General features: G+C 68.5%; 46 protein-coding genes, 1 tRNA gene and 3 rRNA genes (1 of these 50 running past the window's edge). 29 read left to right on the top strand and 21 right to left on the bottom strand.

Going from position 1 to position 57,671, the window contains the following annotated elements:
* Positions 1–111: the 3' portion of a class I SAM-dependent methyltransferase gene (locus VH569_RS22310; RefSeq protein ID WP_423318028.1), read on the top strand. It extends 450 nt beyond the left edge of the window; 111 of the gene's 561 nt are visible here — the last part of the coding sequence; its start codon lies off the left edge, out of view; its stop codon occupies positions 109–111.
* Positions 112–134: 23 nt separating this feature from the next.
* Here VH569_RS22310 and VH569_RS22305 read toward each other — a convergent pair whose 3' ends face one another.
* A complete protein-coding gene (locus VH569_RS22305) occupies positions 135–719 on the bottom strand; it encodes an RNA methyltransferase (protein WP_377808363.1) in 585 nt (194 codons plus the stop codon).
* A 79-nt stretch (positions 720–798) separates the two neighbouring features.
* On the opposite strand from VH569_RS22305, the gene VH569_RS22300 reads away from it, so the two are divergent.
* The 3 genes from VH569_RS22300 (at position 799) to VH569_RS22290 (ending at position 4,258) form a co-directional block, all read left to right on the top strand.
* A complete protein-coding gene (locus VH569_RS22300) occupies positions 799–1,935 on the top strand; it encodes an asparaginase (RefSeq protein ID WP_423318026.1) in 1,137 nt (378 codons plus the stop codon).
* A 61-nt stretch (positions 1,936–1,996) separates the two neighbouring features.
* Entirely contained in the window at positions 1,997–2,914 is a 918-nt protein-coding gene (locus tag VH569_RS22295) for an AraC family transcriptional regulator (protein ID WP_423318025.1), read from the top strand.
* Between the two features lie 105 nt (positions 2,915–3,019).
* A complete protein-coding gene (locus VH569_RS22290; protein ID WP_423318023.1) occupies positions 3,020–4,258 on the top strand; it encodes a class I SAM-dependent methyltransferase in 1,239 nt (412 codons plus the stop codon).
* Between the two features lie 29 nt (positions 4,259–4,287).
* Here VH569_RS22290 and VH569_RS22285 read toward each other — a convergent pair whose 3' ends face one another.
* On the bottom strand, positions 4,288–5,670 hold the full coding sequence (locus VH569_RS22285; RefSeq protein WP_423318021.1) for an aspartate aminotransferase family protein: 1,383 nt from the start codon (positions 5,668–5,670) through the stop codon (positions 4,288–4,290).
* A gap of 224 nt (positions 5,671–5,894) precedes the next feature.
* On the opposite strand from VH569_RS22285, the gene VH569_RS22280 reads away from it, so the two are divergent.
* Positions 5,895–6,530: a glutathione S-transferase family protein gene (locus tag VH569_RS22280; protein ID WP_423318019.1), complete on the top strand. Its 636-nt coding sequence runs from the start codon at positions 5,895–5,897 to the stop codon at positions 6,528–6,530.
* Positions 6,531–6,570: 40 nt separating this feature from the next.
* Here VH569_RS22280 and clpB read toward each other — a convergent pair whose 3' ends face one another.
* Complete coding sequence (clpB, locus tag VH569_RS22275) at positions 6,571–9,174, bottom strand: ATP-dependent chaperone ClpB (protein ID WP_423318017.1); 2,604 nt, start codon at positions 9,172–9,174, stop codon at positions 6,571–6,573.
* Between the two features lie 305 nt (positions 9,175–9,479).
* Between clpB and VH569_RS22270 the strand changes: the two genes are divergently transcribed.
* Together VH569_RS22270 and VH569_RS22265 are read left to right on the top strand one after the other, a co-directional pair.
* The gene (locus VH569_RS22270) at positions 9,480–10,031 is read left to right on the top strand and encodes an NUDIX domain-containing protein (RefSeq protein ID WP_423318015.1); all 552 of its coding nucleotides are present in this window, start codon (positions 9,480–9,482) and stop codon (positions 10,029–10,031) included.
* Positions 10,032–10,158: 127 nt separating this feature from the next.
* A complete protein-coding gene (locus VH569_RS22265; protein ID WP_423318013.1) occupies positions 10,159–10,923 on the top strand; it encodes an MOSC domain-containing protein in 765 nt (254 codons plus the stop codon).
* A 26-nt stretch (positions 10,924–10,949) separates the two neighbouring features.
* Here the strand turns inward: VH569_RS22265 and VH569_RS22260 are convergent, their stop codons facing one another.
* From VH569_RS22260 to rrf (VH569_RS22225), 8 genes are all read right to left on the bottom strand, one after another.
* A complete protein-coding gene (locus VH569_RS22260; RefSeq protein WP_423318011.1) occupies positions 10,950–11,390 on the bottom strand; it encodes a DUF4167 domain-containing protein in 441 nt (146 codons plus the stop codon).
* Positions 11,391–11,672: 282 nt separating this feature from the next.
* Complete coding sequence (prmC, locus tag VH569_RS22255; RefSeq protein WP_423318009.1) at positions 11,673–12,521, bottom strand: peptide chain release factor N(5)-glutamine methyltransferase; 849 nt, start codon at positions 12,519–12,521, stop codon at positions 11,673–11,675.
* A 4-nt stretch (positions 12,522–12,525) separates the two neighbouring features.
* Positions 12,526–13,611 (bottom strand): peptide chain release factor 1, encoded by a 1,086-nt coding sequence (prfA, locus tag VH569_RS22250; protein WP_423318008.1) that lies wholly within the window; start codon positions 13,609–13,611, stop codon positions 12,526–12,528.
* A complete protein-coding gene (gene hemA / locus VH569_RS22245) occupies positions 13,586–14,917 on the bottom strand; it encodes a glutamyl-tRNA reductase (protein ID WP_423318006.1) in 1,332 nt (443 codons plus the stop codon). The genes prfA and hemA overlap by 26 nt, the downstream gene beginning before the upstream one ends.
* Before the next feature lie 37 nt (positions 14,918–14,954).
* A complete protein-coding gene (gene ispG, locus VH569_RS22240; RefSeq protein WP_174475290.1) occupies positions 14,955–16,124 on the bottom strand; it encodes a flavodoxin-dependent (E)-4-hydroxy-3-methylbut-2-enyl-diphosphate synthase in 1,170 nt (389 codons plus the stop codon).
* 152 nt (positions 16,125–16,276) lie between these two features.
* The gene (locus VH569_RS22235) at positions 16,277–17,533 is read right to left on the bottom strand and encodes a RodZ domain-containing protein (RefSeq protein ID WP_423318004.1); all 1,257 of its coding nucleotides are present in this window, start codon (positions 17,531–17,533) and stop codon (positions 16,277–16,279) included.
* A gap of 224 nt (positions 17,534–17,757) precedes the next feature.
* Positions 17,758–17,834, bottom strand: a tRNA-Met gene (locus VH569_RS22230).
* A gap of 82 nt (positions 17,835–17,916) precedes the next feature.
* A 5S ribosomal RNA gene (gene rrf / locus VH569_RS22225) occupies positions 17,917–18,032 on the bottom strand.
* Positions 18,033–18,231: 199 nt separating this feature from the next.
* On the opposite strand from rrf (VH569_RS22225), the gene rrf (VH569_RS22220) reads away from it, so the two are divergent.
* Positions 18,232–18,347, top strand: a 5S ribosomal RNA gene (rrf, locus tag VH569_RS22220).
* Positions 18,348–18,450: 103 nt separating this feature from the next.
* Here the strand turns inward: rrf (VH569_RS22220) and VH569_RS22215 are convergent.
* Entirely contained in the window at positions 18,451–18,870 is a 420-nt protein-coding gene (locus tag VH569_RS22215) for a hypothetical protein (protein ID WP_423318002.1), read from the bottom strand.
* 159 nt (positions 18,871–19,029) lie between these two features.
* On the opposite strand from VH569_RS22215, the gene VH569_RS22210 reads away from it, so the two are divergent.
* From VH569_RS22210 to VH569_RS22130, 17 genes are all read left to right on the top strand, one after another.
* The gene (locus VH569_RS22210) at positions 19,030–20,832 is read left to right on the top strand and encodes a thiamine pyrophosphate-requiring protein (protein WP_423318000.1); all 1,803 of its coding nucleotides are present in this window, start codon (positions 19,030–19,032) and stop codon (positions 20,830–20,832) included.
* Positions 20,833–21,257: 425 nt separating this feature from the next.
* Positions 21,258–21,644 (top strand): response regulator, encoded by a 387-nt coding sequence (locus tag VH569_RS22205; protein ID WP_109049726.1) that lies wholly within the window; start codon positions 21,258–21,260, stop codon positions 21,642–21,644.
* A 104-nt stretch (positions 21,645–21,748) separates the two neighbouring features.
* Positions 21,749–22,690 (top strand): SDR family oxidoreductase, encoded by a 942-nt coding sequence (locus VH569_RS22200; RefSeq protein WP_423317999.1) that lies wholly within the window; start codon positions 21,749–21,751, stop codon positions 22,688–22,690.
* A gap of 44 nt (positions 22,691–22,734) precedes the next feature.
* On the top strand, positions 22,735–23,619 hold the full coding sequence (locus VH569_RS22195) for an endo alpha-1,4 polygalactosaminidase (RefSeq protein WP_423317997.1): 885 nt from the start codon (positions 22,735–22,737) through the stop codon (positions 23,617–23,619).
* A gap of 41 nt (positions 23,620–23,660) precedes the next feature.
* On the top strand, positions 23,661–25,898 hold the full coding sequence (locus tag VH569_RS22190; protein ID WP_423317996.1) for a polysaccharide deacetylase family protein: 2,238 nt from the start codon (positions 23,661–23,663) through the stop codon (positions 25,896–25,898).
* Positions 25,899–25,905: 7 nt separating this feature from the next.
* Positions 25,906–28,995, top strand: a complete 3,090-nt coding sequence (locus VH569_RS22185; RefSeq protein ID WP_423317994.1) for a tetratricopeptide repeat protein — start codon at positions 25,906–25,908, stop codon at positions 28,993–28,995.
* Between the two features lie 184 nt (positions 28,996–29,179).
* Positions 29,180–30,727, top strand: a complete 1,548-nt coding sequence (locus VH569_RS22180; protein WP_423317992.1) for a tetratricopeptide repeat protein — start codon at positions 29,180–29,182, stop codon at positions 30,725–30,727.
* Between the two features lie 77 nt (positions 30,728–30,804).
* On the top strand, positions 30,805–31,488 hold the full coding sequence (locus tag VH569_RS22175) for a hypothetical protein (protein WP_423317990.1): 684 nt from the start codon (positions 30,805–30,807) through the stop codon (positions 31,486–31,488).
* Entirely contained in the window at positions 31,485–32,921 is a 1,437-nt protein-coding gene (locus tag VH569_RS22170) for a GAF domain-containing protein (RefSeq protein ID WP_423317988.1), read from the top strand. The genes VH569_RS22175 and VH569_RS22170 overlap by 4 nt, the downstream gene beginning before the upstream one ends.
* Positions 32,918–34,075, top strand: coding sequence for a hypothetical protein (locus VH569_RS22165; RefSeq protein WP_423317986.1), 1,158 nt, complete (start codon positions 32,918–32,920; stop codon positions 34,073–34,075). Before VH569_RS22170 ends, VH569_RS22165 begins: the two co-directional genes overlap by 4 nt.
* A complete protein-coding gene (pelF, locus tag VH569_RS22160) occupies positions 34,072–35,640 on the top strand; it encodes a GT4 family glycosyltransferase PelF (protein WP_423317984.1) in 1,569 nt (522 codons plus the stop codon). Before VH569_RS22165 ends, pelF begins: the two co-directional genes overlap by 4 nt.
* A gap of 1 nt (position 35,641) precedes the next feature.
* Entirely contained in the window at positions 35,642–37,021 is a 1,380-nt protein-coding gene (pelG, locus tag VH569_RS22155) for an exopolysaccharide Pel transporter PelG (RefSeq protein ID WP_423317982.1), read from the top strand.
* A complete protein-coding gene (locus VH569_RS22150; protein WP_423317980.1) occupies positions 37,018–37,479 on the top strand; it encodes a hypothetical protein in 462 nt (153 codons plus the stop codon). The genes pelG and VH569_RS22150 overlap by 4 nt, the downstream gene beginning before the upstream one ends.
* Positions 37,480–37,565: 86 nt before the next feature.
* Positions 37,566–37,826: a type II toxin-antitoxin system VapB family antitoxin gene (locus VH569_RS22145; RefSeq protein ID WP_423317978.1), complete on the top strand. Its 261-nt coding sequence runs from the start codon at positions 37,566–37,568 to the stop codon at positions 37,824–37,826.
* 3 nt (positions 37,827–37,829) lie between these two features.
* Positions 37,830–38,219 (top strand): type II toxin-antitoxin system VapC family toxin, encoded by a 390-nt coding sequence (locus VH569_RS22140; protein WP_423317976.1) that lies wholly within the window; start codon positions 37,830–37,832, stop codon positions 38,217–38,219.
* A 243-nt stretch (positions 38,220–38,462) separates the two neighbouring features.
* Positions 38,463–39,857 (top strand): YcjX family protein, encoded by a 1,395-nt coding sequence (locus VH569_RS22135; protein ID WP_423317975.1) that lies wholly within the window; start codon positions 38,463–38,465, stop codon positions 39,855–39,857.
* Positions 39,854–40,876 carry a TIGR01620 family protein gene (locus tag VH569_RS22130; RefSeq protein WP_098738339.1) on the top strand — a complete coding sequence of 341 codons (1,023 nt, stop codon included), beginning with the start codon at positions 39,854–39,856 and terminating at the stop codon, positions 40,874–40,876. Before VH569_RS22135 ends, VH569_RS22130 begins: the two co-directional genes overlap by 4 nt.
* A gap of 6 nt (positions 40,877–40,882) precedes the next feature.
* On the opposite strand, the gene VH569_RS22125 is transcribed toward VH569_RS22130, so the two are convergent.
* The 8 genes from VH569_RS22125 to VH569_RS22090 form a co-directional block, all read right to left on the bottom strand.
* Complete coding sequence (locus VH569_RS22125; RefSeq protein ID WP_376961116.1) at positions 40,883–41,413, bottom strand: arsenate reductase ArsC; 531 nt, start codon at positions 41,411–41,413, stop codon at positions 40,883–40,885.
* Positions 41,414–41,527: 114 nt separating this feature from the next.
* Positions 41,528–42,226, bottom strand: coding sequence for a pirin family protein (locus VH569_RS22120; protein ID WP_423317972.1), 699 nt, complete (start codon positions 42,224–42,226; stop codon positions 41,528–41,530).
* Positions 42,227–42,312: 86 nt separating this feature from the next.
* Positions 42,313–43,761, bottom strand: coding sequence for an ATP-binding protein (locus VH569_RS22115; protein WP_423317970.1), 1,449 nt, complete (start codon positions 43,759–43,761; stop codon positions 42,313–42,315).
* Between the two features lie 126 nt (positions 43,762–43,887).
* The gene (locus VH569_RS22110; protein WP_423317968.1) at positions 43,888–44,568 is read right to left on the bottom strand and encodes an RluA family pseudouridine synthase; all 681 of its coding nucleotides are present in this window, start codon (positions 44,566–44,568) and stop codon (positions 43,888–43,890) included.
* Between the two features lie 7 nt (positions 44,569–44,575).
* Positions 44,576–44,893, bottom strand: coding sequence for a CcdB family protein (locus VH569_RS22105; protein WP_423317967.1), 318 nt, complete (start codon positions 44,891–44,893; stop codon positions 44,576–44,578).
* Entirely contained in the window at positions 44,893–45,132 is a 240-nt protein-coding gene (locus VH569_RS22100; RefSeq protein ID WP_174474468.1) for a type II toxin-antitoxin system CcdA family antitoxin, read from the bottom strand. The genes VH569_RS22105 and VH569_RS22100 overlap by 1 nt, the downstream gene beginning before the upstream one ends.
* A gap of 152 nt (positions 45,133–45,284) precedes the next feature.
* On the bottom strand, positions 45,285–46,910 hold the full coding sequence (locus tag VH569_RS22095) for a fumarate hydratase (RefSeq protein WP_423317966.1): 1,626 nt from the start codon (positions 46,908–46,910) through the stop codon (positions 45,285–45,287).
* Between the two features lie 265 nt (positions 46,911–47,175).
* The gene (locus VH569_RS22090; RefSeq protein WP_423317964.1) at positions 47,176–51,294 is read right to left on the bottom strand and encodes a Pls/PosA family non-ribosomal peptide synthetase; all 4,119 of its coding nucleotides are present in this window, start codon (positions 51,292–51,294) and stop codon (positions 47,176–47,178) included.
* A 724-nt stretch (positions 51,295–52,018) separates the two neighbouring features.
* On the opposite strand from VH569_RS22090, the gene VH569_RS22085 reads away from it, so the two are divergent.
* Positions 52,019–52,798 (top strand): SDR family NAD(P)-dependent oxidoreductase, encoded by a 780-nt coding sequence (locus VH569_RS22085; protein ID WP_391346756.1) that lies wholly within the window; start codon positions 52,019–52,021, stop codon positions 52,796–52,798.
* Between the two features lie 28 nt (positions 52,799–52,826).
* Positions 52,827–54,107: an MFS transporter gene (locus tag VH569_RS22080; RefSeq protein ID WP_423317962.1), complete on the top strand. Its 1,281-nt coding sequence runs from the start codon at positions 52,827–52,829 to the stop codon at positions 54,105–54,107.
* 7 nt (positions 54,108–54,114) lie between these two features.
* Here the strand turns inward: VH569_RS22080 and VH569_RS22075 are convergent, their stop codons facing one another.
* Positions 54,115–54,597, bottom strand: coding sequence for an Lrp/AsnC family transcriptional regulator (locus tag VH569_RS22075; RefSeq protein WP_423317960.1), 483 nt, complete (start codon positions 54,595–54,597; stop codon positions 54,115–54,117).
* A gap of 133 nt (positions 54,598–54,730) precedes the next feature.
* Between VH569_RS22075 and VH569_RS22070 the strand changes: the two genes are divergently transcribed.
* Together VH569_RS22070 and VH569_RS22065 are read left to right on the top strand one after the other, a co-directional pair.
* A complete protein-coding gene (locus VH569_RS22070) occupies positions 54,731–57,142 on the top strand; it encodes a transketolase-like TK C-terminal-containing protein (protein WP_423317958.1) in 2,412 nt (803 codons plus the stop codon).
* A gap of 454 nt (positions 57,143–57,596) precedes the next feature.
* A 16S ribosomal RNA gene (locus VH569_RS22065) occupies positions 57,597–57,671 on the top strand; the annotation flags it as partial.

Below are 57,671 nucleotides of genomic sequence, written 5' to 3'. Positions count from 1 at the left end.
CGCGGGAGGCTTCAGGTGGTGGCCTTCGAACAGGGCGAGCTGTCGGTGCCCAAGCCCGCGGTGGTGCAGCGGATCTGCGCCGTCGCCGGGGACGATCCGCTGCCGCTCTGATCCCGCATCCTTACTCGTCGCACTCACTCGTCACTTTCGTCGGCGACCGGCTTCTGCTCCCCGCGGATGCGGCGGCGGCGGTCCTCCTTGCGCATGATCTGCTTGCCATGCTTGTGCTGGGCCGGCCCCTCCAGCGGGCCGCCGGGACGCACCGGGCGCTCGGCGAAGCGGCCGAGCGAAATCATGCGGTCGTACATCACCAGCGCCCCGGCGACGCCGACATTGATGCAGAAGGACATCGGGATCTTCACCACATGGTCGCAGCGCGCCAGCAGGGCGGGCGACAGGCTGTCGCGCTCCGGCCCCAGCACATAGGCGGCGCGCGACGGGTGACGGAAGCTGGGCAGTTCCACCGCGTCGTCGGTCAGTTCTACCCCGACCAGCATGCAGTCCCTGGGCAGGGTGAAGTCGGCCACCCGCTCGTGGATGTAGAGCGGCAAGTGCAGCGTGGCGCCGGAGGTATCGACCAGCTTCGTCTCGCGCAAATCCGGTTCCGGATCGATGGCGAAGAAGAAAGAGGCGCCGAAGGCATGGGCGGTGCGCATCAGGTTGCCGACATTGCCCGGCTTGCTGATCCGCTCCACCCCGATTCCGAAATAGCCACGCATGAAGAGCCCGCTGATCTGGGTAAGGATATGACCGGGCGGGAGCTTGCCGCCGCAGCCCGCCCGAGGCAAGCTTGCCGGCATGAGCCCAGACAATCCTCACGACCATTCCTCCTGCTGCGGCGGCGATCACCACCACGGCGATTCCCACCATGACGGCCACGAGCCTGGCGAGAGCGCCGAGGGCCGTGCCGACCTGTCCGGCCCGGCGGAAAGCCCGATCACCGTCGAGGTGACGCGCGGCAGCCTGGTGGAGTCGGTCCACCGCGCCCGCGCCTGCATCGTCGATGCCGGCGGCCATGTGCTGGCGCGCTGGGGCGACATCGACGCGCCGGTCTACCCGCGCTCCGCCATCAAGTCGCTGCAGGCGATCCCGTTGGTGGAAAGCGGCGCGCTCGACGCCTTCGGGCTGGGGGATGAGGAGTTGGCGCTCGCCTGCTCCTCCCACAATGGCGAGGCGCGCCACACCGAACTGGTGCGGTCCTGGGCCGGGCGGGTCGGGCTGACGCTCGACGATTACGAATGCGGCGTGCAGATCCCCTACGATCCCGCCACCGCCGAGGATCTGGTCCGCCGCGGCGAGGCGCCGACCGCCTTCCACAACAATTGCTCCGGCAAGCACAGCGGCTTCCTGACCACCGCCAGGCACAGGGGCGAACGGCTGAAGGGCTATGTCCGCTACGAACACCCGGTGCAGCAGCGCATCCTGGGCGTGATGGAACAGATGACCGGACAGGACCTGTTCGGCGCGCCCTGGGGGGTCGATGGCTGTTCCATCCCCACCATCGGCATTCCGCTGGGCGCCATTGCCTATGCCATGGCCCGCATCGCCGACCCGGTCGACCTGCCCGACGCCCGGGCCGAGGCCGTCACCCGCATCGCCGCCGCCTGGGGCAAGCACCCTTTCCTGATCGGCGGCACCGGAACCTTCGACACGGCGCTGATGGAGGCGGCCGGAGGCGCGGTGCTGGTCAAGGGCGGAGCCGAGGGCGTCGGCTGCGCCGTGATCCCCGAGCAGGGCATCGGCATCGCGCTGAAGATCGAGGACGGTGCCGCCCGCGCCCGCGAGGTGGCGCTGGCCGCCCTGATCCGCTCGACCCAGGCGCTGACCGAGGCGCAATGGGCACGCGTGCCGCAGTTGCGGACCACCCCGCTGCTGAACCGCGCCGGCGCGCGGGTGGGCGAGGTGCGGCCAGCGGGCGGATGGCCGTCAACCTAACTCCGCAAGCGCGATCAAGCGACTGCCGGCTAGCATCGGCGGGACTGGAGGACGTCACGCCATGACCAACGACAGCATCTCCGCCGACGCAACGGCAGTGTGGCCCGTGCCGTGTTCCGCAGTTGCGGCCAAGCCCGGCACACGGCTCGATTACGGAGACCGGATCGAACGGGTGGTGACATTCATCGCCGCGCATCTGGACGAGCCGCTCGACCTCGACCGGCTGGCGGAGGTCGCCTGCTTCTCGCCCTACCACTTCCACCGCATCTACCGGGCGATCACCGGCGAGACGGCGGCGGAGACCCTGCGCCGGCTGCGCCTGCACCGGGCAGCGGGCGATCTGGTGCGCGACAGCATCGTCATGCCGGCCATCGCCCGGCGGGCGGGGTATGGCAGCGTCGAAGCCTTCACCCGCGCCTTCGGACAGAGCTATGGCGTGACGCCGGCTGCCTACCGCAAGCGCGGGCGGCTCAATCCTCCAGTCCCGGCCAACCACCAGATGGAGGACAGCATGCACGACGTCGAAATCCGCGATCTTTCCGCCCACCGCATCGTCGGGCTGCCGCACACCGGCCCCTATATGACCATCGGCACCAGCTTCGACCGGCTCTATACCTGGGCGTCCAAGCAGGGGCTGACCGGCCCCGGCACCCGCAGCTTCGCCATCTACTACGACGATCCAGAATCGGTGAGGCCGGAGGATTTGCGCTCCTTCGCCGGGCTGATGCTGGACCTGGGCGTCGTCGAGGATGGCGTGATCCGCGTGGTGGACATCCCCGGCGGGCGTCATGCCGTTGTGCGGCACAAGGGTCCCTATGCCGAACTGGGCGCGGTCTACCGCTGGCTTTACGGCGAGTGGCTGCCCAACAGCGGGCACTCGCCGGGAGACGCCCCCTGCTACGAGGAATATCTCAACAACCCGCGGGCCTTGCCGCCGTCCGAGTGGCTGACAGAGATCTGCGTTCCCCTGGCTGGGTGATCGTCAGCGAAAGGCGGCCACCGAACGCACGTCATCGGGCAGGTGCGATATGGGCGGGCGCGGTGCTATGGTCGCCGCGCCCATTTTTCCCGTTGAGCGGTTCCCATGAGCATCGACGACCTGCGCGCCCAGTATGAAGCCTATCCCTATCCGGCGCGCAATCCGGCCGACGAGGCCGGACGGCTGATCACCGGCTCGCCCAGCCACTTGGACGAGCTGGTGCAGCACGTCTTCGGCGGCCGGATCGACCATTCCAGGCCGCTGCGCGTGCTGGTTGCCGGCGGCGGCACGGGGGACGGCACCATCATGCTGGCGCAGCAGATGGCCGATGCCGGCAATCCCGGCCGCATCGCCTATATCGACCTGTCCGACGCCAGCCGCGCCGTCGCCGAGGCGCGGGCCAAGGCGCGCGGCCTGACCAACATCGATTTCCACCGCGGGTCGCTGCTGGAACTGGACGGGGTCACGGCGCAAGCGGGGCCGTTCGACTACATCGACTGCTGCGGCGTGCTGCACCATCTGGACGATCCGGCTGCCGGCCTGCGCTCGCTGGCCGGCACGTTGGCGCCCGGCGGCGGCATCGGCATCATGGTCTACGCGCCCTACGGCCGCACCGGTGTCTATCCGATGCAGGAGGCGTTGCGCGGCATGACCGAGGGGTTGCCGCCGGCCGAGAAGGTGGCGCTGGCCCGCCGGCTGATCCAGGCGCTGCCGCCGACCAACTGGCTGCTGAACAACCCGCACATCAGCGACCACCGGTTGGCCGACGCCAATCTCTACGACCTGCTGCTGCACAGCTGCGACCGCCCCTACAGCGTGCCGCAGCTGGCGGAGCTGGCGGACAGCGTCGGGCTCGCCGTCGCGACGCTGATCGACCCGCTGCGCTACGAGCCATCGCTGTGGGTCAAGGACGCCCGCGTCCTGAAGCAGTTGGCGGGGCTTGGCATGCTGGAGCGCGCCGCCTGGACCGAGCGCATCACCGGCGCCTTCACCAAGCACATCGCCTATCTGCTGCGTCCCACCGATCTGGAGGCCGCCTGCATCCAGCTGGACGGGCCGGAGGTGATCCCGGTCCTGCGCGACATCGACGGCAAGACCGTGGCCAAGGCCGTCCCGCCCGGCGGCAGCCTGGAATTCGACCTGATGGGCAGCGTGGTGGCGCTTCCCCTGCCCCGGCTGGCCGGCCCGATCCTGTCCAGGGTCGACGGCAGGACCAGCCTGGGTGCCCTGCACGCCGCCATCGAACCGACTGCCAAGGTCACCTGGGAGCAGTTCCTCACCCAGTTCCGCCAGCTGTTCGACGCGCTGGGCGGCCTGGGCAAGATGCATCTGCGGCGGGGATAGGGCGCGAAGCCCTAACCCCGCTGTCTTCCTTAGCCCCGCAGAACCGGCACCGCGGCGTCGAGCGCCTTGGTCAGCCGGTCGAAGGTCTGGTGGATTTCCGCCTCGGAGATCACCAGCGGCGGGCAGAGCGCGATGGAATCGCCCATGGCGCGAACGATCAGGCCGTTGTCCTGGGCCAGACCGTTGACCAGGGCGCCGGCGCGGCCGGGCGGATCGAAAGGCGTCTTGGTCCCCTTGTCGGCCACCAGTTCCAGCGCGCCGATCAGGCCGATGCCGCGGGCCTCGCCGACCAGCGGATGGTCCGCCAGCGCCTTCAGCCGCGACTGGAAGGCCGGGGCGACCGAGCGGACATGGCCGACGATGTCGCGTTCCTCGTAGATGTTCAGCGTTTCCAGCGCCACCGCCGCCGCCACCGGGTGGGCGGAGTAGGTGTAGCCATGGCCGAAGGTGCCGATCTTCTGGCTTTCCTCGACGCAGGCACGATAGACGGCGTCGCTCACCATTACGGCGGAGATCGGCAGATAGCCGGACGACAGCTGCTTGGCGCAGGTCAGGATGTCCGGCTGCATGCCCGTGGTCTGGCTGCCCCAGAAATTGCCGGTACGGCCGAAGCCGCAGATCACCTCGTCGGCGACCAGCAGGATGTCGTATTTCTTCAACACCGCCTGGATCTTGGCGAAGTAGGTCGCGGGCGGAACCACGACGCCGCCAGCGCCCATGATCGGCTCGGCGAACATGGCGGCGATGGTGTCCGGCCCCTCGGCCAGGATCAGCGCCTCCAGCTGTTCGGACAGACGGGTGGCGAAGGCTTCCTCGCTCTCGCCCTCAAGCCCATTGCGATAATGGTGCGGGCAATCGCCGTGGATGATGCGGGCGATCGGCAGATCGAAGTCGCGGTGGTTGTTGGGCAGCCCGGTCAGGCTGGCGGTCGCCACCGTCACGCCGTGATAGGCACGCTGGCGCGACAGGATCTTCTTCTTCTCCGGCCGGCCGAGCGCGTTGTTGTAGTACCAGATCAGCTTGATCGCAGTGTCGTTGGCTTCCGAGCCGGAATTGGCGAAGAAGACCTTGGACATCGGCACCGGCGCCAGACCGATCAGCTTTTCAGCCAGATCGATTCCGGGCTCGTGCGACTTGTGGCCGAAGATGTGATAGGTGGACAGCTGCCGCATCTGCTTGGTCGCCGCCTGGACCAAGCGCTCTTCGCCCCAGCCGAGCGAGACACACCACAGGCTGGCCATGCCCTCGATGTAATCCTTGCCGCCATCGTCGAAGACGTGGATGCCTTCGCCGCGTTCGATAATCATCGGCCCCTGCGTCTCATGAGCGTGCAGGTTGGTGTAGGGATGGAGGACGAAGGCCTTGTCGCGGCTGGCGGCAGAGTTGCCGGCGGTGCTGCCCGGAGCGGTCATGGAGTGGGTCTTCCTGTTCGGTCTTGTCGGGTTCGTTCCCCTGGATGGCCGTAGCGGCTCACCGCAGGGTGTTCGATTTGTTAAACAGTATCGCCGATCATACGCACAGTTTCGCCACTCGACAAACCCGCTTCGCCGTCATCCGTGCCATGCGCGCAAGACGCTGGCGGGACGCCAAGTCGGATGGGACAGCTCGACCGGAACGACGAAAGGGAGGAGCCGCTTTGCGCACGCTTTACGGTATGGTCAGCACGGCCGCGATGGCGCCGCACATCCTGCTGCGCGAGATCGGCGACCCTTTCGAACTGCGGCTGCTCGACCGCGACAGGGCGGAGCACAAGAGCGCCGCCTATCTGGCGCTGAACCCGCATGGCCGGGTGCCGACGCTGGTGGACGGCGATCTGGTGCTGTACGAGGCCGCCGCCATCTGCCTGAATCTGGCCGACAGCCATCTGGAGGCGAAGCTGGCCCCGGCGGTCGGCACGCCCGAGCGGGCAGAGTTCTACAAGTGGCTGGTCTATCTGACCAACAGCGTCCAGGCCGAGATGCTGCTGTACTTCTACCCCGAGCGTTATGTCGAGGGCGCGCAAGCGCAGACCGCCTTCAAGGCGGCAACCGAAACCCGGTTGAACGGTCATTTCGATGGGCTTGACTGCGCGCTTGCAGGGCGTACGTGGCTGCTGGGCGACACGTACAGCGCCGTTGACCCGTACCTGTTCATGCTGTGCCGCTGGACCCGCTTCATGGGACGCCCGGCACGTACGCTGGGCAATCTGGGACCTTACCTCGCCCGCGTTCTGGAGCGTCCGGCGGTGAAGGCCGCTTTCGAGGCTGAAGGGTTGGGGGCGCCGTTCTACTGAGAAAAAGCCCTCTCCCCCGGTGGGGAGAGGGCCTTCACCCTTACCCTTTGCGAACCAGCCCGCTCACCGGCTGGCCGTCGATGGTCAGGGAGCCGCCTTCGGCTCCGACCGTCACCGTCTGGCCGTCCTTGATTCGGCCCTCGAGGATCAGGGTCGCCATCGGGTTCTGCAACTCGCGCTGGATCACCCGCTTCAGCGGCCGGGCGCCATAGACCGGGTCGTAGCCGGCATCGGCCAGCCACTGGGTCGCCGCCTCGTCCACCGTCAGCGTGATCTCGCGGTCAGCCAGCATCTTCGTCAGGCGGCCCAGCTGGATCTTGACGATGCCGCCCATATGCCGGCGGTCGAGCCGGTGGAACAGCAGGATCTCGTCCAGGCGGTTCAGGAACTCCGGCCGGAAATGGGCGCGGACGGCTTCCATCACCTCGTCGCGCACGGCGGCGCTGTCCTCGCCCTCCGCCTGCTCGGCCAGTGCCTGCGAGCCGAGGTTGGAGGTCATGATGATGACCACGTTGCGGAAATCGACCGTGCGGCCCTGCCCGTCGGTCAGCCGGCCGTCGTCCAGCACCTGGAGCAGCACGTTGAAGACGTCGGGGTGGGCCTTCTCCACCTCGTCGAACAGCACGACCTGATAGGGCCGGCGGCGCACCGCCTCGGTCAGCGCCCCGCCTTCCTCATAGCCGACATAGCCCGGAGGCGCGCCGATCATGCGGGCGACGGAGTGCTTCTCCATATATTCCGACATGTCGAGCCGGACCATCGCCGTCTCGTCGTCGAACAGGAACTCGGCCAGCGCCTTGGTCAGCTCGGTCTTGCCGACGCCGGTCGGACCGAGGAACAGGAAGGAGCCGATGGGACGGTTCGGGTCCTGCAACCCGGCCCGCGCCCGGCGCACGGCGTTGGACACGGCGACGATGGCCTCGTCCTGGCCGATGACCCGGCCGCGCAGCTTGTCCTCCATCGCCAGCAGCTTCTCGCGCTCGCCGGCCAGCATCTTGTCGACCGGCACGCCGGTCCAGCGGCTGACCACCGCGGCGATGTCGCTGTCGCGCACCTCCTCGTTCAGCATGCGGCTGCTGGCATGCTCCTCGGCGTCCTTCAAAGCCTTTTCCAGACCCGGAATGACGCCATAGGCCAGCTCGCCCGCGCGGCCCCAATTGCCGTCGCGCTGCGCCGTCTCCAGTTCGGTGCGGGCCTTCTCCAGATCCTCCTTGATCTTCTGCGCGCCCTGCAGCTGGTCCTTCTCGGCCTGCCACTTGGCGGTCAGTTCGGCCGACTCCTGCTCCAAATCGGACAGCTCGCGCTCCAGATTGACCAGACGGTCGCGCGACGCGGAGTCCTGCTCGCGCTTCAGCGCCTCGCGCTCGATCTTCAACTGGATGATGCGGCGGTCCAGCTCGTCAATGGCCTCCGGCTTGCTGTCCACCGCCATGCGCAGGCGGCTCGCCGCCTCGTCGATCAGGTCGATGGCCTTGTCGGGCAGGAAGCGGTCGGTGATGTAGCGGTTGGACAGGGTCGCCGCCGACACGATGGCGCTGTCGGTGATGCGCACGCCGTGGTGCACCTCATAACGTTCCTTCAGGCCGCGCAGGATGGAGATGGTGTCCTCCACCGTCGGCTCCGACACGAAGACCGGCTGGAAGCGCCGGGCCAGCGCCGCGTCCTTCTCGATGTATTTGCGGAACTCGTCCAGCGTGGTGGCGCCGACGCAATGCAGCTCGCCACGCGCCAGCGCGGGCTTCAGCATGTTGGACGCGTCCATCGCGCCGTCGGATTTGCCGGCACCGACCAGCGTGTGCAGTTCGTCGATGAAGACGACGATCTCGCCGGCCGCAGCCTGGATTTCCGACAGCACGGCCTTCAGCCGCTCCTCGAACTCGCCGCGGTACTTGGCGCCCGCCACCAGCGCGCCGAGGTCGAGCGACAGCAGCTGCTTGTTCTTCAGGCCTTCCGGCACGTCGCCCTTGACGATGCGCTGGGCCAGCCCCTCGACGATGGCGGTCTTGCCAACGCCGGGCTCGCCGATCAGCACGGGATTGTTCTTGGTGCGGCGGGCCAGCACCTGGATGGTGCGGCGGATTTCCTCGTCACGGCCGATGACGGGATCGAGCTTGCCGTCGCGCGCCGCGGCGGTCAGGTCGCGGGCGTACTTCTTCAGCGCGTCATAGCCCTGCTCGGCGCTGGCGCTGTCGGCGGTACGGCCCTTGCGGATGTCGTTGATGGCGGTGTTCAGCGCCTGCGGCGTCACGCCGGCGGACTTCAACGCCTTGCCCGACGGGGTGCCGTCGGCCATCGCCAGCGCCAGCAGGATGCGTTCGGCGGTGACGAAGCTGTCGCCGGCCTTCTCGGCGACCTTCTCGGCCTGTTCGAAGACACGGGAGAGTTCGGGCGTCAGGTAGAGCTGACCGGCGCCGCTGCCCTCGACCTTCGGCAGCTTGTCCAGTTCGGCATCGACCGCCGACAGGGCCGCCTTGGGGTCGCCGCCCGCCGCACGGATCAGGTTGGCGGCAAGCCCTTCCTTGTCGTCCAGCAGCGTCTTCAGCAGATGTTCCGGGGTCAGGCGCTGATGCCCACGGCGTACGGCCAGGGTCTGCGCGGCCTGAATGAACCCGCGGCTGCGCTCGGTGTATTGCTCGAAATCCATGATGCTCCCCTTCTCCTGTCGACCGTCCGCGAGGCAGCCCGGTCAACGTGATCCACGCAACTGTGCGATCCGCAAGGATGCTGCCGAAGATGTAGGCAAGGCCGCAGGTCATGCAAGACCATCTGCGTAGAAAGGTTATCGGTGGAGAAACGCGGCCACACCTGCCTCCTCCAGACCGGCTAGGATCGGGAAAAAGAGGTAGCACGCGGCCCGCCGATTGCCCCCTACACCATCCCTCCCGGCCGCGGCTAGACTGCCGCCATCCCGCCTTTCCGCCTTCCAAGGGCCCCGTTCCGGATTTCATCATGACCGATCTGGCCGCCTCCGGTTCCCCGACCAGCACGACGCCGGCATCCGCCGGCCAGCCGATCCCGAGAACCATGACGGGCCGGCTGCTTCGTCTCGCCTGGAGCCTGCGCGGGGTCTGGCATCGGCTGGCACGGCCGCTGACCATGGGGGTGAGGGCGATCATCCTGGACGAGGCGGACCCAGCATCGCCCGGCGTCCTGCTGATCCGGCACAGCTACGTCGATGGCTGGCACCTGCCCGGCGGCGGTGTCGGGCGGGGAGAGACGCTGGTCGACGCCATGCGGCGCGAGGTGCGGGAGGAGGTCGGGCTGATTGCCGACCGACCTGCTCAGCCTTTCGCCATCTATGCCCGCTTCCGCAACGGGGCGAGCGACCATGTGGCGGTCTATGTCGTGCGTGGCTGGAGCGGCAGCCCGAAAGCCGACGGTGTTGAGATCGTCGAAACCCGATTCTTCCCGCTCGACCGGCTGCCGACCAACCTGTCGCCGGCCACCGGACGGCGGCTGGAGGAATTTCTTGGTCGACGGCCCGTCGCCGAACGCTGGTAGCGGCACCAGATTACGGGGTGGAGCGGGCGGTTCGGGCGATCCGGCCTGCCATACCCCAGCCGCAGCGTGAGAAATAGGCACCGCATCGGTTGACAGGGACGCTCCAGCCCTTTCATTGTGCAGTGCAATGAACGCCACACTGACCGTCATCCGCCGCTATCCCGTCAAGGGGATGAGCGGCCAGGACCTTCCCGCCATCGAGCTGACCGCCGGTCAGGCGATTCCGCTCGACCGCCGCTACGGGCTGTTGCACGGTCCGGCCGCGCTGGATACCGAGACGCAGGGCTGGCGCCTGCCGTCGGATTTCTTCACGCTGGATCGTACGGAAAAGCTGGCGGTCTTGCAGAGCGAGTTCGACGAGGCGACGCAGGCTCTGATCATCCGCCGCGGCGGCCGGCAGGTGTCGCGCGGCCGGCTGGACCAGCCGATGGGCCGCAACCTGCTGGAACAATTTTTCGCCGCCTATCTGGCCGGGATCGTCCCCGGCATGCCCCGCCTGATCGAAGCGCAGCAGGGCGGCTTCGGCAACAGCGAGGAACCGTCGGTCACGCTGCTGAACCTCGCCAGCCTGCGCGACCTGGAGGAGCGGATTGCCAAGCAGCCGGTCGATCCCCGCCGCCTGCGCGCCAACCTGCTGGTAGACGGCATCGATCCCTGGGCGGAGCGCGGCTGGGTCGGCCGGACCCTGACCGTCGGTGCGGCAACGCTGGAGGTGGTGGAGGCGCTCGACTGCACGCCCGGAAACGATGTGAACCCGGATACCGGCGTCGCCGACCTCAGCCTGACGAACATCATGGAACGTGGCTATGGCCACAACCAAATGCTGCTGCGCGCCCGGGTGACCGGCGGCGGCCGGATCGCAGTGGGCGACCCGGTCACGCCGGCCGAATAAACGTCACCTCAGGTAAGCGTCACATATCAGGCGTTCATGGCCGCCCGTTCCTCGCCGTCGGTCTCATCCTCAAGCGGCTGCTCGTCCTCGTCGCCACCATGCGAAGACATCTGCGGCTGGTGGCCGTGCCCATTGCCGGGCTGCCCACCGCGCTGGCGGTTTTCCGATTCCTGGATCTGGTTGATGATGCGGAGATAATGCTCGGCATGCTGCAGGTAGTTTTCCGCCTGCACCCGGTCGCCGGACGACATCGCGTCGCGGGCAAGCGCCTGATACTTCTCCTGCACCTGCCACGCATTGCCGCGGATGCGGACGTCGGGGCCGTTGCTGTCGAAGGTCTGGTGGCGCAGCGGAACATTCTGGCGCCGGCCGGCACCGCCACCCCCGTTTCCACCGCCGCCGCCGCTGCCCCCGCCGCCGCTGTTGCCACGACCACGCGAACGCCTGGAGTTCGGTCCCTGTCTCATTCGGCTCTTAAGGCCCCATGCAAGAGAAGCGCAGTCCCCGGAACGCTCCGGCGGCCATCCGGCCTTGCGGCCCGGCCACCGGGCCCGCCATGGACGATTTCCATGGGTCGCTCACGGGGTTCAAACGACGCGTCCGCATCGCGTGCGGCAGGCCATGGCGGTCAGCGCTCGGCAGAAAACCATCCGAGATTCTTGCTCCGCAGGCCCAGGTTCGCGGTCGTGTACCGCACACTACCCGCCAAAGCCTGCCGATCCAACCGTTTTTTTGGATGAGCAGCCGCCTCACAGGCTCTTCCGTGCCCTGACACAGCGCTTTACCCCACCAAGGTCACACAGGATCGCGATGTCTCCCAACCCCTGCGCCCCGACCAGCGCCGCCACGTCTTCCGCCTGACCCTGCCCGACTTCGAACGCGACCAGTCCACCGGGGACCAGCAGACGCGGCAACTCGGCGGCGAGGATGCGGTAGGGCTCCAGCCCGTCCGGCCCGCCATCCAGCGCGCGAAGCGGGTCGTGCTCCCGCACCTCCGGCTCCAGCGTGGCGATGTCGGCGCTGGGGATGTAAGGGGGGTTCGACACCACGATGTCGAAACGCTCCGCGATCCCCTTGGCCCAATCGCCGGTCTGGAAGCGGGCGCGCTCTGCCAGCCCGTTGCGGTCGGCGTTCCCGGCCGCCGCCTCCACCGCCAGCGGGCTCAGATCGACGCCGACACCGGTGGCATTCGGCAGCTCCGACAGCAGCGCCAGCAGGATGCAACCCGTTCCGGTTCCGAAATCGATCAGATGCAGCGGAGCTTTCCGGTCGGAGATGGCGGCCAGAACAGCCTCCACCACCGTCTCGGTGTCCGGCCGCGGTTCCAGCGTGTCGGGGTTGAGGGCGAGATCGATGGTCCAGAACTCCCGGTGCCCCAGGATGCGCCCAACCGGCTCCCGCGCCGCACGCCGCTCCACCAACGCCAGGGCATGGGCAGCATCGGCATCGGGGATATGTTGTTCCGCCTTCGTAACGAAATCGGTGCGGGTGAGGGTCAACGCATGCTCCAGCAGATAGCGGGCGTCGAGTTCCGGCGTATCGACGCCGGCCTTGCGCAGCCGCGCTTCGGCCTGGGCACGCAGGGCGCGGAGGTTCATGCGATCACCCCAGCTCCGCCAGCCGGGCGGCCTCGTCCTCGGCAATCAGGGCGTCGACCAGTTCATCCAATGCCTCCCCGGCCATCACCTTGTCGATCTTGTAGAGCGTCAGGTTGATGCGATGGTCGGTTACCCGCCCCTGGGGGAAATTGTAGGTGCGGATGCGTTCCGAGCGGTCGCCGCTGCCCACCTGGTTCTTGCGGTCGGCCGCACGGACAGCGTCCTTCTCCGCCCGCTCGCGGTCGTACAGCCGGGCGCGCAGCACCTTCAGCGCCTTGGCCTTGTTCTTGTGCTGCGACTTCTCGTCCTGCTGGCTCACCACCAGCCCGGTCGGCAGATGGGTGATGCGCACGGCGCTGTCGGTGGTGTTGACCGACTGGCCGCCGGGACCGGAGGAGCGGAAGACGTCGATCCGCAGATCCTTCTCGTCGATGTGGATGTCTACCTCCTCCGCCTCCGGCAGCACGGCGACGGTGGCGGCCGAGGTGTGGATGCGGCCCTGTGCCTCGGTCGCCGGCACGCGCTGGACGCGGTGGACGCCGGACTCGAATTTCAGCCGGGCGAACACGCCACGACCGGTGATGTTGGCGGTGGCCTCCTTGTAGCCGCCGATGCCGGTCTCGCTGATGTCCATCGCCTCGAAGCGCCAGCCATGCAGGCCGGCATAGCGGCGGTACATCTCGAACAGCTCGGCGGCGAACAGCGCAGCCTCATCGCCGCCAGTCCCGGCCCGTACCTCCAGGATGGCGTTCTTTTCGTCCGCCTCGTCCTTGGGCAGGAGCGAAATCTGCACCTTGCGCTCCAAATCCGGGATGCGCTTGGTCAGGACGTGGAACTCCTCCTCCGCCATCGCCTTCATCTCGGGGTCGGCGCCGGGATCGCCCATCATCGCCGCGATCATTTCCGCCAGATCGGCGGCCTCGGCGCGGCCCTTCTTCAGTTCCGCGATGGCCTCGGCAATCGGGGTGAGGTCGGCATATTCCTTGGACAGCCGGGCGAAGTCGCCGGACTCGGCAAGGCCGGCCGCAAGCGTGTCGCGCAGCTCGTCGTACCGGGCCATCACCTTATCGAACTTCTCGTCCAGGCTCACGTCGCTCGTCCTTATCCCGTTCGTTCTCTTCCAATGCGGCAGCGGTCAGCCGGTCCAGCCCGAACAGGCGGAACATCAGCCGTTCCGCCGCCGCCCGTTCGGCCAGCCCCTCGCCGCTGCCGTCGGCAGCAAGCGCCCGCAACGCCTCCGATGGGGCGTGCAGCAGGCGGTTGACCAGCAGCCGCGTCGCCGACGCCGCATCCAGATCGGCATGCCCGGCCAGCAGGCGCCGCCGCTCCGCTTCGAAATGGCTGCGAAGCGCCGCGACCGCGGGCACCGCGGCGCGTTCCGCACGGTCGCGGGCGAAAGCGGCAACCGCCTCGTCCACGATCATCCAGGCCGCCTGGGTCGCCGCCTCGCGCCCGACACGGCCCTGCAATGCCACCCTCTCCAGATCGGCCAGATCATAGACGAAGGCGCCGTCCATACCCGCCACCGCCGGATCGACATCGGCCGGAATGGCGGCATCGACCACGAAGACCGGCCGGCGGCGACGGCGTTTCAACACCGTCTCCATCATCGGAGCGGTCAGGATATAGCGCCCAAGCCCGGCCGCGGTCACCAGGATATCGGCGCCGGTCATCGCCGTCTCCAGATCGGCCCAAGGAGCGAAATGCCCGTCGAGCCGCCGAGCCGCCGCTTCCGCCCGCCGATCCACCGGCGCTGCGACGGTCAGCCGCGGCAGCCCGGCCTCGCGCAGCCCCTCCAGAACCAGGGCGCCCATGTCGCCCATTCCCACCAGCAGAGCGCCGCAGCGCCTGATGTCGCCATGCAGGTCGCGCGCCACCTGGATGGCTGCCGCGGCCAGCGAGGTGGCGCCCTCCGCGATCGGCGTCTCGCTGCGCACCCGCTTGGCGGCTGCATAGGCCGCCTGCAGAACCGCTTCCAGCTCCGGTCCGGTCAACCCCGCACCGGAAGCGCTGCGGTGGGCCGCCTTCAGCTGCCCCAGTATATGAGGTTCACCGACGATCTGGCTGTCGAGCGAGCAGGCCACCGCGAACAGGTGGCGCACGGCGTCGATACCGGTGCGGGTGTAGAGCTGCGGCGCCAGATCGGATGTCGACAGGCCGGCGCGGTCGGCCATGACCTCGGCAATTGCCAGGGCCGCCTCGTTCGGGCGTTCATGGACCGCCTGCACCTCCACCCGGTCGCAGGTGCTGAGCCACAGCGCCTGCCCCACCCCCACGGCACGCAGCCGCTCCAGCATTCCCGCCACTTCCGCCTCGTCGGTAGACAGGCGGTCGCGGACGACGCCGGAGCAGGTCCGGTGGCTGGCGCCGATGACGAGGTAGGAGGTGGTGGTCACGCCGCGGATCGCTGTCCCTGCCCGAATTCCGGGCAGCTTACTCCGCGGCGGGGGCCACGTCTCGCGTGGTTTCTCGGGTGGTTTCGGCTTCGGCAGCCTCCGCGGCGGCCTTCGCCGCCTCGATCTCCGCCGCCTTCTTCTCGACCAGCCCGACCAGATGCTGGACGATGTCCTGGTCCTTCAGCCGGTGGTCGGTGACGCCGGACAGATAGACCTGATGGGTGTTGTTGCCGCCACCGGTCAGACCGATGTCGGTTTCCCGCGCCTCGCCTGGACCGTTCACGACGCACCCGATCACCGACAGGGTCAGCGGGGTGGTGATGTGGGCCAGCTTCTGCTCCAGCAGTTCCACCGTCTTGATGACGTTGAAATTCTGCCGGGCGCAGCTGGGGCAGGAAATGACGGTCACGCCGCGCCGGCGCAGCCCCAGCGACTTCAGGATGTCGTAGCCGACCAGGACCTCTTCCGCCGGATCGGCCGACAGCGAGACGCGCAGCGTGTCGCCGATGCCGGACCACAGCAGCATGCCCAGCCCGATCGACGATTTCACCGTTCCGGCTCGCAGGCCGCCCGCCTCGGTGATGCCGATGTGCAGAGGATAGTCGCAGGCCTCCGCCAAGCCCTGGTAAGCGGCGACGGCCAGGAAGGCATCCGAGGCCTTCACCGAAATTTTGAATTCCCGGAAATCATTGTCCTCCAGGATCTTCGCGTGGTTCAGCGCGCTTTCGACCATCGCCTCCGGGCAGGGCTCGCCGTATTTCTCCAGCAGATCCTGCTCCAGCGAGCCGGCATTGACGCCGATGCGCATCGAACAGCCATGGTCCTTGGCCGCCTTCACCACCTCGCGCACCCGCTCGGCCGAGCCGATGTTGCCGGGGTTGATCCGCAGGCAGGCGGCACCGCTTTCCGCCGCCTCGATGGCGCGCTTGTAGTGGAAATGGATGTCGGCGACGATCGGCACCTTCACCTGCCGCACGATGTCCTTGAGCGCCAGAGCCGATTCGCGGTCGGGGCAGGAGACGCGGACGATGTCGGCCCCCACCCGTTCGGCCGCCTGGATCTGCTCCACCGTGGCCTTCACGTCGGTGGTCGGCGTGTTGGTCATGGTCTGGACCGAGATCGGCGCATCACCGCCGACAAGCACGTTGCCGACGCGAATTTGGCGCGATTTGCGGCGAAGGATCTGGCGGTAGGCGCGCACGGTCATCTCAGGTCAGCCTCTGGACAGCAAAACGGAACCGGGTGCCGCATCCTAGCGCAGCCGGCATCAGGCCAGAAGTGCGCTCCGGCGCCGGGGATTCAAGGGACAGGGTTGGTGGGGCGCCACCGACGCATGGCTGACGCCCTCACCGGCCGGCTTCAGCGCCGTACAACCCCGTGGCCGTCGATGGCGACGTCGCGCAGCACCTGCCCGACGGAGCCCAGTGGCGGACTTTCACCGCCGTCGGCCATCACCACCAGACCGCCGGCGTTGCCGGTGCGGATCTTCACGTTGGGCTTGTCAGGAACGCGGAAGGTATCGCCCGGCTTCAACACGCGGGTGAAGACGATCTCGCTGCCATCACGCACCTGAAGCCAGCTTTCCTGCGTCGCCTTCAGGATCAGCTTCGCATTGGTGTTCAGGGTGCCATAAACCTTGCCGTTGGCAGGGACCGACGCGGCCGGAACCGCGGGCGCGGCCGGAGGGGCCGCCGAGGCGTTCAGCGGAGTCGGATCCTGCGGCGACGCCTCGTCGTCATCCTCGGCCGGCGGGGCCGGCACATTGACGATGCCCTGCCCGCCCGTCTGGTTGGCAGCGGGCGCGTTGGCGGAGGGCAACGGCGACTGGGCCGGCGGCAGCCCGGCGGCGGCAGTCCCAGCCTGCGGCTTGGCAGTACCGCCCTGCGGAGTTGCCGGCGGTGGCGTGGCGGTGGACGCGGCAGTCTGCGGCGGCTTGCCGGCGGTGGACGGCGTTGCGGCCGGTGCCGAAGTAGAGGGTGCCGATCCAGCCTGAGTCGGGCTGACCGGAGCCGGATTGGTCGGAGATTGGGCTGTGCTTGGAGCCGGTGCCGTGATCGCCGGTGCCGGAACGGCAGGTTCGGCGCCGGGCTGGCCGGACGTTGCGGGCTGGTCGGCCACTTGCTCGGCCGGTTTGGCCGGCACACCGTCCAGCAGCGAAACCAGACGGTCCGGCAGGGTCGGAACGAGGTCCGCCACCGACCGGTCGGTCGCCGACAGATAGTACCAGCCGCCATAAACGATGCCGGCGAGCACCAGCGTGCCGAGCAGCAGCGTTCCACCCGATGCCCGCCCTTCGGCCGCCGGAGTAGGCAGATACAATTCCTGCCGGCGGACGCTGCCGGCAGCCTCCTCCTTGTAGCGGGTGACGATCATGTCCGGGTCGAGCCCCAGGCACTCGGCATAGGAGCGCAGGAAACCGATGGCGTAGGTACTACCCGGCAGCTCCTGATACCGCCCCTCCTCGATCGCCAGCAGGTAAGGATAGCGGATGCGCAGCATCGTCGCGACGTCGCGCAGGTCATAGCCATGCGCCATCCGCGTCGAACGCAGAGTCTCGGAGACGGAGGGACCGGACGGAGCCGGATCGAAATCGTCGAAAACCTTGCGCTTGGCCATGGGCTCGCCATCTGCTCGCAGCTTGTGCACACACTGGAAAAGCATGCGCAGCGGGGGTATCCGCGTGGATGCAACTTGCGAAATGGGTACGACATGCCGCCCCCACGGCGCAACCGCAATGACCACGGGTCAGGGAACGCGGGTCGTGACAAGTGGGTGTAGGGACTCCGCTCCGAACAGCAAGAAGCCCGCGGTGCGTGAGCACGGCGGGCTTCTTGYTGATKTGGTTGCGGGGGCAGGATTTGAACCTGCGGCCTTCAGGTTATGAGCCTGACGAGCTACCGGGCTGCTCCACCCCGCGGATGTATCATTGTCGGGTGATGGACTTCGTGAAGATGCAAGCATTTGCGTTTTGTGTAAGGAGCGTCTCTTGTGCCTGAGCGACCTGGCGGCGACCTACTCTCCCACGTCTTAAGACGCAGTACCATTGGCGCGGAGGCTTTTCACGGCCGAGTTCGGGATGGGATCGGGTGTTTGACACCTCGCCATGACCACCAGGTCACCGAGGCACAAGACCGACGCTGTTACCGAAAGCGCATATGCTTGTTCGTGCAAGTGAGGTCGAGGATGTATCGAACGGCGATGCGCTGGTCAAGCAGTGCTTGACCAGCGCATCGCCGTTCGATACATCCTCAAATCACTTGCACGAACAAGCATACAGCGCTTTCGGTAACAGCGTCGGTCTTGTGCCTCGGTGACCTGGTGGTCATGGCGAGGTGTCAAACACCCGATCCCATCCCGAACTCGGCCGTGAAAAGCCTCCGCGCCAATGGTACTGCGTCTTAAGACGTGGGAGAGTAGGTCGCCGCCAGGTCGCTCAGGCACAAGAGACGCTCCAAACCAAAGCACGCACGCTTGCATCTTCACACACTTCGGAAACGCCCCGCCTCGAATGAGACGGGGCGTTTCGATGTTTATCAGCCGCCGTGGAAGCCGGTCAGCCTCTCTTCGCCGCGGCCGATGTCCGGCTTGAACCGCGCCCCTTTCGCGGCTTCCACCAGCTGATCGATGAAGCTCCGGTAGTCGTCAGCGGCCTCGCCCGGCGCTTCGCCGGTCGGTTCGACGGAGCCGGAATAGGGGGAGGCAGCCTCGGCGGCGCTGTCGTGAACACGGAACGCCGCGACGAAGACGGTGTCTCCCTCCGGGTTTCCTTCCCCGACATGCCGCGTGCTGCGCGACAGCTCGATCCGCCCATCGGCATCGGCCGCGGAGAGAATGGTCACGCCATGGACGGTCGTCGTGTCGCTGCGCGCGTTCGCCGCCGCATCCTGTTCGAAGGCGTGCCGCTCGTAAGCCCGTTCGAAGCTTGAGCGGTCATCGATGTTGGCCTCGGCCATCGCTGTCTCCCTGTTGCTGCACACGATAACGCCCCGCCGGCCGGATCGGTCCGATTTGGGGGCGGGCAAAAAAACCGCGGTCTCCGGCGAACCGATGGGGCGGCGCACAGTTGAAACAGGAACGGCGGTGACATCCGAGCAGAGACAAGAGAGGCGACAATGGCTCCGAACGTCAGTGACTTCTTCTGGCAACGGCTCTCCGAGTGGGGCGTGAAGCGGGTCTTCGGCTATCCCGGCGACGGCATCAACGGGCTGGTCGGCGCGCTCGCCCGCGCCGGCGACCGGTTCGAGTTCATCCAGCCCCGCCACGAGGAGCTGGCCGCCTTCATGGCGACGGCGCACGCCAAATACACCGGTGAGATGGGCGTCTGCCTCGCCACCTCCGGTCCGGGCGCCATCCATCTGCTGAACGGGCTGTACGATGCCAAGCTCGACCATCAGCCGGTGCTCGCCATCGTCGGCCAGCAGGCGCTGACCGCGCTGGGCGGCCAGTACCAGCAGGAGGTCGATCTCGTCTCCCTCTTCAAGGATGTGGCCGGCGAGTATGTGCAGATGGCCTCCACCCCGGCCCAGGTGCGGCACATCGTCGACCGGGCGGTGCGGATCGCCAAGGCCGAGCGCACGGTGACCTGCATCATCATGCCCAACGATTTGCAGGAGATGGACGCGGTCGAGGCCCCGGCCCGCGCCCACGGCACCATCCATTCCGGCGTCGGCTGGTCGGCCCCGGTGGTGCGTCCGGCGGCGCCCGACCTGCGCCACGCCGCCGATGTGCTGAATGCCGGCAACAAGGTGGCGATTCTGGTCGGTGCCGGCGCGCTGAACGCCACCGACGAGGTGATCGAAATCGCCGACATCCTGGGGGCCGGCGTCGCCAAGGCGCTGCTCGGCAAGGCGGCGCTGCCCGACGACCTGCCCTTCGTCACCGGCTCCATCGGCCTGCTCGGCACCCGCCCAAGCTACGAGATGATGGTGAACTGCGACACGCTGCTGATGATCGGCTCCGGCTTCCCCTATTCGGAGTTCCTGCCGAAAGAGGGGCAGGCGCGCGGCGTGCAGATCGACATCGATCCGAAAATGCTGAGCATCCGCTATCCGATGGAGGTCAATCTGGTCGGCGACAGCGCCGGCACCCTGCGCGACCTGATCCCGCTGCTCCAGCGCAAGCAGGACCGGTCCTGGCGCGAGCGGATCGAGGCGGGTGTCGCCGACTGGTGGACGGTGCTGGAAGCCCGCGCCATGAACGATGCGACGCCGCTGAACCCGCAGCGCGTCTTCTGGGAACTGTCGCCGCGGCTGCCCGATGACGTGGTGATCGCCTGCGACACCGGGTCGGGCACCAACTGGTACGCCCGCGACATCAAGATCCGCCGCGGGATGAAGGCGACGCTGTGCGGCGGCCTCGCCACCATGGGGCCGGGCATGCCCTACGCCCTGGCGGCCAAGTTCGCCCATCCCGACCGTCCGGTGCTGGCCATCGTCGGCGACGGCGCCATGCAGATGAACGGCATGAACGCGCTGATCACCCTGTCGAAATACTGCAAGCAGTGGAGCGACCCGCGCTTCGTCGTGCTGGTGCTCAACAACCGCGACCTCAACCAGGTGACCTGGGAGATGCGGGCCCAGAACGGCGATCCGAAGTTCGAGGCCTCGCAGGAGCTTCCCGATTTTCCCTATGCCCGCTATGCCGAACTGCTTGGCTTCAAAGGGCTGTTCGTCGACAAGCCCGAAAACCTCGCCGCCGTCTGGGACGAGGCGATGGCGACCCGCGGGCCCGTGCTGGTCGAGGCCTACACCGATCCCAACGTCCCGCCGCTGCCGCCGCACATCACCCTGAAGAACGCGGCGGCGATGATGGCGACGCTGGCCAAGGGCGATCCGGAGGTCTGGGACATGCTGAAGGACACCGCCAAGGATCTCGTCCAGAGCTACCTGCCGCATGGCGGCGGCAAGAAAGGCTGATTCGCCGGCAGTGAGCCGAGATTTTCGAAACGGGGAGCCGCATAATTGTTTCGCACATCATTTCAATCATGCGGCTCCGTCGGAAAGGGGCGGTGCCGATTCTCGCAATTGGGATAAAGATCAGACAAAAAGATCTCAGGGAGTCGGTTTGTAGAACCGGGCTCGATCCGGTCTTGGCCGCGGTGTCGATGCTGTCGCTGCGCGTCAAAGGAGAAGGGTTCTCCATCAGTTCCATGAGACAACTCGCCAACTGGGGTAGATCCTTATCGCGCATGGCTTGACCTGTAACCCAAAAAGGGATAGAGAGCGAACCATGCGTGAATGATGGCATTCGTGTGCATGCGCAGGGTCGCGCGCTGCGTCCTTCCGGATGCCGGCGATGCCGCTCACGCCATGGGGTTCGGCCACAAGGCTTGGATGGCGGAATGTTGGACACGGTCGAGAAAACGCGGACGATCCTGGTCGTCGAAGACAATGTGTTGATGCGCAAGCTCTTCGTCCGCTGCCTCGAGGAGGGCGGCTTCACCGTCGTCGAGGCGTCGGACGCCACCTCGGTGATGGACCTGATGCGCGATATGGCGCCCGATCTGGTGGTGATGGACATCGTCATGCCCGGCCTGTCGGGGCTTGAGCTTATCCGCCAGATCCGCGCCGACTCGGCCCTGGCCGCCACCCCGGTGCTGGCCGTCACCAACCTCGCCACGCCTGCGGACAAGCGCCGGCTGACCGAAGCGGGCTTCGACGGGCATGTGTCGAAGCCGATCAAGCCCAAGGAATTCCAGGCTTCCGTCGCCGGTTTCCTGCCGGCCTGATCTTTTTTGCAGCCGATTTGAGCCCGGTTCGAGATTTTTAAATCCGGCGTCCCAAACTCCGCGTATCACATCAAACACACGCAAAAGCGGAGGGAGCCGCAGCGATGGCGCTTTATCTGGTTACCGGCGGTTGCGGCTTCATCGGCTCGCACCTGATCGAGCGGCTGCTGGAGGCCGGGCACAAGGTCCGGGTGCTGGACGATCTGTCCACCGGCAAGCGTGAAAACCTGCCGGACGGCGTGCCTGTGACCGTCGGCGATGTGGCCGATGCCGATGCGGTGCGGGCGGCGATGGCCGGCGAGGACGGTGAGGGGGTGGACGGCTGTTTCCATCTGGCCGCCGTCGCCTCGGTCGACCGGTCGCGCGAGGCATGGCTGGAGACCCACCATGCCAACCTGTCCGGCACCATCGCCGTGTTCGACGCCGCCCGCCGCGCCAATCCGGCCGGCCCGGTTCCGGTGATCTACGCCTCCTCCGCCGCCGTTTACGGCGACAATCCCGACATGCCGCTGACCGAGGATGCGGCGACCCGTCCGCTGTCGGCCTATGGCGCCGACAAGCTGGGCTGCGAGCTTCATGCACGGGTGGCGGACGGGGTGCATGGCGTGCCGACCGCCGGCTTCCGCTTCTTCAACGTCTATGGCCCGCGCCAGGATCCGAAATCTCCCTATTCCGGCGTCATCTCCATCTTCGCCGGCCGCATCGCCAGGGGCGAGCCGATCACCGTCAATGGGGATGGCGAACAGGTGCGGGATTTCATCTTTGTAAAGGATCTGGTGCGATACCTGACTGCGGCGATGGGACATCCGCAGCCGGGCGCACCGGTCTACAATGTCTGCACCGGCCGTCCGACCTCGGTCAACCGGCTGGCGGAGGTGCTGGCCGACCTGTCGGGCCGGCCGCTCGACCGGCGCTACGGTCCGGCGCGGCCGGGCGACATCCGGACATCCATCGGCGATCCCACGCGTCTGGTCGCCGCTTTCGGAATGAGCTGCGACACGCCGCTGGAAGATGGGCTGCGCCAGACGCTGGCGTGGCTGGGCTGACGGGTCCGGGTGAAAACCCGGCTGACTGATCGGGGCAGGGTGGCGTGACCGGTTGTTTGATCGGGCGGCGGGCGGCCGCCGGCGGGCTTTTGTCGGGTGCGGCGCTGCTGGCGCTGCCCAACAGAAGCCTGTGGGCCGCAGAGTCCGGCCAAGTTCCAGCGGCTCCCTGGGCGGTCTACTACGCCGATGCCGCACCGCTGACCGCCTTCCAGCCATACCGGCTGCTGGTGCTGGACAGCAGGACCCACCCGCCGCTGCAACCGCTGGCCGACCGGGGCAAGACCCTGCTCGGCTATCTCAGCGTCGGCGAGGTCGAGACGCACCGCCCGTGGTTCGACCGGGTGAAGGGGTGGGGCATCCTGGATCAGGAAAACCCCAACTGGCCCGGCAGCTTCTATGTCGACGTGCGCGACCGCCGCTGGGTCAAGCTGGTGGTGGAGGAACTGGTGCCCGCCATCCTGCGCGAGGGCTTCCATGGCGTCTTCCTCGACACGCTCGACAACCCGCCGCATCTGGAACGCACCGACCCGAAGCGCTGGCGCGGCATGACCGACGCGGCGGCGGCGCTGGTGCGGGCCATCCGCCGCAACTGGCCGGACATCGGCCTGATGCAGAATCGCGGCTATGAGATCCTGCCGCAGACCGCCCCGCTGCTGAGCCATGCGCTGGGCGAGAGCGTCTATGCCGGCTGGGATTTCGCCGCCAAGCGCCCACACCGCCAGAGCGCCGAGGATTACCGGTTCCAGGTCGACGCGCTGAAGGCGGCCGGCACGCTGAACCCGCGGCTTGGCCTCCACACGCTGGACTACTGGACCCCGTCCGACGCGGCGGGGGTGCGGGCGATCTACGACCTGCAACGGGCCAACGGCTTTTCCCCCTATGTCGCGACGGTCGAACTCGACCGCCTGATCCCGGAGCCGCCGCGGTGAGGGGCCGGTTCCAAGCGGGCATCCGGGCGGCAGCCCTCGCCATGCTCCTGCCCGGTGCGGCGGCGCTTCCCGCGCTTGCCGCCGGCCCATCCGTCGCCGCGACGACGCAGCGGACGGTGCCGCGCACCATCCTGGCGCTGGTCGACCTGCGCGAGGAAAGCACGATCCGCCTCAGCCGCATCCACACGATGGCGGAACTGCCGCTGAACCATCTTGGCCTGTCGGTCGTCTACTGGAACGTCGCCGACGGGCTGCCCGACCTGTCGCGCTATCCCGACCTGCGCGGCGTCGTCAGCTGGTTCGCGGGCGAGCCCTTCCCCGATGTCGGCGCCTATGTCGGCTGGACGGCCCGTGCGATGGACCGCGGCATCCGCTTCGCCGTGCTGGGGCAGCCGGGGGTGCGGCTGGAGCGCGGCGGCAAGCCGGTGCCGCTGGCCGTCTCCAACCGCTTCTTCGCCCGCTTCGGTCTGCGCGACGACGACGGCTATTCCGACCTGACCTACAAGTCCAGGCCGGCGCTGGTCGACGCGATGATCGGGTTCGAACGGCCGCTGTCGGGGGTGCTGCCCGGCTATCCCCTGTTCCGCAAGACCGACGAGCGCTTCGCCACCCATCTGGCGATGCGGCGCGGCGACGATCCGGCCAGCGACAGCCATCTGGTGGTCACCGGTCCGGCCGGCGGTCTGGTGACCGAAGGATACGCCCGCTATTTCGACGCCGAGTACAACCGGCGCCAATGGATCGTCGATCCCTTCGCCTTCTTCCGCGACAGCTTCGCCACCGACGATCTGCCAAAACCCGACGTGACCACCCTGTCCGGGCGGCGGCTCTATTTCAGCCACATCGACGGCGACGGCTGGCGCAACGTGACGGAGGTGGCGCCCTATGCCGCCCGCCGCGTGCTGTCCGCCGACATGGTGCGCACCGCCGCCATCGAGTCCTTCCCCGATCTGCCGGTCAGCGTCGCCCCCATCGTCGGCGACCTCGACCCGACCTGGAAGGGCACGCCGGAGTCGCTGGCGGCGGCCAAGGCGCTGTTCGCCCTGCCGCAGGTCGAGCCGTCCAGCCACACCTGGACCCACCCCTTCCAATGGGCCTTCTTCAAGGACTACAGCCGGCAGGCCGAGGCGCCCTTCCTCGACCGCGACGGCAGCCGCAAGCCCGGAAAAAGTGACGACCATGCGGCGGAGGAAGCGGGCGAGGTGTCGGACATCGGCCGCTATGCCGTGCCGCGCGCCTATCTGCAGCAGCCCTTCGACCTGGACCAGGAGATCGGCGGCGCTCTCGACTATTTCACCCGGCTGGCTTCCGCCGGCAAGCGGGCGGTGCTGGTGCAGTGGTCGGGCGACACCTCTCCCTTCGAGGCGGCGCTGGCGGCGGTGCGCAAGGCCGGCGGGGTCAACATCAACGGCGGCGACGCGCGGTTCGACGCCGATTTCCCGTCCATCACCGGCCTGCCGCCCATCGGCCTGCCGGTGGGGGCGGAACGCCAGATCTACGCCGCCGGCAGCAACGAGAACACCTACACCGATCTGTGGACCAACCGCTTCTACGGCTACCGCAATCTGGTCAACACCATGCGGCATGCCGGCAGCCCGCTGCGGCTGAAGCCCTTCAACGTCTATTACCACATGTACACCGGCCAGAAGCCGGCCAGCCTCAACGCGCTCGTTTCGGTGCTGACCGCCGCGCAAGGGCAGGAGCTGGCGCCGGTCGCCGCCTCCACCTACGCCCGCATCGCCGAGGGCTATTACACCACCCGCTTCGAGCCGCTGGACGGCCAGGGGAGCGGGCGGCGCTGGCGCGTGCGCGACCGCGGGGCGCTGAACACGCTGCGTTTCGACCATGCCAGCGCCGACGCGGTCGATTTCGCCCGCTCCAGCGGCGTGCTGGGCCAGCGCCACAGCCAGGGCAGCCTTTATGTGGCGCTCGATCCGGCGGTGGCGGAGCCGGTGGTGGCGTTGACCGGGACCGACCGCGCCGACCGCGATCCCCCCGCCGCCATGCCCTATCTGGTGCAGGGACGCTGGGCCTTCTCGGCCTTCGCGGCGGACGATCGCGGCTTCCATGTCGCCGCCACCGGGTACGGTGCGGGCGGCATGGTCTGGCAGGTGCCGCGGCCCGGCCGCTGGACCGTCACGGCGGAACGCAACGGCACTTGGCTGTGGTCGGGCAGCGCCGACGCGGATGCCGACGGCCGGCTGGCGCTGACCGTGCCGGTGTCCGCCATCGCACCGCTGCTGCTGCGCTTCCGTGCCACCGACGGCGCGGCGGGGTAGGGCGGCCATGCGCGCGAACCTCCTCGTCGTGCTGCTGATCCTGCTGGCCGGTGTCGGCGCCAGCCTGCTGCTGATTCCGCACAGCGCCGAGCTTGCCCTGCAGAAATTCCGCGACCGCGATTACGACAGCGCCCGCGACGCCTACGAGCAGCGCTATGCCGCCGGCGACCGCAGCGGCGCCACGGTGATGCCGCTGACCCGCCTGACTCTGGCCCAGGGCGACGTCGAGCGCACCATCGAGCTGACCGAGGGGTTCCTTGCCGCCGAGCCGTCCTCCGTCGAGGCCCGCGAACTGCTCGACCGTCTCTATCAGGACGCACAGCGGCCGGGCGAGCGGCTGGAGAACCTGAAGGCGCTGGCGGAGATGCGCAACAGCGCCGACCTGTTCCGCGAGCTGGCCTATGCCGCCGGCTTCCGCAACCGGATGGCGATGAAGGCCGAGGCGCTGGTGCGCTACTGCACCCTGCGGCCGGAGGATGTCGAGGCGCAGCAGGAGCTGGCGGCGCTGCTGGCGTCGCGCGGCGACCATGCCGGCGCGGTGGACTGGCTGCTGCGTGCCGACGACCGCGCCACGGGCAACATCCAGCCCGACAGCCGCGAGCTGCTGATGAGCCTGCTGATCGACCTCGACCGCGAGGACGAGGCCTATGAGCGCGCCCGGCGCTGGCTGGGCGAGCGGCCGACCGTCGCCGACATGATCGGTCTCGCCAGCCAGCTTGCCGCAGCATCGCGCCCCGATCTCGGGCTGCGCCTGATCGAACCACAGGTGACTGGGCCACAGGTGACTGGGGCGCAGGTGGCGGGCCGCGCTCCCGTGCTGGCGCTGGAGCTGACCTACATCGACCTGCTGATCGCCACCGACCGGCGGGAGCCGGCGCGGGCCCGTCTGTCGGCGCTCTCCGGTCCGGTGGAGGATGCCCAGTTCGGCCGGCTGCTGGCGCTGGAGGCGAATGCCGGCATGCCGCGCGCGGCGCTGGAGGCGACCAGGGGACGCGACCTGCATCTGGTGCCCGACTGGGTCCTGGCCGGGCTGGCGGAAACTGCATTGCGCGACGGCGACCGGGCCTTCCCCGACCGCCTCTACCGCGAACTGGGCGACGAGTTCCTCGACGATTACCCGATCCTGGCGGCCAACATCGCGCTCGGTCGCGGCGACCCTGCTGCCGCCGCGCAGTGGGCGGAGCGTGCGCTTGCCGGTGATGGCTTGACGCCGAACTACCGGCTGGGCGCCATCCGCATCCTCGACCGCACCGGCCGCCGCACCGCCGCGGTCGCCGCCTTCGACCGGCTGCCGCTGTCTGGCACCGTGCCGGAGGAAGCGCTGGAGGAGCTGGCCGCCCTGTTCATCGACCTTGACCGCGCGCCGGCCGGTCTTGCCTGGTTCACCGCAAGGCGGCAGGCCACGCAATCTCCGGCCGCCGCCCAGGGCTGGGCGCGGCTGGCCGCCAAGGCCGGCGATCCGGCCGCCGTCGCCGACTGGCTGGCCGGTCAGCCCAAGCTGCCGCTCGCCCTGTTGCAGGACATCGCCGGCAGCGCCGCCGAACGCGCTTCCGCAAATCCCGCGACAGATCCGCGTGCCAATCGCCCTGCCGCCGCCCTGGCGCTGGCCGCCGCCCAGCGCGCCTTCGCGCTCGACCCCTCGCCGCGCAGCCGTCTGGCGCTGGCCGGCGCATTGACCGCCACCGGCAAGCCGGCCGACGCGCTGCCGCTGCTGGCTCCGCTGCTCGACGGCGGCGGTGCGGAGGTGGAGGCCGTCTACATCGCCGCGCTCGACGGCGCCGGCCGGTCGGAGGAACTGGCCCGCCACCTGACCGCCAAGCTGGCGCGCGGCACCCTGTCCGACACGGAGCAGCAGGCCATCGTCACCATGCTGCTCGACCACAAGGCCTATCGCGCGGCGCTGCCGCTGCTGCGGGCCTGGGCGGAGCGCCAAGGGGGGACGCGATCCGGCGAGGATTGGCTGAGCGTCTATGCCGATGCAGCGGCCAAGGCGAACGCGCTGCCCGACCTCGCCGTCCTGCTGCAAGGCCGCGCCGCCGCCGCGCCGCTGGCCGAGGCGGAGGATTCGCTCTACCGCGACACGCTGACCAAGCTGGGACGCAAGGCCGACCTGCGCCGCTATCTGCTGACTCGCGCCACCGACGACCGTCTGACGGCCGACCGGCGGCGGGAGCCGGTTTCGGCGTTGCTGGCGCTCGGCGACAAGGCGGGGGCCGAGCAGGCGCTGCAACGGCTGGCCGCCGGGCAAGGGCCGCAGAGCGAGGATTTCAGGCAGCTGGCCTATCTCTGGGGGCCGCGCCCGCCGGCAACCGGGCTGGACTGGATCGAGGCGCGGGCCAAGGCCGCCGGTGCCCCGGCCGAGCAGGCCGCGTGGTACGACCGCCTCGCCGAGTATGGCGGCGGCCGGCGCGTCATCGCCGGGCTCGGTGGACAGGGACTTGGCGGGCAGGGGCTTGGCGGGCAGGGCAGCGCGCAGGCTGCCGCCCCGGCCCAGCCGGCCCTGAGAACCCCCTACATCGAGGCGCTGGCGGCGGCCGGCAAGGGCAAGGAACTGGCGGATGCCGTGCGCGCCGCCTTGGCCGACGAGGCCTCCCCGGACCGGCTGCGCCGCTATGCCCGCCTTGCCGAGCAGACCGGCCAGCGCGCCGCCGCCTCGCAGGCCTGGACCGCGCTGCTGGCGCGCAAGCCGGACGATGCCGACGCGCTGCGCCAGCTGGGCATGCTGGCCTATGACGAGAACCGCCTTGCCGACGCCGAACGGCTGCTGCGCCGCTACGTCGCCGCCGGCCCCGACGATTACGAGGCGCATTACTTCCTGGGCGAGGCGCTGACTGCGCTGAAGCGCCCGACCGTGGCGATCCCCTTCTACCGCACCGCCCTGTCGCAGCTCCGCGCCCGCGCCACGCGCGGCGATGCGGTAGTCCAGACGGAGGCGAACCTGCTGAACCGGCTGGGCAAGGTCGACGACGCCGTGGCGCTGTTCGAAGGACTGCGCAAGCGCCGACCGGCCGACCGCCAGTTGAAGGCCGACTACGCATCGATGCTGATCGAAAACGGACGACTGCCGGAGGCCCGCCGTGTCCTGGCCCTTCCGTGATCGGCTTCGGGCCGTTTCCGAAAAACGCCCTCTCCCGCCCCGGGAGAGGGAGGGGACCCGCGCCGAAGGCGCGGGGAGGGTGAGGGGCATTTCAAGAATCCTGAACCGCATGGCTCCTCGCATCACCCCTCACCCTTCCCATGCTCCGCATGGGCCCCTTCCCTCTCCCGGGGCGGGAGAGGGGGTGAAGTGGTTTGCCGCCCTCCTTACCCTCATCCTTCTCGCCACCCCCGCCCCCGCCCAGCCGGCGAGGGTCGAGGCGGTGCGTGAGAACAGCACCGCCCGCTTCGCCCTGCATTGGTCCGGCACCGTCACCACGGAAACCCAGCGCGACGGCCGCGAGCTGGTGCTCCGCTTCAGCCGCCCGCTCGGCGAAATCTCGGGCGAACTTCCGCTCGACCGTGTGCCGGAGCGGCTGGAATCCTGGGTCGACAACATCCTCTACGGCTACGACAGCGTCGTGCTGGTGCTCGGCGCCGGTGTCGAGGCGGCGGTCGCCACCGACCCTGCCGGCCTCAGCGTCGCCCTGACCCGCTCCCCCGCCGCCGCTCCCGCACGTGAAGCACAGGCCGCCGACCGTGCCGCCCAGCGGCGCCTCGACTATTTCCGCGCCCTGGCGCTGATGGAGGGCGGCGACGTCCGTCCGGCGCGGACCCTGCTGCGCGACCTGCTGGAGCAGGACCCGAAGGACGCCCAGTCCACCGCCCTGCTGGCCCAGGCGGAGGAGCGGCTCGGCCGCTGGCGCGACGCGATCATGGCCTATGACACGGCGCTGGAACTGACGCCCGACGAGCCGTCGCTGGTCCGGAGCAAGGCGCTGCTGCTGCACGAGACGGCCGACCGCAGCCGCCTCGACCTCGACTGGCAGAAGGTGCGCAACGCCGACATGCAGCGCATCGCCCGCTTCAGCGGCGTTCAGGAGCTTGGCCGGTCCACCAGCCTCACCTGGGCGCTGGAGCGCCGCGAGGTCGATGTCGATTCCGCCCGCCGCGGCGACGGCCGACTGGAGCCGTTCCATGGCGCCCGCTCCCGGCTGGAGGCGGCGCTGGTCCATGACTGGCCGGAGCTGGAGCGCTCCACCCTGTCCCTTTATGCCGCCCCGCAGACGCTCGGTGCCGGCTACAGCCATCTCTGGCGTGGCGACGAATCCGAAACCCGCGCCGGCTTCGCCTGGAGCGAGCCGAGCTTCGCCTTCCTGGAGGGCATCGTCGATGGCGGCCGGCGCGACCGCCTGTTCGTCCAGCACGAGAACCGGCTGTCCGACCGCTGGTCGCTGTCGCTCGGAGGCGGCTACAACCGCTATGGGCTGTCCGGCGAGGCCGATCTGGCGCGCAGCGCCACGCTGGAGGGATCGCTGCGCTACACGCTGAACGCGGTGGGGCCGCTGGCCAGCGTCGCCTATGTGCTGGACGCCGAATATGTGGCGCACCGGGAAGAGCGGCAGGACGCGAATGGCCAGCCCTACATCCCGTTGCCGGCGGCGACGCGCGAGGTCCATGCGCTGCAGCTGAACGTCGAGGATTACCTGACCGACTATGTCCGCTATGCGGCGCAGATCGGCTACGCCTACGACCGGCGGGGCCGCAGCGGCCCCCAGGGGGCCATCTCGCTGGGATGGGAGCCGGCGGACAATCTGGAACTGGGATTCCGCGCCAGCCATGCCCGCTCCACCGCGCGCGGCACGGCCAGTGCGGTGAACAGCGCCGGCGTCACCCTGGTCTGGCGCTATTGACGGTGTGTCAACTCTTTATGGTTAAAAAAGGTGGACGGAGAATGGGGGCGGCGATGCGGCTGACGGGGACCGGAAAGATGGGCAAGGACATGCGGGCCTGCGCGGCGCTGCTGGCGGCCGTGGTGGTGCTGGCAGGGTGCAGCTTCGGCCGGATCAACAGCCGCGACTTCGCCCAGCCGGGCGGGGCGCTGCCGGCCGGCTCGACCGTCGCCGTCCTGCCCTTCGAGAATCTGACCAACCACCCGAATGCCGGCCAGATCGCCGCCGACATCGTCTCCACCGAACTCTATGGCGTCGAGGGCCTCCGCACGGTGGAGGTCGGCCGGGTCCGCAGCCGCCTGTCCGTCGGCAAGCCGGCAGCAGACTCCGCCACCGCCTCCACCGAGGGGCAGCCCGACGCCGCCCCGCTGGATGTCCAGACCGCCGGCCGGACCCTGGGCGTCGATGCGGTGCTGGCCGGCAGCGTGTCGGAATACGGCTACCAGCATGGCCTGCGCGAGGAGCCGGTGGTCGGCCTCAACGCCCGGCTGGTGCGGGTGTCGGACGGCGCCGTCCTCTGGACCTCCAGCCAGTCCGAAGCCGGCCGCGGCTATTTCAGCCGCGACAGCGTCAACAACGTCGCCCAGCGCGTGGCGACCCGCATGATCGACAGCCTGCGGCCGGTGGTGGCCGCCTCTCCCATCCCGGCCGGGGCCTCCGGCGGCGCTCCGGCCAAACCCGCGCCCGAAAGCGACTATTCCAACGATTCGCACCGCGAATGAGCACGCCCCAGCCCAGCATGGCCGAGTCCAGCACGTCCACTCCTTCTCCGGCTTCGCCCCGCCGCTGGCTCGGCCTGCGGCCGGTCGCCCTGCTGGAACTGCTGCTGTTCTTCGGCGTGGCGCTGGGGCTGGACGGCTGGCTCGGCGGCGGGCTGCGCTTCGAGGGGGTGCAGCCGCATCCCTTCTGGATCCCGGTCCTGCTGCTGGCGATCCAGTACGGCACCAACGAGGGCGTGCTGGCGGCGCTGGCGGCGTCGGCGGCGCTGCGGCTCGGCAACATGCCCGATGCCGGGATCGGCCAGGACCTCTACGACCATCTCTTCACCCTGACGCGCGAGCCGATCCTCTGGCTGGTCGCCGCCGTGCTGTTCGGCGAGCTGCGGATGCGCCAGCTGCGCGAGCGCGAGGATCTCCGCGCCGGCCTTGCCACCGCGCGGCAGGAGGCCGAGGCCATCGCCCGCTCCTACCGCGCGCTGAAATCGGTGAAGGAAAGCCTGGAGACCCGCGTCGCCGGCCAGCTGCGCACCGTCTTCACCCTCTATCAGGCCGCCAAGTCCATCGACCATCTCGACGAGGGCGAGGTGATGCTGGGCATCGCCGACCTCGTCCGCACCGTCATGAAACCGGAGAAGTTCTCGCTGTTCCTGCTGAACAACGATGTCCTGGAATCGGTGACGAACGAGGGCTGGGACGACGAGACCGACAGCTACGCGCGCTGGTTCGACAGCGGCACGCCGCTGTTCCAGACCGTGATCGCCCGCCAGCGCCAGCTTTGCGTCAACCGGGCCGACGACGAGCGCATCCTGGCCGGCGAGGGCGTGATGGCCGGCCCGCTGATCAGCGCCGACACCGGCGAGGTTCTGGGCATGGTGAAGATCGAAAGCCTGGGCTTCACCGACCTCAGCGTCAACACGGTCGAGAATTTCCGCATCCTGTGCGAATGGATCGGCACCGCGATGGCGAAGGCGCGCCAGTACCGCACCGCCAGCGAACAGCGGGTCTTCACCGACGAGGCGCTTTATTCCTCCAGCTACATCGGCCGGCAGGCGGAGTTCCTCGCCCTTCTCGGCCGCCGCATGGGTTTCGAGACCACCGCCATCACCATCCGACCCTCCGGCCTGTCGCGCCTGTCGGTGGCCCAGCGCGCCGACCTTGCCGCCGCCATCGGCGAGGCGGTGCGCGGCAGCCTGCGCGACACCGACCTCGCCTGCGATTTCGGCCATCAGGGCACCTCCTTCGGCGTGGTCCTGGCCGGCACGCCGCTGGAGGGCGCGAAGCAGGTGGAGGCGAAGCTGGAGCGTGCGGTGCGTCAGGCGCTGCCCGCCGGTCTCTCCGCCATCCCCATCGGCTTCGTCACCCGCCGCATCGATCCGCCGGCCCCCGCGGCCGGGCAAGACGCGGCCGGGCAAAAGCTGGGGGAGGGGGTGGGATGAGCAAGCCAACCTCCGACCTTTCCGATCCAGACCTGTCCGATCCCGCCGGCCTGCTGGCGGGCGAGCGTCCGGCCGCCGGTGCGGCCAAGCTGGCGGCGGTGGCGCTGGCCGCCGGTCTGCTCGATGCCGCGGCGCTGGCGCCCGGCCTGACCGGAGTTCCCTTCGCCGTTCCGCTGGCTGCGGCGCTGCATCTGCTGCTCTGCGCCCTGGTCGGCCTGTGGGTGCGCGGCCGGGCGCGGCGCGGGCGCGACCTGCGGCTGGCCGGTCTGCTGCTGGTCACCATCGTGCCGCTGGGGCCGCTGGGCGCCGCCTGCACGCTGATGACAGCGGCGCTGCTGGCGCTGTTCAGCCGCTATGCCACCGGCTTCCAGGACTGGTATCTCTCCCTCTTCCCCGACAGCGAGACCGGCCCGGCGCAGGAGCTGTACGAGCTGATCGTGACCGGCCGCGAGAACGCCCATCTGGTGGCCGGCGACTCCTTCACCGACGTGATGTCGGTCGGCTCGCCGCAGCAGAAACAGGCGGTGATCGCTCTGGTCGCCCGCCATTTCCGTCCCGCCTTCACCCCCGCCCTGAAGGCCGGGCTGGCCGACGCCGACCCGTCCGTCCGCGTCCAGGCCGCCACCGCCACCGCGCGGGTGGAGCATGAGTTCAACGAGCGCTGGCTGGCGCTCGACCACGCCGCCCGCAGCCATCCCGACGATGCCGCCAGCCTCGCAGGGCTCGCCCGCCATCTCGACGACTACGCCTTCTGCGGCCTGCTGGACTCCAACCGCGAGGCGGAGATCCGCGACAAGGCGCTGGACGGCTACCGGCGCAGCCTGGATCTGGCACCCGGCGACGACGGCATCCGCCACGACCTGGGCCGGATGCTCCTGCGCTGCGGACTGGCGGCGGAGGCGGCCGAAAGGCTGGAGCCGATGATCGACCGCACGCCCGACCGCCGCATCCTGTTCTGGTATGCCGAGAGCCTGTTCCGGCTCGGCCGCTTCGCCGATCTGCGGGGGTTGCCGGCCCGGCGGCCCGACCTGCTGGGCGACGGGGCGGAACTGCCCGACACGCTGCGCGACGTCTTCGCCCTCTGGCGCGACGATGTGTGGCGCGACGATGCGCCGGCCGCCGCGGGCAACGCCGGACGGGAGCTGGCCGCATGAACCGCCCCCTTTCCCCGAAACCTCTCTCTGAGGCGCCTCAGGCCCCCAGGGCGGATGTCTGCCTGCTGATGGAGGGGTCCTATCCCTATGTCGCGGGCGGCGTGTCGACCTGGACCCATGACCTGATCCGCTCCCATTCCGACCTGACCTTCCACATCGTGGCCCTGGTCGCCGACCGCAGCGCCCGCAAGCTCGCCTACGAACTGCCGCCCAACGTCACCGGCCTGACCCATGTCTATCTCCAGGATCCGCCCGCCGGCTGGCGCTGGCAGCCCGGCACCGGCCGGCTGCTGAAGGAGCTGGAAAAGCCGCTGGCCCGCCTGCAACAGGGGGGAGGGCTGGCCGAGGTGGCGGAGGTGCTGCGGCTGCTGGCCCCCCGCCGCGGCCGGATCGGCAAGCGGGCGCTGCTGAATTCCGAGGACGCCTTCCAGATGGTGGTGCGCATGTGCAGGGCCGCCCTGCCGGACGCCTCCTTCCTCGAATATTTCTGGGGCAGCCGGGCGCTGATGAGCGGCCTGTTCGCCACGCTGCTGGTGCCGATGCCGCAGGCTGGGGTCTATCATGCCGTCTCCACCGGCTATGCCGGGCTGTTCGCCGCGCGGGCCCGGCTGGAAACCGGCCGGCCGGCTCTGCTGACCGAACACGGCATCTACACCAACGAACGGCGCATCGAGATCCTGATGGCCGAATGGCTGTTCGAGGGGGCCGACACCTCGCTGGCGCTCGACAGGAAGAAGCGCGACCTGCGCGACCTGTGGCTGGACACCTTCGCCAGCTATTCCAAGGCCTGCTACGACGCCTGTGACCGCATCATCACCCTGTATGGCGGAAACCAGGAGTTTCAGCGCCGCCAGGGCGCCGATCCGGCCAAGCTGACGATCGTTCCCAACGGCATCGACTATGCCGGCTATTCCCAGGTGCAGCGCGATTCCACGCCGCGCCCGCCGACCATCGCCCTGATCGGCCGCGTCGTGCCGATCAAGGACGTGAAGACCTATGTCCGGGCGGCCGCCATCCTGCGCGAGGACATCCCCGATTTGAAGGCGATGATCCTGGGGCCGCTGGAGGAGGATCCCGGCTATGTCGAGGAATGCCGCAGCATCGTGAAGCATCTGGGGCTGGAGCAGACGGTGATCTTCGCCGGGCGGGTCAGGCTCACCGACTGGCTGGGCAAAATCGACGCCATTGCGCTGACCAGCGTCAGCGAGGCGCAGCCGCTGGTGATCCTGGAGGCCGGGGCGTCGGGCGTGCCGACGGTGGCGACCGATGTCGGCTCCTGCTCCGAGCTGCTGATGGGCCGCCCGGACGAGGTGCCGCCGCTGGGGCCGGGCGGGGCGGTGACGCCGCTGGCCAGCCCGCTCGACACCGCGCGGGAGCTGCGCGCCCTGCTGCTCGACCGCGCGTGGCGCGACCGCTGTGCGCAGGCCATCGCCCGGCGTGTCGCCCAGTCCTACGACAAGGTCGCCATCGACCGCGTTTACCGTGCCATCTACGACGAGCACATCGCCATGCCGACGCGGCTTCTTCCGGAGCATGACGCCATCGGCCTGAAGGGAGCCGCCTGAGATGGCCGGCATCGGCTTCGCGCTTCGCCGGCTGGCCCGGCGCGACGACCTGCTCGGCGTGTTGCAGGGTTATGCCCATTCGGCCTTCATCACGTCGGGTCCCTGGATGTTCACCATCCTGGCGCTGGCCGGCATCACGCTGTTCGGCCGCGATCTGGTGGGGGTGGAGGAGCTGACGCTGTTCCGCGTCGTGGTGATCTACAATTTCTGCTTCTCGGTGGTCTTCACCGGGCCGCTGGTGCTGGTCGCCACCCGTTATCTCGCCGACGCGATCTATGCCAAGGAGGTGGAGGCCGCACCCGGCATGCTGCTGGCGACGCTGGGGCTGGCCTACGCCATCGCCGGGCTGACCGCCGGACCCTTCTACCCGCTGTTCAGCGGCCTGCCGCTGCCGCTGATGCTGGGCGGGCTGGTGAACTTCTTCCTGGTCTGCGGCATCTGGGTGGTGTCGATCTTCCTGTCGGCGCTGAAGGATTATCTGGCGGTCACCGTCGCCTTCGGCGTCGGCATGGCGGCGGGGCTGACCGGCGCGGTCCTGCTGGGCGGCTATTTCGGCGCGGCCGGGATGGTCTGGGGATTCTCCGCCGGGCTGGCGGCGATCCAGTTCGGGCTGATCGCGCGGGTGCTGGCCGAGTACCCCTATCCGGTCGGCCGGATGTTCGACTTCCTCGGCTATTTCCGCAAATACGCCGATCTGGCGCTGATCGGGCTGTGCGCCAACGCCGCCGTCTGGACCGACAAGTGGATCATGTGGTTCGCGCCGGAACGCGAGCTGGTCTCCGGCGCCATGGCGATCTACAGCGCCTATGACGGCGCCATGTTCATCGCCTATCTGACGACGCTGCCGGCGCTGACCCTGTTCACGGTGAACATCGAGACCCGCTTCTTCGAGCATTACCAGGGCTTCTACCGCGACATCCAGAAACACGCGACCTACGACCAGATCGCCCGCAACCACCGCGCCATCATCGCCGCCCTGCTCGACAGCAGCCGCAACCTGATCATCCTGCAAGGGGCGGTCTGCGCCGTCTGTATCTTCCTGGCCCCAAGCATCATCGGCGCCCTCGGCCTGCAATATCAGCAGATTGGCATGTTCCGCTTCGGCGTGCTGGGCGCCTTCTTCCAGGTGCTGTTCCTGTTCTGCACGGTGATCCTGGCCTATTTCGACCTGCGGGGGCGGAACCTGACGGTGCAACTGGTCTATCTGGCCGCCAACGCCGGCTTCACCCTGCTGTTCAGCCGGATGGGCTTTCCCTGGTACGGCTACGGCTATTTCCTCGCCTCGCTGCTGGCCTTCGCGGTTGCCTATCTGATGGTGGCGGACGCGGTGCGGCGTCTGCCCTATTTCACCTTCGTCGCCAACAACCCGTCGGTGCGATGACCCGCCGCTTCGCCGCCCTGCTGCTGACCGTTCTGATGGCCCCGGCCGCTGCCGGGGCTGAGGAGGTGCTGCGCACCGACCGCACCCAACCGGGCCATCTGGGTCCGACCTTCCGCGCCTATGAACCGCCGCCGCCCGGCCACGAGCCGCGCCTGCGCCGCACCGAAAGCCGCGTCGTCTACAAGCTGCCCAACGGCCTGAACGGCCTTGCCACGCGGGACCGCACCCTGTCGCACCTGTGCCAGCGCGGCGCCTTCCTGCAACAGATCGACGGGCTCTATTGGGCGGCGACGCCGGACTATCGCTATGGGGTGGCCTTTTCCGGCGGCGCCAATCTGGTGGATCCGCAGAACCGCCGCCAGCCCGGCAAGACCTATTTCTTCCGCAACCAGGACAGCCGCTGCGAGGTCTGGATCGGCGATCAGGCGAAGCTGATGCCGCACTATATCGGGGGGTGACCGCGGCCTTGCCGCGCGGTTCGGCCGGGACCACAATGGTCAGTGACGTGCAGCCACGCCGATCGATCGAAAAGCAGGAGACACCGATGCCCATCCCGGTGAGCGCTGAAACCGAAGTCCTTGCCCGCCGGCTTGCGACCATTCGGGGGCAAAGCGTCGACGAGGTTGTCCGCACCGCCGTGCGCGATGCCCTGGCCCGTGCGGAGCGGCCGTCGACCTCCGGCCTCACGCCGGAGCAGCAGGCCAAGGTCGAGCGTATGCTGGCGCGGATGAAGGCGTTGCCGCCGCTGGATGATGACGGAGACCCGGACGCAGCCCTCTACGATGACCACGGCTTGCCGCGCTGAGCCATGGTCGTCGATACTTCGGCCCTGGTGGCCATCCTGAAGGCCGAGCCGGAAGCGGCTGTCTTCCTCGCAAAACTCGCCAGCGCCACCGTGTGCCGCCTGTCGGCTGCGAATTTCGTCGAGGCCGGCCTGATCGCCAACCGCGATCCGACCGGTTCCCACCGCAATGCCCTTGAGGAACTGCTGCGGGAGTTCGACATCCGCATCGAGCCGGTCGGCGAGCGCCAAGCCCGGCTGGCCCTCGACGCGTTCCGTCGCTACGGCAAGGGGACCGGACACCCGGCAGGCCTCAATTACGGTGACTGCTTCGCCTACGCCCTGGCTGCGGACACAGGCGAGGTTCTGTTGTTCAAGGGCGATGACTTTCCCTGCACCGACCTTGTGTCGGCATGAGCAACGATACAGACCGTCCCGGCGTTTTTCATCCCGCCGTTACCCGCGCCCCCACATCCATGCTACCAATTCTCCCCGGTGCCCAAACCGCGGAGGTCCACGCCGATGCCGCCCCGATGGAACAGTGAACACAGCCCCGAAAACTGTTTCATGCTGTTCCAAACGTCGCATCCGGCCCCCCTCGCATCCAGCCGGGCCGACCCCATATAGGGCCGGTCATCGGCCAGACGTGAACGACCGCCCGTGCGCATTCCCGACCTGAACAGCCTCTACGACGCCGGCAGCCGGCTTCTTCTGGAATCGACGGTGCGCGTCGGCGTCACCGGGCTGCGGCGGGCGGGCAAGACCGTCTTCGTCACCGCCATCGTCGACAATCTGCTGAAGAGCGGGCGGCTGCCCTTCATGGATGTCGTCTCGTCCGGCCGCTTCCAGGCGGCGCGGCTGCGGCCGCAGCCCGATCCCGACGTGCCGCGCTTCGATTTCGAGGGCCATCTCGCCGCCCTGACCGGTCCCGATCCCCATTGGCCGGAGCCGACGCGCGGCATCGGCCAGATGCGCGTCTCGCTGCGCTACCGTCCGGATTCGGCGCTGAAGCGCACCGTGCAGCCGATGGCGACGCTCAATGTCGACCTCGTCGATTATCCCGGCGAATGGCTGCTCGACCTGCCGCTGCTGCGCCAGAGCTTCACGGAATGGAGCACCCAGACCCTCGAACTCGCTGCCCGCCCGCCGCGCGACGCGCTGTCCGCCTCCTGGCGCGGCTGGCTCGCCACCATCGACCCGGCCGCTCCGGCGGAGGAGGAGGCCGCGCGGCGCGGGGCGGCGCTCTACACCGACTATCTCCATGCCTGCCGCCGCGCCGACACGCTGCTCAGCCTGATCCAGCCCGGCCGCTTCGTCGAACCCGGCGACATGAAGGACGCGCCGCTGCTGACCTTCTGTCCCCTGCATGGCGGCCAGCCCAACGGATCGAGGGGCCGCGGCAGCCTGTGGGCGCTGATGGAGGAGCGGTACGAGGCCTACAAGACCAACGTCGTCCGCCGCTTCTTCGCCGAGCATTTCTCCCGGCTCGACCGCCAGATCGTGCTGATCGACGTGCTGGGCGCGCTGAATGCCGGCCCGGCCGGGATGGCCGACATGAAGCGGGCGCTGGAGTTGAGCCTGGAGCCGTTCCGCCATGGGTCGTCGGGCTGGCTCGACTGGCTGTTCGGCAGCAAGATCGACCGCGTGCTGTTCGCCGCGACCAAGGCCGACCACATCGCCGCCCACCAGCATGCCCAGCTGCGGGCATTGCTCGACCGGCTGGTCGGCGACGCCCGCAACGCTATCCGCTTCGAAGGCGCCCAGGTCGAGACCATGGCCATCGCCGCGCTGAAATGCACCGAGAGCGTGGTGACGGAGCATGAGGGCCGGCAGCTGCGCTGCGTCCGCGGCGTTCCCGTCGGGCGCGACCGTCCGACCGTGCTGTTCCCCGGCGAGATTCCGGAGGATGCGGAGGCCTTCCCGCCCGGCCGCGACCGTCCCTATAACTTCCTGGCCTTCCGCCCGCCCGACGACCTCGGCCGCGACCCGCGCGGCCTGCCGCACATCCGCGTCGACCAGGCCCTGCAATTCCTTCTCGGGGACTATCTGACGTGACGGAGCGCGAGACCGCCCCCCGCAGGCCATCGCCGGGCTGGGTTCCGCCGATGGAACTGGACCTCGACCGCGCCGCGCCGGTGCCGGCGGAGGAGGAGACCGCCCTGCTGACCGGCTCCGGCGATCCCGCCGACCTGCTGCCGGCGCCCGCAACCCCGGTGCGGACCACGCGCAGGCTGGGGCGCTGGCTGTTCGGGGCGCTGGCGGCGCTGGTTCTGGTGGCGCTGGGCTTCGACACCGCCGATCTGCTGGCGCGTGCCTTCGCCACCAGCCTTGCGCTGGGCGTGCTGGTTGGTTTGCTGGCCGCCACCGCCGGCATTGCGGCCCTGGCGATGCTGGTGACCGAGCTGCTGTCGCTCCGCCGCCTGCGCCGCATCGAGGAACTGCGGGCGGAAGCCGGCCGGCTGGAGCTGGATGCCCCCGGCGGCCGGGCCGACCGTTTCGCCGGATCGCTGGTGGCGCTCTATGCCGACCGGCGGGAACTGGCCCCGGCGCTGGCCCGCGTGCGCGACCATGTCACCGACGCCCATGACGAGCATGAGGTGGTCCGGCTGCTCGACCGCGAGGTGCTGAGCCCGCTCGACCGTGCCGCCTATCAGCGGGTGCTGCGCGCCTCGCGCGACACCGCCGTCGCCACCGCGCTGAGTCCGGCGGCGCTGCTGGATTTCGCGGTGGTTCTCTGGCGCAACCTGAAGCTGGTGCGGGAGATCGCCGCCCTCTATGGCGCCCGGCCCGGCTATGTCGGCTCGCTGCGCCTCTTGCGCCGGATGCTCGCCAACATCGCCGTCGCCGGGGTGGCGGAAAGCGCCCACCATGTCGCGGTGGAGGCGCTGGGCGGATCGCTCGCCGCCGCCATTTCGACGCGGATGGGGCAGGGGGTGATCAACGGCCTGCTGACCGCGCGGGTCGGGCTGACCGCCATGCACCTGTGCCGCCCCATCGCCTTCGGCCCGGACAACCGTCCCAGCCTGAACCGCATCAGGAAGGAGCTGCTGTCGCTGCCCAAACAGGTGCTGTGATGTGGTTCAGGCGTCGGCCATCGCGTCCGCTTCGGAGCCATGGACGGTGCCGATGGCATGCAGCGAGCTTTGCAGGGTCAGCCGGTCCAGCTGCTCCACCCGCAGGCTGGCGAAGATCTTGATGCGGCTTTCCAGCTCGACATAGGTGCGGCGGAAGGCCATGCGGATGCGGTCCTCCGTCCCGCTGGCGGCCGACGGATCCTCGACCCCCCAATGGGCGGTCAGCGGCGTGCCGTTCCACACCGGGCACATCTCGCCTGCGGCCTGATCGCAGACCGTGAAGACGAAATCCAGCGCCGGCGCATCCGGCCGGGAGAACTCGTCCCAGCTTTTGGAGCGCAGGCCGTCGGTCGGCAGGTTGAAGGCCTTCAGCGTCGCCAGCGTGTGCGGGTTGATCTGGCCCGACGGATGGCTGCCGGCCGACCAGGCGTGGAAGCGGCCGGCGCCCCACCGCCGCATCAGGCATTCCGCCATGATGCTGCGTGCCGAATTGTGGGTGCAGAGAAACAGGGCGTTGTAGGTTTTCTGCTCGGTCATCGCCAACCCCAGGGTTCGGCCCGCCGGCAGGGTGTCGGCGGGAACGGGACGGCGGCACTCTGCCGTCCGCCCCGCTCCCGGTTCAAATCAAGCTTTTATGTCAAGCTTGACACCTTATGCGAGGTCGAAGACCAGCACTTCGGCCTCGTCCGCCCGGTCCAGCGTCACCGCCTCCTCGTCCGACAGCGCTGCGCCGTCGCCGGTCTTCAGCAGGGTGCCGTTCAGATGGACCCAGCCGCGGGCGACCTGGACCCAGGCATGGCGGCCGGGGCGCAGCGGCAGCGTGGCGCTTTCCTCGCCGTCCAGCAGGGCGGCGTACAGATCGACATCCTGATGGATGACGGTGCTGCCGTCGCGGCCGTCACGCGACCCGACCAGTTTCAGCGTGCCGCGCTTCTGCTCGGCCGGGAAGTCCGCCTGCTGGTAGCCGGGCGCCAGATTGTTGGCCTCCGGCAGGATCCAGATCTGGAGGAAATGCACCGGTTCGGTGTCCGACGCATTGTACTCGCTGTGGCGGATGCCGCGGCCGGCGCTCATCACCTGGACCTCGCCGGGACGGATCACCGATCCGGTGCCGATGGAGTCCTTGTGCTCCAGCGCGCCGTTCAGCACGTAGGAGACGATCTCCATGTTGGCATGCCCATGGGTGGGGAAGCCGGCGCCGGGGATCACCCGATCCTCGTTGATGACCCGCAGAGCGCGGAAGCCCATATGGCCGGGATCGAAGTAATGGCCGAACGAGAAGCTGTGGTTGCTGTTCAGCCAACCCATGTTGGCGACCCCACGCTCGTCGCGATGGCGAATGGTGATCATGATTGAACCCTCCGTACCGTTGGGGTGTGTGCCCTTGTCTGGAGGGGAATTTGGCACCGGACAGCAATTCGAACAATCCAGTGCTTTTACATCAGATCGTTCCCTGTGACGCGACAATCTCGCCCCGCCAGCGGCACGCCCACGGTGAACACGGTTCCGCGCCCTTCCACCGACCGCACCGTCACCGGATGCCCCAGCAGCCGAGCCAGACGTTCGACGATGGCGAGGCCGAGACCGATGCCCTCGCTGCGATCGCGGTCGGGACGGTCGAGCTGGACGAACTCCTCGAAGATGCGCTGGCGGTCGGGTTCGGCGATGCCGCGGCCGGTGTCGTAGACCTCGACCCACAGCGTGTCGCCGCGGGTGCGGCAGCCGACCAGCACGCCGCCGCTCTCGGTATAGCGGATGGCGTTGGCGATCAGGTTGCGGACGATCCGCTCCAGCAGGGCCGGATCGCTGCGCACGACCGCATCGGTCGGGATGGCCCGCAGCCGCAGACCCTTCGCCTCGGCCTGTCCGGCAAACTCGGCCTCGAGCTGGTCGAGCAGGGGGGAGAGCGGCAGGTCGGCCGGCTTTGGCGACACCACCCCCGATTCCAGCTTGGAGATGTCGAGGATGGCGTTCAGCAGGTCGCGCATCGACCGCTGCGCCGCCTTCAGGTCGGTCAGCAGGGCCGCCGCCTTGGCGCTCTGCGGCTGGCGTTCCAGCATGCCGGTGAACATGCCGATGGCCTGCAGGGGCTGTTGCAGGTCGTGGCTGGCATGGGCGAGGAAACGGGACTTCGCCCGGTGCGCCTGCTCCGCCGCGGTCTTGGCGGTGTGCAGTTCGGCCGTCCGTTCGCGCACCTGCTGTTCCAGCGTGGCGTTGGCCCGCTCGATGGTTTCCGCCATGCGCAGGATTTCGGTGAACTGCCGGCGCACCTGCCGCGTCATCGGCCGGAAGATCGCCATGGCCTCCACCGCCAGGATCAGCAGAGTGATCAGCAGCGCCGCCAGTCCCAGCCGGTGGAGGGTCTGGAAGCCCGCCTCGCCCTCCTCCTGGTAGAGCGCGACCATGTCCTCCAGCCGGTCCAGCAGCGGGCCGAGCGCCTGGGCGGTGATGCGGTCGGCCTCGGCAGGGTCCGGCGGTCGGCCGGCGGATGCGGCGGCGATGACGCGGCGCAAGGCGGCGATATGCCCGGTCACCACCGGGTCGAGCGGATCGGGGCCGCTGTAGAACAGGTCGTGCGGCGGCGGACCCAGCGGCGGGCCTTCCTCCGGCCCGGCTTGGCCGCTCAGGCGCCGGTGGGTGGCCTCGAACATGCCCGTGGCCTCATCCAGCCGCCGGCCAAGGTCGGCGCGCACCGCCGGATCGGTGGCGCTCTTCAGCTGCTCCACCAGCAGGGCCGTCCGTTGCGACAGCATGCGCTGGCGGCCGGAAACGTTGACGACCTCCAGCATGCGTTCGTGCTGGCCGATCACCCGCTCGGTCATGACGAAGCCGGCCAGCGTGCCCAGCGCGATCAAGGTCAGCGCCAGGGCGTAGCGCAGGGTCATCCAACGGGCTGTCGTCGTGCCGATCGGTATCATGCGCTCGTCCCCCGGGCCGTGATCGCCCCAATGCCGACAGCGATCATGGGGCAGCCTGCCGCATCGCAGCAAGGCCAGAGCGTGGCGGCGACGCTATGACGCTTCGGTAAAGCCGCAGGCTTCCAGCGCCGCCCGTATGTGAGGCGGAACCGGGGCCACGGCGCCGACCGGGTCGCGCTTTGGGTAAAGCGGCAGCGAGATGGCGCGGGAGTGCAGGTGCAGCGGTTTGCCCTCGGGCCCGCCATATTGCGGGTCGCCGACCAGCGGGCAGCCGATGGACGCGCAATGAACGCGGATCTGGTGGGTCCGGCCGGTGTGCGGCGTCAGTTCCAGCCAGGTCAGCCCATCGGCCTGCCCGCGCACGACATAGTCGGTGACCGCCGCCTGACCGTCGGGCGAACCGACGATGCGCCAGCCGCCGGTCTTGTTGGACACCTTGGCGAGCGGCAGCTCGATCCGCCCGGACTCCTGCGGCGGCGTGCCGGCGACCACCGCCCAATAGGTCTTATCGACCTTGCCGTTCTGGAACAGGATGCCGATCTTGCGCAGCGCCTTGGCATGGCGGCCGAGGATCAGGCAGCCCGACGTGTCGCGGTCCAGCCGGTGGGCCAGCGACGGCGGCTTGGGGAAGCCGAAACGCAGCGCGTCGAAATGCCGCTCCAGGTTCGGCCCGCCGGCGGGGCCGGCATGGACCGGAAGCCCGGCGGGCTTGTCGAGGATCAGCATCAGCCCGTCGCGGTACAGGATGCGGTCTTGGATTTGGGCGGGTGTCACGGGCTACTCATCCCCAGGCGCGGGAAATCAGAAGGTCGATGGCGGCGATGATGCGGTCGCTGTCGTCGGCGAGGGAGCAGACCTTCTCGCCAAGTTGGTCGGCTAGGACCGATGCGAGCTGGAGAGGGTTCAAAATCACATCATGGCCTTCAATCACGAACAGCGGCGTCAAGGACGGCTCTGTGCTCTGAACCTTGGTGGCCAGCAACAGCGGCGCAATTACCCTGCGAGCCGATGCGTCGAAACGTTGTGATTGCACAATCACCAGATACGGAACGCCCGAGCGCGTCGCGGTTCGGTTCCTGTGTACATCGAACTGAGCCATTACAGGTGGTCGAGATGTTCGTCGGCAAAAGAGCCGTATCTGGCGTCGAAGTCGTTCAGCGCCGCAATTGTCGCATCAAGGCGACGTTCGCGATCCGCCTTCGCCACCTCGTCGGCCAGCATCTTTTCGACCCGTTCCGACAGGTCGCCGGGAAGGGACTGGGCGCGTTGCAGGATGTCCTCGTCCAGCGACAAGGTGATGTCCCGCTTCGGCGCGCGCCGGTCATAGACACCGTCCATTGCAAAGTCCTTCCCGATTCCGATGGCCCGATCCCGATGCCCCGATCCCAATTCGATGAAGATAGGCGCCCCCGGTGCCGTCCCGCAAGCGGGCAGGAAAAAGGGCGCGGCACCTCAAGGCGCCACGCCCCTTCACATCCGGTCGGTCCAGATCAGGCGAGCTTCAACTCCTTGAAGAAGTCATTGCCCTTGTCGTCGACGATGATGAAGGCCGGGAAGTCCTCGACCTCGATGCGCCAGATGGCTTCCATGCCGAGTTCGGGATACTCGACGCATTCCACCTTCTTGATGCAGTCCTGGGCCAGACGGGCGGCGGCACCGCCGATGGAGCCGAGATAGAAGCCGCCATGCTGCTTGCAGGCCGCCGTCACTTCCGCGCTGCGGTTGCCCTTGGCCAGCATGACCATGGAGCCGCCGGCCGCCTGGAACTGGTCGACGAAGCTGTCCATGCGGCCGGCCGTCGTCGGACCGAAGGAGCCCGAGGCGTAGCCTTCCGGCGTCTTGGCCGGGCCGGCGTAATAGATCGGGTGGTTCTTGAAATAGTCGGGCAGCGGCTCGCCGGCGTCCAGGCGGGCGCGCAGCTTGGCGTGGGCCAGATCGCGGGCGACGATCAGCGGGCCGGTCAGCGACAGGCGGGTGCGGATCGGATACTGGCTCAGCGTGGCGCGGATCTGCTCCATCGGCTGGTTCAGGTCGATCCTGACGACGTCGCCCGACAGATGCTCGTCACCGATCTCGGGAAGATACTGGGCCGGATCGGTCTCCAGCTGCTCCAGGAAGATGCCGTCCCTGGTGATCTTGCCCACAGCCTGACGGTCGGCCGAGCAGGACACGCCGATGCCGATCGGCATCGAGGCGCCGTGGCGCGGCAGGCGGATGACGCGGACGTCGTGGCAGAAATACTTGCCGCCGAACTGGGCGCCGATGCCCATGTTCTGGGTCAGTTTGTGGACCTCGGCCTCCATCGCCAGATCGCGGAAGGCGTGCGCATCCTCGCCGCCTTCGGTCGGCAGGTTGTCGAGATAGCGGGCCGAGGCCAGCTTCACCGTCTTCAGGTTCTGCTCCGCCGACAGGCCGCCGATGACAATGGCGAGGTGGTAGGGCGGGCAGGCCGAGGTGCCGAGATAGCGGATCTTGTCTTCGAGGAACTTCAGCAGCCGGTCGGGCGCCAGCACCGACGGCGTGGCCTGATGCAGGAAGGTCTTGTTGGCCGACCCGCCGCCCTTGGCCATGAACAGGAACTTGTAATAGTCCTCGCCCTCGGAATAGATGTCGATCTGGGCCGGCAGGTTGTTGCGGGTGTTCTTCTCCTCATACATGGAGATCGGCGCCAGCTGGCTGTAGCGCAGGTTGCGCTTCAGGTAGGCGTCGCGGGCCCCTTCCGACAGTGCGGTCTCGTCGCCGCCCTTGGTCCAGACGCGGCGGCCCTTCTTGCCCATGATGATGGCGGTGCCGGTGTCCTGGCACATCGGCAGGGTGCCGGCGGCGGCGATGTTGGCGTTCTTCAGCAGGTCGAGCGCTACGAAGCGGTCGTTGGCCGACGCCTCCGGATCGTCAAGGATCTTGGCGAGCTGGGCCAGATGGCCCGGACGCAGCAGATGGTTGATGTCGGAGAAGGCAGCCTCGGCCAGCAGGCGCAGACCTTCCGGCTCGACCTTCAGGATCTGCTCGCCGTCGAACTCGACGACCGAGACGTGATCCGAGGTCAGCTTGCGGTAGGTCGTGTCGTCCTTGGCGAGCGGAAACAGGCCGCGGGCTGAGGCGATGTCGTCGGGCATTGGGGCGTTCCTTTGACGAACCTGGCGTGACGATCCAACGGCCACCATTCGCCTCCGTGGTACGCGCCCGGCCGGGCGCGCGAAGGGGGCAGGCCGCGCTCGGCCCCCTTATACACCGCTCCCGTGCGGAGACAACCATCGGAGAGAGTAACGGTGCGCGACGGTTTGTCGTCAGATGAATGAAGGGCCGAAGACAGGCAAAAGAAAAGGCCGGTACACCGCAATGGTAATACCAGCCTTTTCTTCCCGTCACTGACGCCGGCTGTTACGCCGCCGCCTTCACCCGCTTGTCGACCGCCGCATGGGCCTGCGGCGCCGGTTCGGCCGGAGCGCCCACCCACTCGCCGTGGGCGGGGATTTCCTCGCCCTTCATCACCAGGGTCAGCGGGCCCAGGCGGGCGAAGTCGCCGACATGGGTGTCATAGAGCACCGTGGCGCCGGCCCCGACGGTGACGCCGGTCCCGACCGACACCCGGCCGACCTTCATCACGCGGTCCTCGTACAGGTGGGTCTGCAAGGCCGACAGGGCGTTGATGGCGCTATAGTCGCCGACCGACACGCAGTCGAACTCGGTGATGTCGGTGGTGTCCATGTAGACGCCCTGGCCGAACTTGGTGCCGAACAGGCGCAGCACCCAGGGCAGCATCGGCGTGCCGCGCAGATGGTCGAGCAGGACCTTGCCGGCCAGACCCCAATAGAGCACGGCCACCGCCTCGGTCCGCATGGCCCACCAGGACCACATCGGCTTCATGGTGGGGGCGTAGCGGCCCATCAGCAGCCACTTCACCAGCGCCACCACCAGCACCATCGCGGTGGGAATGGCGACGCTGACCGCCAGGAACTGCCAGGCGAAGGCGCCCCAGCGCTGGTCGAGGATGGCGGGAGCGAAGAACTCCACCGCGAAGGTGCCGAAGGTAATGAACAGCATCGACGGCATCGACAGGCTGAACGCCTCGAACACGGCGCGTCCTAGACGGCGGGCGCGCGACGGCTCGAAGGTCCAGTTGGCCGACACGTTGTCGAACTTCTGGCGCACCGGCAGCTTGATCGGCGGGCTGCCGAACCAGGTGTCGCCGGCCTGCATCTCGGCATTCGCCGGCGGCTTGGACTTGATGCCGATCAGCGTGCCGGTGGGGATGGAGGCGCCCGGCGGCACCACGGCGTCGTTGCCGACGAACACGCGGGCCTCGGTCTTCACCGGCTGCAGATGCATCCAGCCGCGGCGGATGTCCTCGTCGCCCAGCACCACCTCGTCGGCGATGAAGCACTTCTCGCCGATCTCCACCAGGTCGTAGCGGCCGGCGAGGTTGGTCGAGATCTCGGCGTCGCGGCCGATCTTGGCGCCCATCAGGCGGTACCACGCCCGCATGTAGACGGTGGCGTAGAGCGAGCTGAGGGTTTCCAGCATCACCTCGGTCGCCAGCGCCACGACCCATTTGCGGACGTAGAACCAGCTGTGGACCGAGTAGGAGCCGGCCTCCACCTTCGGCAGCACGATCCAGCGCATGGCGGCGATCAGCAGCACGGTGAAGGCCACCAGGAACATGGCGGTCGGCCACGCGATGGCGGGAACGTAGTAGAGGTAGTTGACCTTGAACACCCCGCCCATCCAGGCGTCGAGCTTGTCGAACAGGTAGAAGGCCGGGAAGATCGGGATCAGCGCCACCGGCGGCAGGCCGACCAGGGCGACCAGATAGATCAGCGTCTGGGCGGCGCGCTTGACGACGCCGGCGCGGGGCTCCTCGGGAAGGGCGGCGCGGTCGACGGTGCCGACCTTGCGGGCGGGCGAACCGTCCCACTGCTCGTAATCGCCGGTGTGGGTGCCGGCGGCGAGCGCGGTCAGGTCGGCCAGTTCGGTGCTCTTGCCGACGACGGCATCGTGGCCGATGACGCAGGAGGTGCCGATATAGGCGTCCTCGCCGATCTCGATGGTGCCGATCACCAGCTCGTTGCCGATCACCTCGGCATTGGCCATCTTCACCTTGCCGCCGGTCGAGGCGCCGCGGCCGATGCTGACCAGATCGATGGCGCCGGATTCGAACTCGCCGATCATCGCATCGGCGCCGACCTTGGCGCCGAGCGCGCGCAGCAGCAGCCGCATCACCGGCGACCCCTGGAACCACTTCAGGTGGACCAGCGCGATGAAGCGCTGGGCCAGCCACCAGCGGTAATAATAGACGCCCCACAGCGGGTAGCGGCCCGGCTTGGTCCGGCCGATGATCAGCCATTTCGCCGCGACGGCGATGGCGACGGTGGCGATGTTGATGACGACGTAGACGCCGAACATCGTGGTGATTTCGCCGAGGATTCCGGCATCCTCGCCGGACAGCAGCATGTAGCTGACGAACACACCAAGCCACTGCACCGTCATCAGCGCCAGGATAATCGGCAGCGCCGCGGCCTGGGCCAGTCCGCACAGCAGCCGGCGGGCCAGCGGCGGCGGATCGAAGGACAGGTCGGCCGGCTTGGCGCCGTGAGCTGCCGGCGCCTTTGCTTCCAGCCGTTCGGCCATCGCCCGCAGCGTGCGGGCGCCATAGACGTCCTGAAGGGTCAGGCTGGCCAGCCCGGCGGTCTCGCGCACCGCCGAGACGAAGCGCGCCGCCAGCAGCGAATGGCCGCCCAGGTCGAGGAAGAAGTCGGCCTCCAGCGGGATCGACTGGCCGGGGAAGACACGGCGGGCGGCCTCCAGCAGCGTCGCCTCGGTCGGGCTGCGCGGCTCCTCCTGCTCGCCCGAACCGGCATCCTCGGTCAGGGCCATCGCCTGCAAGGTCTTGCGGTCGGCCTTGCCGGAGGTCAGGCGCGGCAGTTCCGCCACCTGCTCATAGTGCGCGGGCACCATATAGGCGGGCAGCTGCGCCCGCAGCGCGTCGCGGAGCGTAGTCTTGTCGAGGGAGGCACCCGGCTGCGCGACCAGGAAGGCGACCAGACGGTCCAGCCCGTTGTCGGTGCGCAGGACCACCGTGGCCTGGGCGATTCCGGCCAAGTCGGTCAGCTTCGCCTCGATCTCGCCCAACTCCAGCCGGAAGCCGCGGATCTTCACCTGATCGTCGATGCGGCCATGGAAGCGCAGGTTGCCGTCGGCATCGACGCTGACCGCATCGCCGGAGCGGTAGAGCAGCGGATCCGGATGTGGGCCTGGCGTACCGGAGCGGAACGGGTTGGCGATGAACTTTTCCGCCGTCAGCTCCGGCCGGCCGAGATAGCCCTGGGCCACGCCGGGGCCGCCGATCAGCAGCTCGCCCTGGGTGCCGGGGGCCACCGGCTGCAACGCCTCGTCCACCACATAGCAGGTGTAGTTGGGGATCGGGCGGCCGATGGTGACGGGGGTGTCGGGATGGACCTCGGCCACCGTGGCGACGACGGTCGCCTCGGTCGGGCCATAGCTGTTGAACAGGCGCCGGCCCGGCCGGCACCAGCGCGACGCGACGGCCGGCGGGCAGGCCTCGCCGCCCAGGATGACGACGCGCAGCGACGGAATGTCCTTCGGCAGCATCGCCAGCAGGGTGGGGACGGTGTCCAGCACGGTGACGCCGGCCTCGGTCAGCACGTCGGCCAGCCGGTCGGCCTCGTCCAGAACCTGGCGGCTGGCGACCCACAGGGTGGCGCCGGCCAGGTAGGGGACGAAAATCTCCTCGAGCGACAGGTCGAAGGCCACCGAGGCGCCCTGGAACGCCACGTCGTCGGCGGTGATGCCGTAGACGCTGTTGGCGGCGCGCAGGTAATGGCAGATGTTGCGGTGGCTGATGACGATGCCCTTGGGCTTGCCGGTCGAGCCCGAGGTGTAGATGGCGTAGGCCGGGCTGTCCGGCGTCACCCCGTCCGCCCGCAGATCGAACGGCTCCTCGCTGTCGCTCAGCACATCGCCGATGCGCAGGACCTGGACATCGGCGCCGCTTGCTGCCAGCGTCGCCGCCTTGGTGCCGGTCACCAGATCGATCAGGATCGCCGGGGCGGCGCAGTCGGTCAGGCTGACCGCCACGCGCTCCGCCGGAGCATCGGCGTCGAAAGGCAGATAGGCGGCGCCGGCCTTCAGGATGCCCAGCAGCGCGACATGCAGGTCGAGCGACCGTGCCATCCACAGCCCGACGAAGCAGCCGGGGCCGATCCCGCGCGCCCGCAGGCCGTGGGCGACCCGGTTGGCGCGCGCATCCAGCTCGGCATAGGTGACGCGCCGGCCTTCATAGACGATGGCCGTGCGGTCCGGATGCGCCGCGGCGGTCGCCTGCGGGATGTCGGACAGCAGTTCGTCGCGCAGAAGGGACGGATCGACCCGGCCGCTCAGCGTCGGGACCGTCGGAGTGGCGGTCCACGGAGCGGAGATCGTCGATTGACCGGCCGGGGAAACATCGGTCGGGCCGTTGGCCCGCGCAGTCAGCAGAGTCACGCTGTGTCAGCCTTCCAAAAGGAATCAGCGCGGTGGCGCCAAACGGACCCGATCGGCATACGGTCCCGGCGGTCGGCTGAACGCGGCAATGGGCCGCTCGCAAGTTGTGGCGCTTTATGGTTAACGAATGCTTGCCGCTCGGCGTGTCGGCACCCGTACCGATGGGAGATGACAAGTCTTGGGCTGCCCAAGCGCTGCGAAAGCAACATTCGCCCAACCGAAAGAAAGTGGAAGACCCGACGGCACCGGATACATGCAGTTACATGAACGAGCATGGTCGCGCCTTCATGATCCGTTGTGCGGCAAGGGTCAAGCTTATCCTTGTGGAACTGAATCGAAGGGAAGGTCCCTGTGTCGGGGCCATCACATGCCCTGCCGAAGGACCCGCGGACCGGTGACTTGCGGCGTGGATGATGCCATGCGCAGTTCCGGTTGCCGCTGTCGGGCGGTGTCGCAACCAAGACCAGAATAAGCCTCCCGAATGGGTGGGCGTTCACGGCCCGTGGCCGCCGGTTCCCCGCGGTTCCCGTCCGTTCCGCGCACATGTGGTGTCGATTGCGGCGTTGCGCCATTCGGGCGGCGCATGGCTGGGGCTCCGGGAAACCGGGCTCGTCCGCCATTTTCATTATGGACATCATCCAAATCAAAATTGATGATGATCGTCATCAATATACCCGGCACCGGCGCGGCGCGCACAAGCCGTATGCAAGGACAGGAGAGAGCCATGAGCGTTGCGATGAACACGACCGGGGCGGACATGAGCGGGCGGGTTGCCCTGGTCACCGGCGGCACGTCGGGGATCGGGCGGGCGACGGCGCTGGCCTTTGCCGGAGCGGGGGCAACGGTGATCGTCACCGGCCGGCGCGAGGCGGAGGGGCTGGAGACGGTGGAACTGATCGGCCGTGCCGGCGGCACCGGCCATTTCGTCGCCGCCGATGTGGCCGATGGGGCGGAGGTCGCCGCCCTGTTCGAGCGGATCGAGCGCGACCATGGCCGCCTCGACGCCGCCTTCAACAATGCCGGCATCCATCAGGTCGCTCCGGTCACCGACATGGAAGAGGCTGATTTCGACCGCGTGCTGACCGTCAATGTGAAGGGCGTCTGGCTTTGCCTGAAGCATGAGCTGCCGATCATGCTCCGCCAGGGCCGCGGCGCGGTCGTCAACACCGGGTCGGTGCTGGGGCAGATCGGCATGGCCGGCAACGCCGCCTATTCCGCCAGCAAGGCGGCGGTGGAGGGGCTGACCCGCACCGCGGCCATCGAGGTCGCGTCCTTCGGCGTGCGCGTCAACGCCGTCTGCCCGGCGATCATCCAGACGCCGATGACCCAGACATCCTTCGGCGGCGCCGAGCGGGTGGAGGCGGTGATGGGGCCGCGTCATCCCGTCGGCCGTGTCGGCCGTCCGGAGGAGGTGGCGGCGGCGGTGCTGTGGCTCTGCTCCGACGCCGCCGGCTTCGTCACCGGCCAGTCGATCAACATCGACGGCGGCGTGACCGCTCAATAAACAGGCAAGCCACCGGAGACCCCAGCCGATGCTGTCCACCCCTCTCGCCGCCGCCCTGGCGCGGCGCGACATCCACTATGCCTGGGTCGTCGTCGCCGTTACCTTCCTGTCCATGCTGGTGTCGGCCGGGGCGGTCGGTGCGCCCGGCGTCCTGCTGCTGCCGCTCCAGCGGGAATTCGGCTGGGACACCGCCGACATCTCCACCGCCATGGCGATCCGCCTGCTGCTGTTCGGGCTGATGGGGCCCTTCGCCGCCGCGATGATCAACCGCTTCGGCGTCCGCCGCATGGTGCTGTCCTCGCTGACGCTGGTCGGCAGCGGGCTGCTGGCCTCTCTGGCGATGCGGGAGGTCTGGCAGCTGATCCTGCTCTGGGGCTTCGTCGTCGGTTTCGGCACCGGCCTGACCGCCATGGTGCTGGGCGCTACCATCGCCACCCGCTGGTTCGTCGCCCGCCGCGGGCTGGTGATCGGGCTGCTGACCGCCAGTTCGGCCACCGGGCAGCTGGTCTTCATGCCGCTGCTGTCGATGCTGACGGAGGCCTATGGCTGGCGCACCGCCATCGCCCTGCTGTGCGGTCTCATCGCCGTCGCCGCCCTGGCGATGCTGGCGCTGATGCGGGACCGCCCTGCCGATCTCGGCCTGTCCGCCGTCGGCGAAGTCGGGGCCGCGGCTCCCGCCGTCCCGGCCGGTGCCATCCTGTCGGCGGCGCTGGGAGCGTTGCGCGACGCCGCGGGAACACGGGCGTTCTGGGTTCTGTTCGCGACCTTCTTCATCTGCGGTGCCAGCACCAACGGCCTGATCCAGACCCACCTGATCCCACTCTGCGTCGATTTCAACGTGCCGGAGGTGCAGGCCGCCGGCCTGCTGGCCCTGATGGGCATCTTCGACTTTGTCGGCACCGTCGGGTCGGGCTGGCTGTCCGACCGCTACGACAACCGCTGGCTTCTGGTCTGGTATTACGGCCTGCGCGGCCTGTCGCTGCTCTATCTGCCCTATTCGGACTTCACCCTCTACGGCCTGTCGGTCTTCGCCGTCTTCTATGGGCTGGACTGGATCGCCACCGTCCCGCCGACCGTGCGCCTGACCGCGGAGCGCTTCGGCCGGGAGCGCGCCAATCTGGTCTTCGGCTGGATTTTCGCCGGCCATCAGCTGGGTGCCGCCAGCGCGGCTTTCGGCGCCGGCCTGTCGCGTACCGCGCTGCAAACCTATCTGCCGGCCTTTGCCACCGCCGGTGCGCTGTGCCTGCTCGCGGCGGTGCTGGTTCCGTTGGTCGGCAGCCGTGCCAAGCCGGTGGCGGCAGCGGACTGATGCGGGCTCAGTCTCCCAGATGCTCCAGCGGCAGGGCGGTGCGGTAGCGCACCTGTTTCAAGGCGAAGCTGGAGCGGATGTTGGCGACGCCGGGGATGCGGGTCAGGTGCTCCTTCAGGAACCGTTCATAGCTGGCGAGGTCCGGCACGACCACCCGCAGCAGGTAATCGGCGTCGCCGGTCATCAGGTAGCATTCCAGCACCTCCGGCCGCGCCATCACCGCCGCCTCGAACCCGTCCAGCCGGGCTTCGACCTGCCGTTCCAGGCTGACGCTGACGAAGATGTTGACCGGCAGGTCGACGGAGGCTGGATCGACCAGCGCCACATAGCGGGCGATCACGCCCGCATCCTCCAGCGCCTTGACCCGGCGCAGGCAGGGGGAGGGCGACAGGCCGACCCGCTCCGCCAGTTCGTTGTTGGGCAGCCGGCCATCCTGCTGAAGGGCGGACAGGATCCTGCGGTCGATGCGGTCGAGGGGGTGCCTTGGCATGAGATGCCGTTTCCCGTGTTATCCTGGCATCCGATGCTAAAGCGCAACCGCGGCCGGCGCCACTTCGCAAGCATCTGCCGTGTCGCAAATGATAGGCTGCTCCAATCATAAACCTGCGTTTGGGAGCAGACCGATGACCGCGAACCAGCCGTCCTCCGCCGATCTCGCCTGCCTGGCAGAGCTGGAGCGCAAGGTACTCTGGCTTGCGTCCTGGACCATCCACAACGCCAACCATGTCCGTCCCAACCTGGACGGGATGAAGATCGGCGGCCATCAGGCCTCCAGCGCCTCGATGTCGACCATCCTGACGGCGCTCTATTTCTCGGCCCTGCGGCCGGAGGACCGGGTGGCGGTGAAGCCCCATGCCAGCCCGATCTTCCACGCCATCCAGTATCTGCTGGGCAACCAGACGCGGGAGAAGCTGGAGAATTTCCGCGGCTACAAGGGTGCCCAGTCCTACCCGTCCCGCACCAAGGACGTGGACGACGTCGATTTCTCCACCGGCTCGGTCGGGCTGGGGGTGGCGCAGACGCTCTTCGCCTCGCTGGTCCAGGATTACCTGAAGGCCAAGGGCTGGGCGCCCGGCCTGCCGGAGGGCCGCATGGTCTCTCTGATCGGCGACGCCGAGATGGACGAGGGCAACATCTTCGAGGCCCTGCAGGAGGGCTGGAAGCATGGTGTGCGCAACACCTGGTGGATCGTCGACTACAACCGCCAGAGCCTGGACGCGGTGATCCGCGAAGGGCTGTGGGAGCGGCTGGAGAACATCTTCCGCGCTTTCGGCTGGGACGTGGTGATCCTGAAATACGGCACCCTGATGCAGGAGGCGTTCACGGAGCCGGGCGGCGAGCGGCTGCGCCAGTGGATCGACACCTGCCCCAACCAGCTCTATTCGGCCCTGACCTATCAGGGCGGAGCGGCATGGCGCCGCCGCCTGATGGATGATCTGGGCGACCAGGGCGACGTCACCCGCCTGATCGAGCGCCGCAGCGACGAGGAACTGGCCCGGTTGATGGGCAATCTCGGCGGCCATGACCTGCCGTCTTTGCTGGAGGCCTTTGCCCGGGCCCGCACCCACGACCGGCCGGTCTGCTTCATCGCCTACACCGTCAAGGGCTTCGGCCTGCCGCTGGCCGGCCACAAGGACAACCATTCCGGCCTGCTGACCCGCGAGCAGATGGAGGGCTTCCGCGCCGCCAACAAGGTCCGCGCGGGTCATGAATGGGACCGCTTCGAAGGACTCTCGCTGCCGGACTCCGCCCTGGAGGATTTTCTGCGCCGCGTTCCCTTCGCACAGAAGGGCCGCCGCCGCTACGAGGCACCGGCGGTCGCCGTGCCGGCCGCGCTGGCGGTGCCGACGCAGAAGAGCCTGTCGACCCAGGCCGCCTTTGGCCTGATCCTGAACGAGATCGGGCGGGAGCGCTCGCCGCTGGCCGAGCGCATCGTCACCACCGCCCCCGACGTCACCGTGTCCACCAACCTCGGCGCCTGGGTGAACCGGCGCGGGCTGTTCGCCAAGAGCGAACTGGCCGACCTGTTCAAGAAGGAGCGCATCCCCTCCACCTACAGCTGGGAATTCTCGCCGAAGGGCCAGCATCTGGAGCTGGGCATCGCCGAATCCAACCTGTTCATCCTGCTGTCGGCGCTCGGCCTGTCGCACAGCCTGTTCGGGGAGCGGCTGCTGCCGATCGGCACCGTCTACGACCCCTTCATCATGCGCGGCGCCGACCAGTTGAATTACGCCTGCTATCAGGATGCCCGCTTCATGCTGGTGGCGACCCCGTCCGGCATCACGCTGGCGCCGGAGGGCGGAGCGCACCAGTCCATCGCCACGCCGCTGGTCGGCATGGCCCAGGACGGGCTGGCCTATTTCGAGCCGGCCTTCGCCGATGAACTGGCGGTGGTGATGCGCTGGGCCTTCGATTACATGCAGCGGGACGGGGAGGGCGCTCCAGGCGAGCGCAACTGGCTGCGCGACGAGACCGGCGGTTCGGTCTATCTGCGCCTGTCGTCCCGCGCGCTCGAGCAGCCGACCCGGACGATGGACGAGGATTTCGCCCGCGACATCGTCGATGGCGCCTATTGGCTGCGCAAGCCGGGGCCGAACGCCCAGGTGGTGATCGCCTACACCGGGGCGGTGGCGCCCGAGGCCATCGCCGCCGTCGGCATGCTGGGAGAGGACCGGCGCGACGTCGGGCTGCTGGCGGTGACCTCCGCCGACCGGCTGCATGCCGGTTGGAGTGCCGCCCAGCGGGCGCGCGAACGCGGCCTAGGCCATGCCCGCGGCCATATCGAGCGGCTGCTGGAGGGGCTGCCGCCCCATTGCGCGCTGGTGACGGTGGTGGATGGCCATCCGACGACGCTGGGCTGGCTCGGTTCTGTCGCCGGCCATCGCACGCGGGCGCTGGGTGTGGAGCATTTCGGTCAGACCGGCACCGTCGCCGACCTCTATCGTCATTACGGCATCGACGCGCATGGCATCGTCGCGGCTGCCGAGGCGGCGTCTCCCGGCCGGCCGGTCCGCCATCTGCGGGCCATCGGCTGACCCGGCGCTATGATTGCGACCGGCGCCCGCCCTGAAACGGGGATGGTCAAAAAATCGTCATGGGAGTGCAGAAAGTTCTTGCGCGGTTGGGTGGAGGCCGCATATAAGACGCCTCCCGACGCGAACGACGCCGGCGCCGCCGACACGGCAGCGACCGACACGCAGAAGGGAAGCCCGACAAACCGGCGCTTGACAGTCGAACCCCAGAGGTTCGGCGGAGCAACGGTTTCTGCATCGGGCGGGCTCTTTGACAAGTTTATACCGTGTTGTGAGAAGGGATGCGCAGGCGGCGGCAGTTGGTAGCCGTTGCGGCCTTKGGGTKYTGGTTCTCAGTTGGGGATCGGCACAATCGAGGATCGTCTGTGCATCTTTTGAGCAGAGAAACTGTATCAGTATCGACGTTTCAGGAGATCGCCTAGGCGGTCCTGTCAGTCGYNGGCTTCGGCCGCGATCTGAACCTGAGAGTTTGATCCTGGCTCAGAACGAACGCTGGCGGCATGCCTAACACATGCAAGTCGAACGAAGGCTT

It is taken from the genome of Azospirillum sp. 11R-A (assembly GCF_049472615.1).
GTDB lineage: Bacteria > Pseudomonadota > Alphaproteobacteria > Azospirillales > Azospirillaceae > Azospirillum > Azospirillum palustre.
The sequence above is the reverse complement of the archived record's forward strand: the minus strand, read 5'-3'. Positions and strand labels throughout refer to the sequence as shown.

What these genes read in the sequence shown, in the direction of transcription:
- VH569_RS22305 (WP_377808363.1), bottom strand. Translation starts at nt 719, where the DNA reads ATGCGTGGCTATTTCGGAATCGGGGTGGAGCGGATCAGCAAGCCGGGC.
- VH569_RS22300 (WP_423318026.1), top strand. Translation starts at nt 799, where the DNA reads ATGAGCCCAGACAATCCTCACGACCATTCCTCCTGCTGCGGCGGCGAT.
- VH569_RS22295 (WP_423318025.1), top strand. Translation starts at nt 1,997, where the DNA reads ATGACCAACGACAGCATCTCCGCCGACGCAACGGCAGTGTGGCCCGTG.
- VH569_RS22290 (WP_423318023.1), top strand. Translation starts at nt 3,020, where the DNA reads ATGAGCATCGACGACCTGCGCGCCCAGTATGAAGCCTATCCCTATCCG.
- VH569_RS22285 (WP_423318021.1), bottom strand. Translation starts at nt 5,670, where the DNA reads ATGACCGCTCCGGGCAGCACCGCCGGCAACTCTGCCGCCAGCCGCGAC.
- clpB (WP_423318017.1), bottom strand. Translation starts at nt 9,174, where the DNA reads ATGGATTTCGAGCAATACACCGAGCGCAGCCGCGGGTTCATTCAGGCC.
- VH569_RS22270 (WP_423318015.1), top strand. Translation starts at nt 9,480, where the DNA reads ATGACCGATCTGGCCGCCTCCGGTTCCCCGACCAGCACGACGCCGGCA.
- VH569_RS22265 (WP_423318013.1), top strand. Translation starts at nt 10,159, where the DNA reads ATGAACGCCACACTGACCGTCATCCGCCGCTATCCCGTCAAGGGGATG.
- VH569_RS22260 (WP_423318011.1), bottom strand. Translation starts at nt 11,390, where the DNA reads ATGAGACAGGGACCGAACTCCAGGCGTTCGCGTGGTCGTGGCAACAGC.
- prmC (WP_423318009.1), bottom strand. Translation starts at nt 12,521, where the DNA reads ATGAACCTCCGCGCCCTGCGTGCCCAGGCCGAAGCGCGGCTGCGCAAG.
- ispG (WP_174475290.1), bottom strand. Translation starts at nt 16,124, where the DNA reads ATGACCGTGCGCGCCTACCGCCAGATCCTTCGCCGCAAATCGCGCCAA.
- VH569_RS22235 (WP_423318004.1), bottom strand. Translation starts at nt 17,533, where the DNA reads ATGGCCAAGCGCAAGGTTTTCGACGATTTCGATCCGGCTCCGTCCGGT.
- VH569_RS22215 (WP_423318002.1), bottom strand. Translation starts at nt 18,870, where the DNA reads ATGGCCGAGGCCAACATCGATGACCGCTCAAGCTTCGAACGGGCTTAC.
- VH569_RS22210 (WP_423318000.1), top strand. Translation starts at nt 19,030, where the DNA reads ATGGCTCCGAACGTCAGTGACTTCTTCTGGCAACGGCTCTCCGAGTGG.
- VH569_RS22205 (WP_109049726.1), top strand. Translation starts at nt 21,258, where the DNA reads ATGTTGGACACGGTCGAGAAAACGCGGACGATCCTGGTCGTCGAAGAC.
- VH569_RS22200 (WP_423317999.1), top strand. Translation starts at nt 21,749, where the DNA reads ATGGCGCTTTATCTGGTTACCGGCGGTTGCGGCTTCATCGGCTCGCAC.
- VH569_RS22190 (WP_423317996.1), top strand. Translation starts at nt 23,661, where the DNA reads ATGCTCCTGCCCGGTGCGGCGGCGCTTCCCGCGCTTGCCGCCGGCCCA.
- VH569_RS22185 (WP_423317994.1), top strand. Translation starts at nt 25,906, where the DNA reads ATGCGCGCGAACCTCCTCGTCGTGCTGCTGATCCTGCTGGCCGGTGTC.
- VH569_RS22175 (WP_423317990.1), top strand. Translation starts at nt 30,805, where the DNA reads ATGGGCAAGGACATGCGGGCCTGCGCGGCGCTGCTGGCGGCCGTGGTG.
- VH569_RS22170 (WP_423317988.1), top strand. Translation starts at nt 31,485, where the DNA reads ATGAGCACGCCCCAGCCCAGCATGGCCGAGTCCAGCACGTCCACTCCT.
- VH569_RS22165 (WP_423317986.1), top strand. Translation starts at nt 32,918, where the DNA reads ATGAGCAAGCCAACCTCCGACCTTTCCGATCCAGACCTGTCCGATCCC.
- pelF (WP_423317984.1), top strand. Translation starts at nt 34,072, where the DNA reads ATGAACCGCCCCCTTTCCCCGAAACCTCTCTCTGAGGCGCCTCAGGCC.
- pelG (WP_423317982.1), top strand. Translation starts at nt 35,642, where the DNA reads ATGGCCGGCATCGGCTTCGCGCTTCGCCGGCTGGCCCGGCGCGACGAC.
- VH569_RS22150 (WP_423317980.1), top strand. Translation starts at nt 37,018, where the DNA reads ATGACCCGCCGCTTCGCCGCCCTGCTGCTGACCGTTCTGATGGCCCCG.
- VH569_RS22145 (WP_423317978.1), top strand. Translation starts at nt 37,566, where the DNA reads ATGCCCATCCCGGTGAGCGCTGAAACCGAAGTCCTTGCCCGCCGGCTT.
- VH569_RS22140 (WP_423317976.1), top strand. Translation starts at nt 37,830, where the DNA reads ATGGTCGTCGATACTTCGGCCCTGGTGGCCATCCTGAAGGCCGAGCCG.
- VH569_RS22125 (WP_376961116.1), bottom strand. Translation starts at nt 41,413, where the DNA reads ATGACCGAGCAGAAAACCTACAACGCCCTGTTTCTCTGCACCCACAAT.
- VH569_RS22120 (WP_423317972.1), bottom strand. Translation starts at nt 42,226, where the DNA reads ATGATCACCATTCGCCATCGCGACGAGCGTGGGGTCGCCAACATGGGT.
- VH569_RS22115 (WP_423317970.1), bottom strand. Translation starts at nt 43,761, where the DNA reads ATGACCCTGCGCTACGCCCTGGCGCTGACCTTGATCGCGCTGGGCACG.
- VH569_RS22105 (WP_423317967.1), bottom strand. Translation starts at nt 44,893, where the DNA reads ATGGCTCAGTTCGATGTACACAGGAACCGAACCGCGACGCGCTCGGGC.
- VH569_RS22100 (WP_174474468.1), bottom strand. Translation starts at nt 45,132, where the DNA reads ATGGACGGTGTCTATGACCGGCGCGCGCCGAAGCGGGACATCACCTTG.
- VH569_RS22095 (WP_423317966.1), bottom strand. Translation starts at nt 46,910, where the DNA reads ATGCCCGACGACATCGCCTCAGCCCGCGGCCTGTTTCCGCTCGCCAAG.
- VH569_RS22085 (WP_391346756.1), top strand. Translation starts at nt 52,019, where the DNA reads ATGAGCGTTGCGATGAACACGACCGGGGCGGACATGAGCGGGCGGGTT.
- VH569_RS22080 (WP_423317962.1), top strand. Translation starts at nt 52,827, where the DNA reads ATGCTGTCCACCCCTCTCGCCGCCGCCCTGGCGCGGCGCGACATCCAC.
- VH569_RS22075 (WP_423317960.1), bottom strand. Translation starts at nt 54,597, where the DNA reads ATGCCAAGGCACCCCCTCGACCGCATCGACCGCAGGATCCTGTCCGCC.
- VH569_RS22070 (WP_423317958.1), top strand. Translation starts at nt 54,731, where the DNA reads ATGACCGCGAACCAGCCGTCCTCCGCCGATCTCGCCTGCCTGGCAGAG.